Genomic DNA, 57,671 nt, shown 5'->3' on the forward strand with positions numbered 1-57,671 from the left:
GATGGACAAGGCCAACTTCCTCAAGGCGGTGAAGGACGAAAAAGACTCGACCATTGTAGATAACCAATTGACTACAGACGGGGTGAAGGACTACAGCTACGGCTTTGAAGGCCGTGGGGATGACAACGTGGAGGAGGAGAAAAAACAGAAGGAGCGGAAGCGAGTCGGAGCACTTTGGAGCTCAGACAGCAAGCAGTTTATCATGACCCGCACCGATGAGCGGTCGGTCAAAGACCTTTGGGTACTTCATAACACGAAGGATCCGCGTCCGACTTTGGAGACGTACAAGTATGCCATGCCGGGAGAAAAAGAGCAGCCCAAGACGGAATTGTTGCACTTTTCCTTTGACAAGATGGAGCTGAAAAATCTGCCGGTGGCGACCTTCAAAGACCAAGGTATCAACCTTTGGTCTACGACTCCTGCGACCAATACGCGCGACGATGACTTCCGCCCGGCTACTTGGCTTGGCGATTTGGAAGGGTTTTACTTTGCAGTGACTTCCCGCGATCTGAAGAAAGTGGACGTCGTTCGGTGGAATCTGGTTTCAGGAGAAAAGCAAGTCCTGATCGAAGAGCGAAGCAATACCTACATCGATCTGGAGAAACTCGAAATCGCAGGAAATGACCTGATCTGGTGGTCGGAGCGTGACGGATGGGGACACTATTACCTCTATGGGAAAGACGGCACACTCAAGCGACAATTGACTTCCGGACCTTACCACACTGCTGGTGCGGCACGGGTGGATACCAAAGCGAGAAAACTCTATTTCACCGCGAATGGCCGTGAAAAAGGAGAAGATCCCTACTATGAGCACCTGTACAGCGTCAGCTTGGATGGCGGCGCGGCGAATTTGCTCAATAAGGGTGACTTCAACCACGACATCAGCATCAATGACAACGCGAGCTTCTTTGTCGACAATTTCTCACGGGTAAACACCACTCCTGTGGCTGTACTTTATGACAAGGCTGGGGCAAAGGTGATGGATCTGGAAACTGCGGACCTGAGCCAGCTTTTTGCCGCAGGCTATCAGTTTCCCGAGCCGTTCAAGTTCAAAGCGGACGACGGCATCACCGACCTCTATGGCGTAATTTACAAGCCTTTTGACTTTGACTCCATCCGCAAGTATCCGATCATCGAGTATGTCTATCCGGGGCCTCAGACCGAAGCCGTCAACAAGGCTTTTGGAAGAAGTCTCGACCGCACGGATCGTCTGGCACAGTTTGGCTTTGTGGTGATCACCCTCGGCAACCGTGGCGGCCACCCGGCGCGATCCAAGTGGTATCACAACTATGGCTACGGCGACCTGAGGGATTATGGATTGGCGGACAAGAAGGCAGCGATCGAGCAGCTCGCAGATCGCTATGACTTCATCGACCGAAGCAAAGTCGGAATCCACGGACACTCGGGCGGGGGATTTATGTCCACGGCGGCGATGCTGGTGTATCCGGATGTGTTCAAAGTGGCGGTTTCCTCCGCAGGGAACCACGAAAACAACATCTACAACCGCTGGTGGTCGGAGAAGCACCACGGTGTGAAGGAGCAGGTTTCTGCCAAAGGTGACACGACATTTGTCTATCAGATTGAGAAGAATCCAGAACTTGCCAACAACCTCAAAGGTCACCTGATGCTCAGCACGGGCGACGTGGATAACAACGTACACCCTGCAAATACAATCCGCATGGCCAATGCGCTCATCAAAGCCGGGAAGCGGTTTGAGTTTGTGATCCTGCCGGGTCAGCGACATGGTTTCGGCGATATGACAGAGTATTTCTTCTGGAAGATGGGCGATTACTTTGTGCAGCATCTACTTGGTGACAATACGCCGCCTCCGGTGGACATGATCCAGATGCAGCGGGATAAGCCGAAGGACAAGTAGGTGATGCCCTTCGACTCCGCTCAGGGCGACAATTGTGTCAGGTTGAGCGGAGTCGAAACCTTTTGCGGTAGATAGATAAGCTTTGAGGTCTTTTTCTGGCCTCGAACGTCTGGCAAAAGAATGCGGTAGAAACTCCAAAGAAAATCAAAAAGCCCGATTCTGTGAAAGAATCGGGCTTTTTGATTGTTGAAATAGGTTGTGGGACAAAGCGCAGGGAAGATCGGGTTTATTTGTTTGGCGAGGGACTAGGGTAAAACTCCTTTTTTAGGATTGTGTAATTGATCGAGTCGCCAAATTCCTTGACAGGCATGCGGCTGTCAGAATCAGGGAGTGTGTAAATCGGCATGCGAGACTGATAGGACGGTGGGCTAATAAAAGTAATCTCCCGATCGAGAGAAAATGGCCTGGGTTTCAATAAAGCATTGGAATCCAAACCTACCGTGTCCGGAGTGAAGGATTGGAGGTTTTCTGGGAGGGCGAATCTGGAGCCGGGGAAAACGAATAGGGGATCGGACTTGAAGTCTGGCTTTTGCTTATCCTGTGCCATCGCTACTGACGAAAATCCAAAAATCAAGAGTAAAAAACTGCCAAAGATTTTCATGGGAAAATGAGCTTGGTTTGGTAAAGTTAAAACGAGAGGGATTCTTCTAAGTTTTGAATTCAGTAAACTAAGTTCCGATAGGAGACTGTTTTACTTTTTCGAAACGTCTCGAAAGTCCAAATTGTGTCGAATCTGTAACCAATAAACCCGGCTCTGCAGGAAATTATCAGGGACAACTGTACTGGCGTATTGGGAATTGTAGGTCAGGGAGATACTCAGATTTTCGCTCCATTGAAGGGTTGGGCTGAAGACCAAGCGGTTCTGATCGAAGACTCGGTCAGTGACTTCCTTGCCGGCGTTGAGGAAGATTTCATTGCCGATGTTGAGAAGCATTTTTCGGGTTGGATCTTTGGTGGAAAGATTTGCGACAGGAATACTTACCATGAGCGCATAGCGGAAGCGGAAGTTAAAATCCACCGTTGCGGCGTCAAGTACTTCGTCTTTGAAAAAACGCTCCTCGATTCTTAGCCGATTGCTGAATTTCACTTTGCCCCAGGCGCTTTTGTGCAAAATTTCCTGATGAGGCCGATATTCATGACGGACAATTTTTTCGCGTTCATATACGCCAAGGTAGGCTAGTCCTCCGGAAACTCTCAATTTCGACGAAAGGGAATAGCCCATGGCTCCCCGGATGATGTAGGCGGATTTGTTGTCAAATCCGTCTCTCCAACGAAATCCACCGTCCAGCAGGACATTCCACTTTTCCGAAATCCGCCCTTCGTGATAAGATTGGATCCAGACCTGGTTGGAACTAATAACATTTTTCTGGGCAAAAGCGGAGGTGCTTAGCAATGAAACTGCGGCGATCATAGTGAGTCGAAACCGGGTTTTGTAAAGCGAGTGAAATCTCTGCAACTGAAATGGGGGATTTGAGCGTTTGAGCATGGAGTTTTCAATGTCCTACCAAGCAAATATCAATAGGAAAATCCTGCTCCAAACTATGCAGCTGACTTTTTCCATTTTGAAAGGAATAGTACCTCATTTTTCCTGTTTCAGAAGCGCTTTCTTGAGCAGAGAAGAAAGGCTTCGGTTCTAATATGCGTACCAGACTCTTTCACCCTGTCTCCAAGATTTTCACTAGAAATTGCCGTTTTCCCAAACCTTTTTCTCCTCAGTAATTTCCTCTCTCAGGATCGGATTGATGTCTCCTTTGGCTCCCCGAAGGAAGTGGACCGTGGTTCTGATTTCACGGGCGAGAGGATGGGTGATTTTGCCGATCTCCCGATATTCTTCGAAAAAGCCAAGTTCACGAGCTGTGATCTTTTCATCCTTTTCCCAGACCAGAATCAGATTGTCCACTTTTTCCTCCAAATCAAACCAATACAGGTAGTCTGCATTCATGGTCAGGGCTTGGAGTCCGGGAGTTTTTGAGTAAAAATTGATAGCACCGGCCTGTCCATAGTTGTCGCAGATGATCAGGGTGCGGCCTTCCTTGGACATCATTTGGTAGGCAGAATCCACCAGATGAGCCAGCTCGCTCCACCCTAACATGTCGGCGAAGTCTTGGGGCAGGGGGTGCTCTTTGCCGTCTTCCCAGCGGTTGAGACCGAGAAGTCCATAAGCAGGCGGTTTTTCGAGGATTCTATCCGGTGAAAAAAAGGGGTGGATCAGGGGAAAAGCAGGTAAAAACAGCAAGGGAGGCAGGACAAGGACGATGGGCCTTAGATTTCTTTTCCAACCGGTTGCCAGAAAATCAGAGAGCAAAATCGCTCCAAAAGCCAGCAACACGGGATACAGTCCGATGGCATAGTAGGCCTTACCCTGAAGATAGGTGAAGATCGCCAGCGTGAACAAAAACGTCCAGAAGATAAATTGAAAGCGCTGAAATCGTTTTGCCAGAATAATCCCGCCCAAGCCAATTGTCCAGATTATCAAAGACGGGTAGAAAAAGAGCAATTGCTCGGTGAGAAAGCCGATTCGACTCACATTGACGAGCTGGTACTTGCTCAGGAGGCTCATGTGGGTGAGCACCGGAAAACCGTTTTCGTACTGCCAGTAGATATTTGGCGCAACCAAAATGATTGCCATCAATAGCGCAAGGTAGAGGTGTTTATTTTGGAAAATGGAGCGACTGGGCGTGATCAACAGCGCAGGAAATACGCCCATCGCCAGGAACAGGATGTTGTACTTGTTGAGTACTCCGAGTGCAAAACTTGCGGCCAGAAAGTAGAGCCATTTGGAGTTCTTGGTTTGGAAAAAGCGGATCAGTGTATAGAACACCAGCGTCCAGCAAAGGATATCGACCGAATTCGGTTGATAGAGGATGTTAAGCCGGATGAGTGCCGAGCACAGCATCGCGATGGCGGCAAGAGACTGGTCGTAGAGATTTCCTCCTAGTCGCTTGACCAGATCCCAGACGAGCCAGATGGTCATTGCTCCGAGAAGCGCCGGAAAGAAACGTACCCAAAATACCGAATTACCCAGTCCTCGGATCAAAACCGACATCCAGGAAGTGACCGGCGGTACCGACAAATATCCCCAAGCCAGGTGGTCAGCTTGGTCTAAATGAAGAAATTCATCCCGGTGTAGCTCAAAGGCGGGGTGAACGGCGATGTATTGCAGGGTGAATTTGAGAAGAATAAAAAAGCAGAGGAGAGCGGTTTCTTTTTTCACTTCCGATGGAGGTTCTGGGGCAAAGCAAGATACCGAAATAGAGGAAAAATTAAACTGCGCTTTGGAAATATCGGTTGGATGCGGGAAAAGCTTCGAGTAAACGGAATGAACCAGCCGTGGTCTGTCCCCACAGACCACGGAGTAGAGATCTCCTATGCTATTTCCTTCGCAGAATAGATCTTGTGATAATACACGTAGGAAGTAATCAAAACGGCCAGGATGATCAATGGCATAAATGTCTGGAAGTCCCGCCCGTCCACCGCCCAGTGGCTGATGCATGCAAAGATGAAGTCAAACGCAAAGCCTGCATAGACCCATTCCTTGACACGCTTGGGTAGGCTGGGAATGACCAACAGGATGGAGCCTGCGATTTTGAATATCACCAGGGCAACGCCAAAGTAATCGGGATAGCCTAGGTGGCGGACGCCTTCTTTGCCCAGTTCGCTTTGCGAGTAGAGTGCGGGCATGACCCCCTCAAAGAGGAAGATGAATATTGTAGCGGCCCAGTAAATAATGACGGTTGACTTGGATGGTTTCATGGTGTTTGATGTTTTGCTTGACCAAAATTAGATCTGTCAAAAGCAAGTCAGCAACACCGATTCCGACATTCTGAATGGGGAATTCCGACAGCAGAGGACGGTGCACCGTCCAATTTGGATGTCGAGGCTGTTGAGAAACGGAATTTTATTTCGAAAATCAGCAGAAAATCTAATTACAGGTGCTTAATTCCTGTTTTCAGTAGAAATCGTATACCTACAGGAGGAACGTTCTTACTTTTTGGTGAATTGCTTGTGGTATGAGCAGGGTCGTTTCTGTTCCGGTAAGGATGTTCTTGGTTTTACCGGTTGGTTTTAGGAGAATCGTTCGTTGTTTCAGATCAATAAGTGCTGGTTTTGTGAGCTTCGTTTCTTGGTGATTGGGGTGGGAGCTTGGCAATTCTTGTCGGGAGGGTCCAAAGAAAAAGTTTAACCCCGTTCGGGGACGTAAAATTTAGGGCGTGATACTAAGTAAAAGGCAGCGAGTGTTCAAACTTTTCTGCCTCCTCAACTGAATGGTTCCGAGCCCGCCGAAGCACTTCCGATTGAATCACCCGTTAAAAATCAGCTTAAACGTCGTGCCTTCGCCGAGCTTGGAGCGGACTTGGATGTTTCCCTTGTGGCGGCGCATGATCTGCTTGGAGAGGCTGAGGCCGATGCCGGATCCTTTCTTTTTGGTAGTGAAGAAAGGGATGAAGATCTTGCCCAATGCTTCTTCCTCGATCCCTTTGCCGGTGTCGCAGACTTCGAGAATGATCTTGCCGGCTTCGTCGATGAAGGCTTTGAGCGTGATGATTTTTTCCTCGGCCTCTTCCAATGCCTGAATGGCATTTTGAAGCAAGTTGATCATCACCTGCTCGATCTGGTTTTGATCTCCAAAAAGGATGAGTTCTTTCGGATTGAGTTCCTGGGTCAGCGTGATCCCCTGAGCTTCCAGCTGATTTTGAAGCAGGATTTCGAGTTGATCAAAGAGTTTTGCGATGCCGATAATCCCGAATTTCGGTGTGGGAATATGAGCGAGGCTACGGAATTCTGAGACGAAATTAATCAGGCCTTCGCTGCGTTTTTCGATGGTGCTCATTCCCATCAGAAAGTCCTCCAACTCTTCCTCTGACGCTGTTTGATTACTCTCGATGCGTTGCTCGATTTCGCCCTTGAGCGTGCCGGCGAGAGAGGAGATAGGGGCAATGGAGTTCATGATTTCATGCGTCAGGATCTTGACCAGGTTTTGCCAGGCCTCCATCTCTTTCTCCTCGAGCTCGGATTGGATGTTTTGCAGGGACACGAGCTTGAAGCGCTCGCCACGCATCAGCAGTTCGATCACATAAACCGAGAGCTGCATAATCCCATCGGGGTGGGCGATCTTGATGAGTTCCGAGCCACCCGTCCGGAGGTTTTGGACCGCCAGATGGAGTTCCTTGTTGATGACCTCGATCTCGGAGATGTTTTTGAGCTCATGTATGTCGAGGATTCTTTTGGCGGCGACATTCAGAATCTGTATGTCTCCGTTCTCTCCGAAAGTGATCAGGCCGATGCTGAGGTGCTTAAACACTGAGCGGAAATATTGGTAGTTGGCTTCTTTCTCCGCCTGATCTTCCTTGAGCTTGGCCAGGATAGCATTAAACTCAATGTGGAGATCATCAGTTTCGGTGCCGTCAAACTTCACGGGATAGAGCTGCGAGTACTTGTCCTGCTTGATGTTGTCCAGGAAAAGACGCACTTTTTTGAAGGAGCTCTCGGAGTATCTGACCAGAAAGATGATTTGGAATACCACTAAAATTAAAAACAGAGAAATCATAAAGACTCCCCAGTCATCGATGATGGCGTAAGCAAGCAAAAAGAGCGAGGCAGCGACCAGCGCGATGCGGCCCAGCAAGCCGACTCTATAGTCCATATTTTTCTAATCTTCGGTAGAGGGACGCTCGGGTCAAACCAAGTTCTTTAGCCGCTTTGGAGATGTTTCCGCCATTTTTGTCGATTGCGCGCTGGATTGTGCTACGCTCCATGTCGTCCAGATTGAGCGTGACTGAGGTGGGAGCTTTGTCTGATGCCGGCTTTGCAGAGAGGAAAAAGAAGTCCCTGCTATCCAGTTCGTCTCCCTCAGCCATGATTATTGCCCGTTCGATGGCGTGCTGGAGCTCGCGGATGTTGCCTGGCCACTGGTAGCGTTGCAACAGTTCCATGGCAGCAGGCTTGAAGCCCACGAAGGTCTTTCTGTATTTTTGTGAATAGTTTTTCAGGAAATAGTTGGCCAGGGTCGGAATGTCATCCTGTCTTTCGCGAAGCGGAGGAAGGAAGATTTCGACCGTGTTGATTCGGTAAAGTAAATCCTGTCGGAAGGTGCTTTCCATAACCATCTCATGCACGTGCATATTGGTCGCGCAGACCAGTCGGATATCCACGGGGATGGCCTTGTTGGTGCCGATGCGGGTCACTTCTCTGCGTTGCAAAACAGTCAGTAGTTTGGATTGCAGAGGCATGGACAGGTTTCCTATTTCGTCCAGAAAAAGCGTGCCTTTGTCAGCGATCTCAAACCTTCCTGCACGGTCGTCTTTGGCATCGGTGAAGGCGCCCCGTTTGTGACCGAAAAGCTCGGACTCAAACAGCGTTTCGGTGATCGCACCCATATCTACGCCGACGAAGATCTCATCATTTCGCAGGGATCGCTCATGAATCGCCCGTGCGATAAGCTCCTTACCCGTGCCGTTTTCTCCTAAGATCAAGATATTGGCATCCGTCTGGGCAACCTTGTCGATGATCGAAAAGATGTTTTTCATCGAGGCCGAAGCACCGATGATGTCTGCGTATGGTTTTTTGAGATCAGTTTGAAGCTGTTTTTGCTTCTTCTGGAGCTTGTCCACCTCGTTGTAGCTTTCCTTTAGTTTGATTGCCGCGGAGAGGGTAGCGATGAGTTTTTCGTTTTGCCATGGTTTTAGAATGAAGTCCGTTGCGCCTTCTTTGAGCGCTTGCACGGCCATCTCTACGTCGCCGAATGCAGTGATCAGGATTACGACGGCTTTTGGGTCGATCTCCTTGATCTGACTTAGCCAGTAAAATCCCTCTTTGCCGGAGGTGGTGTCCTCGCGGAAGTTCATGTCCAGCAGGATCACATCGAAGCTGTTGTTGTTGATCAGAAATGGGATTCGACGTGGATCTTTTTCGATGACTACTTCTTTGGCGTGCTTTTTCAAAAGCATTTTGGCAGCGAAAAGTAAGTCTTCGTTGTCGTCTATGATCAATATTTTGCCTAAGTTCTGAGCTTCCATGGTTACTTGTTTGGATAGGTATTGGGAAAATGATGCCAAGTACTATTCCGGCGATTAAGCATGTATTTTTCCAGAATAGTGTACGTAAATGTACAAAAATATACTGTTTTCGGACATTTGTGTCCGGTTGGGCGGACAGGCAATAATTCTTATCTTTGAGTTTCACTAAATAGAAACTCATGCAAGCTAAAAAAGGAGATGCCGTCAAGGTTCACTACACCGGAAGATTGGAAGATGGGAGCGTTTTTGACAGCTCTGAATCCCGCGAACCGCTGGGCTTTACGCTGGGCGACGGTAATATGATCAAAGGTTTCGATGCGGCAGTATACGAAATGGTCATCGGCGATAAAAAAACAGTGACAATCCCGGCAGTAGAAGCCTATGGAGAACGCAGAGACGACATGATTATAGAGGTGCCGTTGAGCCAAGTTCCGCCGAATATTCAGCCGGAGATCGGGCTTCAGCTGGTACTTCAAGGTGGAGGCGGACAGCCCATGCCGGTAACGGTCGTTGATTTGACAGATGAAAAAATCATTCTCGATGCCAATCATGATTTGGCTGGTAAGGATTTGATCTTTGATATAGAGCTGGTAGAAATCAGCTAAGCTGACCTGAGGCTAATTGCCTCCTGGGTAGGATTTAATTGATAGCCGGCAGGAGATATTCTGTCGGTTTTTTTGTATCTAATCTGGAAGGAGAATGGCCGGGAAGTCAGCTTACAAAGCTCGGAGGAGTGTTTGACCGAGTATCACTTCAATTGCTTAAAACCCTCAGGTAGTGAGTAAACTTTGATCAGGTCTTTTTCCACAAAAACTATTTTTTCCTGGCCAATTTGAAGGTATTGGATGGTTTTGGAAGGAAGTAGACCCATGTCGAAAATAGCCTGCGACTTCAGGGAATACATTTTCAACATTGCCCCCTCTACCCAAAAGAGATTTTCCTTGTAGAAGCACATCCGCTGATCGATCCTCAGATTTATTTTTCGAAGAAAATTGCCCTGATTGTCAAAGATGAAAATCCCGCTTTCAGGCACATTCATGAACAGTCGGTTTTTGAACTCCCTGACTTCAGTCACTTTCAAGTTTTCCACATCCAAGTTCATGTTGAGCGGTAGCGATTGCAACACGAGGTTTCGAGGATAGTCTAAGTTTTTGATTGAAAGATCGGATTCGTCCCATACCCAGATGGTGTTATTATTCCCTAGGGTCGCAGCTTGAGGAAGTGTAATATCATTGAGGAGAAAGCTGTTTTCTGCGATGGGATTGAGGAATCTGTCCAAAATCCGATATTCTTGGAGATCTGCAGAAAAGCAGAAAATATTCACCGTCCAGGCGGCCTCGAGCTGCTGAAGTCGCCCCTGTCGACTGGGGGAGTATATGTTAAGCTGCTTTCCTTTGGGATCGAAGAGATATACATCTCCAGAAGTGTTGGTGGCGTAGATTTGATCTTTGGTGTCGAGGGATACCAGATCGAGAAACTCCAAGTGGATTTCGGCAACCGAAGCATCAAAATCTAGCGCTTCTTGGCAAAATAGAGATTTGGTCAATAGCCCGAAAAAGAGGATAAGGGGAAATTTCATCACTCGAATTTCAAGAGTTTGGCTTGAATTCCATCATATTCCAAGTAGGTACATTGGGTGACCCATTCGCCTAGATTAATGTAGGTGGAATTTTCCGAAACTTCAAGTTGAAGCGGGAGGTGGCGATGCCCGAAGATATAGAGGTCGTGATGAACTTTGCGTTCCATCTCCTTGCAATACTGCCAAAGCCATTCTCCCTCGCCGAGGAAATGATTTTCGTTTTTCGCGGCGTTTGATATCCTACTACGGCCTGACCAGGCTTTAGCCAGCCTCATTCCCAAATCCGGATGAATCCAACGAAATAGCCACTGGGCAAAGCTGTTGGTGAACACCTTCTTGAGTAATTTGTAAAAATGATCGCCCGGGCCCAGGCCATCGCCGTGTCCAACGAGGATTTTTTGCCCCTCTATCATCAGCTCGATCGGGTGATGGTAGACCGGGATCCCTAGTTCTTGGGTGAAATAGTCCTTCATCCACAGGTCGTGGTTTCCCGTGAAAAACAGGATTGGAATGCCCCGGTCACGCAGTTGGGAAATCTTGGAGATGAAGGGGATAAATCCCTTGGGGATCACGTGTCCATATTCAAACCAAAAATCGAATAGATCGCCAACTAAAAAGATTGCAGCAGCGTCATCGGCGACAGAGTCCAGCCAACGAATGATTTTTTTTTCTCTGATTTTACTGGTCTCCGAGTCTGGTGCTCCGAGGTGAAAGTCGGAAGCGAAATAGAGTTTTTTGCCGTGCAGGGCAAAGTCCGGAGTATTGGTTAGCATTTCCCAAAGATAGGATCGTGGGTGCAAAATAAAAAAGCCCCGATTGGCTCAGGGCTTTTTGACTTTATTTTTCTGGATTCGTCTCCGGTATTTCTACATTCGCGGGTTCGATTACAGTTTGGCCATCTTCTGCTTTAGTATCGAGAGGAGGAGTGGTTTTCTTTTCCTTTTTATTGGTGAATGCCTGATAGGTGGTTTCCTTGGCAAAAGGTCGCTTGCCGATCAATTTCTCCAAGTCCGCCTGGAAGAGGATTTCTTTTTCCAACAATTCCTGAGCGAGAATTTCCAAATGCTCTCGGTGCTCATTCAAAAGCGCAAGCGTCCGTTCATAAGCTTCCGAAATGAGATTACTCACTTCTTTGTCGATCATCTCGGCAGTAGCCTCTGAATAGGGCTTGGTCATCTTGTACCCATCGCTCTTGCTGTCAAAGAAAGAAACATTTCCAAGCTTTTCATTCATACCGTACACAGATACGATAGAATAGGCCAGTTTGGTGATTCGCTCTAGGTCGCTAAGAGCGCCTGTGGATATTTTGCCAAAGATGATCTGTTCAGCTGCACGTCCTCCCAGGGTCATGCACATCTCGTCCATCAATTGCTCGGTTTGATACAGGAACTGTTCTTTCGGCAGGTATTGGGCATATCCCAACGCCGCCACCCCACGGGGTACGATACTCACTTTTACCAAAGGATCTGCATGCTCTAAGAACCAACCGGCGACGGCATGCCCTGCTTCGTGATAGGCAACAATGCGCTTTTCTTCAGGGGAGATAATTTTATTTTTCTTTTCAAGACCTCCAATCACACGGTCGACCGCATCTTGGAAGTCCTGCATATCTACGGCAGACTTGTTTCTACGCGCAGCAATCAGAGCGGCTTCGTTGCAGACGTTGGCAATCTCGGCTCCTGCGAAACCTGGGGTCTGAGCTGCTAACTTCTTAGGATCAATGTCATTGGAGATCTTGATCGGTCCAAGGTGAACTTTGAAGATTGCTTCTCGACCGACAATGTCCGGCTTGTCGATAGATATCTGACGGTCAAATCGACCCGGTCTCAATAATGCGCTGTCTAGTACATCGGGTCGGTTGGTGGCCGCCAGTACGATTACCCCGGTGTCGGTACCAAATCCGTCCATTTCTACCAAAAGGGAATTCAGGGTGTTTTCTCGCTCGTCGTTGGAGCCTGGCATCTGGCCTTTTCCACGAGATCTACCGATCGCATCGATTTCATCAATGAAGATGATACAAGGTGCCTTTTCTTTCGCTTGCTTAAATAAGTCCCGCACACGGGCAGCGCCTACACCGACAAACATCTCCACAAAGTCAGAACCTGAAAGTGTGAAGAAGGGTACTCCCGCTTCGCCAGCCACTGCTTTGGCAAGCAAAGTCTTACCCGTACCTGGAGGGCCTACTAGCAATGCCCCTTTAGGGATCTTGCCGCCCAGTTTGGTGAATTTGCCCGGATTCTTCAGGAATTCTACGATTTCCTGAATTTCTTCTTTGGCTTCATCCAATCCGGCTACGTTGTCAAAAGTGATTTTCACCTTGTTTTCAGCGTCAAATAGTTGTGCTTTTGATTTTCCAACATTGAAAATCTGACCGCCTGGACCGGATGGACCCGCCATGCGGCGCATCATAAACCAGAAGAAGACGAACAAAAGAATCAGGAATCCAAAGCTTCCGAAATAGCTGCTCCAGTTTTCTTCATTGGTCACCGACGCACCGATTCGATTTTCCTCCGGAACTTTCTCCTCCATTGCCTGAAAATCGGTCTGGAACTTATCAGAGGTCGTCACCTGCAACGCATAATGCGGGCCGGTAGGGTTGAAAAACGAAGAATTGGATTCTAGCTCGGTTTTATATTTTGTGTTTTGCAGTGCTCCCGGTTTCAGGGTGACGTCCACGCGGTTCATATTTCTGACGATGACCACTTTGGATACGTCTCCGGCCATGTACATGTCTTCAAAACGCTTTTGGGTAATGTCAATCACCGCACCACGCTGCTGAATCCATGTCAAGCCCAACAGTACCAGAACCGCGGCTATTATCAGCCAAAGCTGGAAATTGGGCTTTTGAGGGGCCTTTGGGACAAAATTTTTACTCTTATTTTTTTCGCTCATCGCTTTTATGGTAGTTCTGTAAACTTAAGGTAAAACGGCTTAATCTCTTGAATGTTTATTCGAGATTAATTGACTAGGGTGGTTTGGGCGTCCCCCCAAAGATCTTCTAATCCGTAGAATTCGCGTTTGTCTTGGATGAATATGTGGACGACTACATTGACATAGTCCATGAGTACCCATTCGCCGTTGGTTTTTCCTTCCACTCTCCAAGCCCCGCCTTCGCCGACTTTTTGTACTTCTTCTTCGATTGATTTTGAGATAGCTTCGAGTTGAGTATCGGAGTTGCCAGAGCAGATGACAAAGAAGTCTGTCACTGCATCCTTGATTTTCCTAAGATCTAACACCTGAATTTTAGAAGCCTTTTTTTCTTCCATTCCCCTGACGATAACCTTGCTCAACGCCTCTGCTGTCATATATTGATTTAATTTTACACGGCAATTAACTTACCCAAACCAGCCGAACAGAAAATTTATGTATAAAATTCTTGCCAACACGATTTTTTTGGGGAAACATGTTGTTTTTCTGCCAGAGTGTCACTCTACGAATGACAAGGCGCTTGAATTGATTAGGAGCGGACATGCGAGTCAGGGGTCTATTGTCGTCTGCGCCAATCAGACCCATGGCAAGGGTCAACGGGGAAACGTTTGGGAATCCGAGCCTGACCAGAATTTGACTTTTTCGTTGATACTCAAACCTGATTTTCTAGATATTTCAGAACAATTTTACCTTAACATGGTTGTCTCTAATGCCATACGAAACCTACTTCAGGAATACCTGCCGGACTTAAAGGTCAAATGGCCGAACGATTTGGTGGTGCCGGGAAAGGGTAAGATCGGAGGGATTTTGATCGAAAATATTCTTAGCTCCAGAAATTGGGAAATGGCCGTGATTGGGATTGGATTAAATATTAACCAAAGAAGATTCAGCAATCCGAAAGCGACTTCATTGGCGGCGATCACCGGAGGCCATTTTGACTTGCAGGAATTATTTAGGTTACTCATTGTGCATATCGAGCAGGGGTATATTGCTTTGAAAAAGGGAAAGACCTCAGAAATCATCAGGGATTACCTTCATCACTTATTTCTCAAAGACCAATGGACGTGGTATAGGGACAGTGCGGTCGAATTCGAAGGAAAAATATCGGGAGTATCTAGGGAGGGTAAACTCCAAGTAGACCTTAGAGATGGTGGAGTGAGAACTTTTGACCTGAAGGAAATTTCCTTTCCGGAGACTTAGGAGAGTTTTCAATTCACGATATAAACGGTACCTTTGCCTCATTAAAAAGACATCAATTCTCTAACTATCAATAACATGTCAGAAATAAAATCTGAAAAATTCGTTCAGTACAAAGTAAAAGACATCTCTCTTGCTGAGTGGGGGAGAAAAGAAATTAGATTGGCAGAGGCTGAAATGCCGGGTTTGATGGCCTTGCGATCGGAGTTTGGTCCGTCTCAGCCGCTCAAGGGAGCACGGATAGCAGGATGTCTCCACATGACTATCCAAACTGCTGTGTTGATCGAAACTTTGGTGGCTTTGGGAGCAGAGGTTACCTGGTCGTCTTGTAATATTTTTTCAACCCAGGATCACGCAGCAGCTGCGATTGCGGCAGCAGGAATTCAAGTTTATGCCTGGAAAGGCCTGAACGAAGAAGATTTTGATTGGTGTATCGAGCAGACCTTGTTTTTTGGCGAAGATAGACAGCCTCTGAATATGATTCTTGATGACGGTGGTGACCTGACTAATATGGTTTTGGATCGATATCCTGAGTTTGTTGCAGGCATCAGAGGATTGTCCGAAGAGACTACTACTGGAGTTCATCGACTGTACGAAAGAATGAAGAATGGCACGCTTCCCATGCCTGCTATCAACGTCAACGACTCAGTGACTAAGTCAAAATTTGACAATAAGTACGGTTGCAAGGAGTCATTAGTAGACGCGATCCGTCGAGCTACTGATGTTATGATGGCCGGTAAAGTTGCCGTTGTAGCAGGATATGGTGACGTTGGGAAAGGTTCTGCAGCTTCGCTAAGAGGTGCGGGAGCTCGCGTGATCGTAACTGAAGTAGATCCAATCTGTGCCCTTCAGGCAGCGATGGACGGTTTCGCAGTGAAGAAAATGGTAGATGCTGTGAAAGAAGCCGATATCGTAGTGACCGCTACTGGCAACAAAGACATCATTACCGGTGTTCATTTCCAATCTATGAAAGACAAAGCCATCGTGTGCAACATCGGCCACTTTGACAATGAAATCGACATGGCTTGGCTGAACAAAAACTACGGTCAGACGAAGAATGTGATCAAGCCGCAAGTGGATCTTTACGATCTGGATGGTAAGGAGGTTTTGATTTTGGCAGAAGGGCGGTTGGTAAACCTGGGTTGTGCTACTGGTCACCCATCCTTCGTAATGTCCAATTCATTTACCAATCAGACGTTAGCTCAGTTGGAGCTGTGGGAAAACTACAAAACCTACCAGCCGGGAGTATATGTTTTGCCAAAGCACCTGGACGAGAAAGTAGCTGCACTTCATCTAGCGAAGTTGGGTGTAGAGTTAGATACTTTGTCGGCAGATCAGGCGCAATATATCGGAGTGGAAGTACAAGGTCCGTTTAAGCCGGAGTATTACAGATATTAATTTGAGAATAAGTTGCTTATTGAAGCCCCGGAGAATTCTGGGGCTTTTTTTATGGATTCAATTGCAAATTTCTGCCGTCAGGCAAGGTAGAAATCACAATTGGATCACAAGTGGTGCCACTTTGAAAGCTTACGCTATAGCTTATACTGCTAGAGATGCTTCTTGACACGATCCATGACTCAGTGCCGGTTTGCGGGAGCTCCCAGCCTAGCCTGTAGCAGTCAAACTGCTGCACTTTTGCCGTGGTGGTAACCATCGAAAAATCTCTCCCGGCGGGATTTCTGCCATCAATTTTTCCACGGGTAGTTAATGACGACGGGTAGTTGCCTGAGCGTACCCATGAATAGGATTGAGCACCCGACGCGACAAAAGTCAATTGGTTTTCTAACACTACTTTCAGATTTTCAAAGACTTCCTCGTTTGCACTGGCGGAGATGGCACTGAAGTGGCGGATGCCATCGAGCCGATTTTTTTCAAAAAAATACACCTCGTACGCTAGTGTCCAAGTGGGTGTATCTGTCTCGGAAAGTGTGAAATCGAGAATAATTTTACCGTTTCTTATGCTTTGGTTTGGCTGCTCACATTCTGCCGTGGCGGGATAGACCAATTCGATAATTCTTGTATCGGGGATCGGAACGATGGTGGGACAGCCGGGCAATTCTGCCGAAGTAATTCTCAAATAATCTGAATAAGAGAGATTTCCCAGGTAGGCACTTTCACCGATGGCCTCTGACAATTTGAAAAATTGTGAGGATTCCTGTGTCAAATCGGTATTGATGTCTTTGTCGACTTCTTCGGAGCAGGCTCCCAGAAGCAATAGAGTGCAAAGAATAAATAATTGTTTCTTCATGATAATAGCAGAATTAGACTTCCTTTCAATTACCGCGCCTGAATACTATCTTGGGCACCAACGAAACCATTCAAAAGCATGAAATTTAATGAAGGAATGCTCCGTGAAGGAGCACTCAAAGGTAAAAACATTCTCGTGACTGGCGGTGGTACCGGCTTGGGCAGATCGATGAGCGAATATTTTTTAACTCTGGGAGCGAATGTGGTTATTTCGTCCCGCAAGATGGACGTGCTGGTTGAAACTGCAAAAGAAATGATGGCTTCGCATGGTGGTGCCGTCATCCCGGTCAGCTGCGATGTCCGCGACATTGCTCAGGTCGAAGCGATGTGGGAAAAAGCCAAAGCCGAGCTGGGGCAAATCCATGTCGTGCTCAACAACGCCGCTGGCAATTTTATCAGCCCTACCGAAAGGCTTTCTACCAATGCATTTAATACGGTGCTGGACATTGTGCTCAAAGGGACAACGCAGGTGACCTTGACTGCAGGCAAAGATTGGATCGCACAGAAGCAGCCAGGTACTTTTCTCAATATTGTTACCACTTACGCCTGGACTGGGTCTGGTTACGTCGTTCCGTCGGCAGCTGCCAAAGCTGGGGTTTTGGCGATGACTCGTTCACTTGCGGTGGAATGGGCTAAATATGGTATCCGCTCAAATGCGATTGCGCCTGGACCATTTCCCACCGAAGGTGCTTGGAGTAGACTACTACCCGGAGCGTTGGTCAAGAAGTTTGACCCTGCCAAAAAGGTGCCCATAGGAAGAGTTGGAGAGCATCAGGAGCTCGCAAATATTGCCGCTTATTTGGTCTCCGATTTTTCTGCCTATGTCAACGGCGAGGTCATTACCATTGATGGAGGAGAGTGGCTCAAAGGAGCAGGTGAATTCAATAATCTGGATCAAATACCAAACGAAATGTGGGATATGATGGAGGCTTCCAGGGGAAAAAAGCACTGAGCCCCTCCCTGATTTGGGGCTATTTAAAAGCGCGTTGGAAAATCAGGAGGTTGTGATTACTTCGGTTTGATTTCTCGTTCCAATGATTTGTTTTGAAGCACGGATTCTTTGATACTTTTTTTCAAAGATTGATCGAGCAGCTTCGACTCATTTTTAAGGATATCCAAAAGTTCTTTGGACTCCGGAGTTTGGTTTGCTGTTTCTAGAATCTGTAGTACCCCCAAGATATTGGCGACTCGAGCTCGAAGAGAATGTGACTGCTGAAAGGCCAAGTCTCTTAAAAAAAGGTGATGTTCCTGCATCAATATTTCCTGTTTCTTTTTTTCAGTGATGTCAATGAACAACCCTTGCATTTTAAGTGGACGCCCCTCGTCGTCCCATTTGGTAGTTTTGCCAAATCCGATTACCCATATGACTAGTTTGTCTTTTGTTGTTATTCTGAATTCCTCCCGGAAAGGCGCATTTCCGGTAGCGCTGAGATATAACGCTAGCTTCTCCGAAACAGCTGGCAAATCCTCTGGATGAATGTGCTTTTTCCAAGAAATATTATTTATGTTGTTGAAATCCTCGACACCGTAGCCCAGCACATGGGCCAGTTCGTCACTTATGTGACCGGTTGTTTTTTTTAGGTCAAACTCCCAAAAACCCAGTAATTTGCTTTCTAATACAATGTCCAACAGTTCATTGCTGTTGGTTGTATTGTCAATAAATTCATCCAAGCCAAGATCGAAGGAGCTAAACGGATCCTCAGGGTGGCCCAGCCCAAGACAAGTTCCAAAGTCTTCGGAGACAAAGAAGAATTCCCATCTGCATAGCACCGTGGAGTCTTTGGGATGGGCGATTTTATGTAAATCTACCATAAAGGACTGACGATTGTTTTTCCAGGCTCTATTGCGCTGGTTTTCAAATTTTGGCCAATCGGAGGCCAAGAAACAGTCTTCGAATCGGATAGGCTTTTCTTCTTGGGCAAGAACCGTAGGCATAGGGCCTATTCCCGAACTAAAAGTCAACGCTGTCCCGGCTTTATCAAAGGTCACTTGGAGAAAGTACTCTGAGGTAATCACGAGCTTGCCCAACACCTGTATGGATCCCCAATTTTGCATTTTCAAAAATAGATGAAATTCTTCTGGTTCGTTATGTAAAACAATAAAAATTATATAAAAAACATAAAAATACATTTAAAAAACCTGCTAGGGTAGCGATTTCTGTATTGATTGGGAAACATAAAACTTCATATATCGCCGAGAAATCATCCGTATTACTTGTTCTCTCTTACGCCCCCCAAATCGGTCTATGGACTAATCTCCAAATTCCTAAATGCCACCTTGTTCTTTCGTGATTCCTCTTCTCGGCCTGTCGGGAGTGGAGAGGATTTAAAACGAAAATGGCCGCAAATTCTTGCGGCCATTTTCGTCTTACAATTCTTCTTCCTGATTGACAGGCCTGAAGTTTCCTGGGGGTAGCTGTTCGGCTACCTCGTCTTTTTCAAATGGAAACACTTCGACAATAGAGCTTTCGTTGATATCAGGTACCCGGAAGCTTACCAACATATTACTGAGACTTTCTTGGATTCGATCGTAAGCCTGGCGCACATCCTCCGCGGTTACGATCATGTATTGCGTGACTTTTTTCTCTTTGCCATTCTCACCGTCAGCGATCAGGTAAGTAATCTTGCACTTATACCATACATCACAATCCTCAAAGTAAAACACGTCCACGATATTGCTCTTGCTGATGCCGGTCACCTGAAAGTCTCCTCTGATCTGAGAACCTAGCCGGTCGTATAGAATCGCCTCCGCCTCGGTAAATGACACCGCATCTACCAGATATTGCTCGGAAATGCTCTTTAGCAAGCCTTCCTCATTTTCTTTTGCGTACTTAACTTTGCACAGAAACCAGGTTCTCATCTTTTTGACTTTTAAGGATTCGAAGGTACTTTTTCTATTCTAAAGCTGCGAATGGTTGGGAGGAATAACTTCTGATTTACAGGAGCTGAATCGTTTAACCTGTTGACTTTCAGTTGAGAAAGTTTTAGCGCCTATATGCCCCTAAGCTTTCAATAGTAATTCTTAAAAAACAGTATCTTGTTCCCAACAATATGTCCATGCGCGAGAGGATTTTATACAGTTTTCCTGTTCAGCTTTTTCTACTTCACCTTCGGAAAAACCTAGCCTTGGTCTTGGTTTGGGTGGTATTACTGGGAGTGATACTCGAGCAGTTCGGAGTGGTATTGGGTATTCCATTTTTATTTTTGGATCCGGAATACCTGCATCAGGTTTCCTGGTTGAGTTTCTTTCTGATTGGGATTGGAATGGCTATTCTGACGATGGCGTTTCACATGACCACCTATATCATGGACGGGCGCCAGTTTAAGTTTTTGGCAATAATTCCTAAGCCTTTCATCCATTTTTGCATCAATAACTCCATTATTCCACTCATTTTTTACCTGATTTACAGCGTCAAATTCATCGTCTTTCAGCTAGATAATGATCTGCCTTCAAACTGGGAGGTGGTTAAGTTTTATCTTGGGTTTTCTCTCGGCGGAGTAGTGAGCTACAGTTTGATCTTTGGGTATTTCGCCCTCACCAACAAGGACTTTTTTATTATTTTCGCTGGGACATTGGATAAAAGACTGCGAAAAGTAAAGTTTACCCGTGCCAATGTGTTGAGCCAGTATAAGGCGCTTAAGATTGCTAAAGATGACGTTCTCAGCTACCTCGATCTAAGACTGAAAATGGTGAACGTCCGACCTGACATTTCCAGGTTTGAGACCAGAAAGCTGCTTCGTGTGTTTGATCAAAATCACCTGAACCTCTTTCTGATTCAGATCCTTCTGATTCTGTTCGTTCTTTTCCTGGGCTTTTTCAAAGAAGAAGAGGTCCTTCAGTTTCCAGCCGCCATGAGTGTCACCCTCCTGCTGGCGATCTTGGTGATGTTGGTGGGTGCGATGAGTTTTTGGCTGAGAAGCTGGGCCACGTTTGTGGTCTCTCTTTTATTGCTTTCGATCAATTTCCTCTCAAATGTTTCCTTTCTCAATCGTCCCCATGAGGTTTACGGGATTAACTATTCGGCACCACCTGCTTCCTATACTTTAGCGAAACTGGATTCCCTCACCCATCCAGATACCTTGAAAAAGGATAGAGAAAACACGCTTAGAATTCTCGATAACTGGAAGTCGAAATTTCTCGAAGATTCTCTTCCAAAATTGGTAATCGTCGCTTCAAGCGGCGGTGGGCAACGGGCTGCACTCTGGACACTTCATGTCTTGCAAACCATCCACGCAGCCACCGAGGGAGGCATCACGAAGCATACTGAATTGTATACCGGTGCTTCGGGTGGGATAATCGGAGAGGCATTTTTTAGAGAGATCTACTTACGATCACTTTCGGAACCTTCTTTTGATCCGACGAACCCCAAATACCTGGAGCAGATTTCTGCTGACAATCTCAACCCGATCCTGTTTACTTTGCTGGTCAATGACCTGTTGATCCGAAATCAGCGGTTTGAGTATCGCGGCTACAGCCATCTCAAAGACCGCGGCTATGCCTTCGAAAATCAGCTTAATCTCAATACGAACGGGATCTTGGATAAACCACTGGAGGCCTATCGGGCACCGGAATATGATGGTCAGATTCCCCTCTTGCCGGTCACTTCGCTGGTTACCAATGATGGACGTAAATTGGTAATCTCACCACATTCGATGTCGTACTTGGGGAGCTCTGTAATGGCAAAATCCGGTTTGGATGAGAAAAAACAGACGATCGACTTTTTGAGGTTTTTCACCGCCCATGATGCCGGGAATCTCCGATTTCTCAGTGCCTTGCGGATGAGCGCTACATTTCCATTTATCACCCCAAACGTCGAGCTTCCCTCGAATCCCGTCATGGAGACGATGGATACGGGCTTGTCCGATAATTTCGGGATTCAGGATGCCCTTCGGTTTTTGTATGTTTTTCAGGACTGGATAGCTAGTAACACCAGCGGGGTTGTCTTGATATCGATTCGGGATTCTGAGAAGTCCGTGGAAATAGCGCCTACCAAACCTCAGCGGATTTTTGAAAAAGTCTTTACGCCGCTCAAAAATATTTACGTCAATTGGGATAACCTGCAAACCATCCAAAACGAGGTGCTGTTCAACTACATGGGGGAGTCCATGCCTTTCGAGCTCGAGAGGATTGAGTTTGAATATGCACCGGAACAAGTCCAGATGGAAGAGCTGTCCGGCTCACAGGAGACTATGCAGCGAGCATCGTTGAATTGGAGGTTGACCGCAAAAGAAAAAAGGTCGATCGTGAAAAGCATTGGTTCTTCGAAAAACCGGCGCTCAATCGAAAAAGTCCAGCAGCTATTTTCCAAGTAGATATAGGGCGATCCACGCGATCAAATCAGTAAGGGATGCCGATTTTTTTGTAGATAAAGTGCATTAGCCAAGCCGGGCCGATCATGAGAAATTGGACATCTTTGAAAAAGGACGGTTTTTTCCCTTCGATCTTATGTCCAATAAATTGAATAATCCAAGCGACCACAAAGATTCCCAGGCTGATCATCCAGAGCTTGCCAGGAAAGGCGAGATTGAGAAAATCAGCCAGGGCAAGGCAGAATACCGAAAAGAAAAGCATGCCGACGGTCAGAGGCACAGATATCGAAAGGTAATAGACCAAAACCAGTGCTAAGGTCACCGTCGCCCAATTGGCAAAACTCCCCAAAAATGGCATGGCGTCTGGCAGAAAGCCTGTTGGGATACTAAAAATCAGTCCTACGATGCTGAAAAAAATCGCAGGAACACAAAACCAATGAATCAGCTTATTGGTCTGATTTCGATGGCTTTCCCCGTATTCGTCCAGGAGCAAATCGATCTTTCTCATAGTTTTTTGGGTTTATTGAGGTAGCTTGGATTCAAAATAGATAACTCATTTGAAATTATAAACGATACCGGGACAATGTTCAGTTATTGGGAGCAAAAAAACTTTCTCAAGTATGATTTGATCGTGGTTGGCGCGGGCTTTACCGGGCTATCGACGGCGATAAATTATAAAAAGAAGCATCCCAAAGCGAGCGTTTTGATTTTGGATAAGGGGGTATTGCCCTGCGGAGCAAGTACCAAAAACGCCGGTTTTGCCTGCTTCGGAAGTTTGACGGAGATACTGGATGATTTTTGGACGATGACCCCGGACGAGGTAACTGCTCTGGTAGAGATGAGGTACAAGGGGCTTCGCAAAATCAGAAAGCGATTTGGCGACAAAGCGCTTCAATATAAAAACAGTCACGGCTTCGAACTCCTCGACGCAGACAATATCGCTGCAGCCGATCAACTGCAGGAAGTCAACAAGATGCTTCGGAAGCTGTTTAAAAAAGATGTTTTTTCAGTGGTGAAAGAGCCAGAGACACTCGGTTTTTCCGATCGTGTCAAGATGGTCATCGAAAATCATTTCGAAGGTGAACTGGACCCGGGAGCGTATTTGGGCGCCCTTTGGGAAAATGCATCCGAGATGGGCGTGAAGATTTTGACGGGAGTCTCCGTGGTCGAAGTCCGCAAAGACGAAGGAGTTGTCATCGCCGAAAACAATTCCAATGAAGACTTTTTCGAATTCACCGGAGAGAAAGTTGCTATCTGCACTAATGCATTTTCTAAGAAGCTTTGGCCGCACGGTCCCTTGGAGCCTGGACGAGGCTTGATCCTTCTGAGTAAGCCGATTACCGAGAAAATCCCCTGGAAGGGTTCATTTCATATGGACAAGGGCTACGTGTATTTTCGTGAGATCGACGGGAGACTACTGCTGGGAGGAGCAAGAAACAAGGACTTTGAAGTCGAAAAAACGCTCGAGTTTGAAACCAACCCCAAGATCAAGGCCCATCTTATGCAACTCGCAACTGAGGTGATATTTCCCGGCCAAGTGATCGAATGGGAGATGGAGTGGACAGGAATTATGGCTTTTGGTCCAAATAAATCTCCGCTTATTCAGCCAATAGGAGCAAAAACAGCTGTCGCAGTTCGTCTCGGCGGGATGGGTGTAGCGATTGGTTGGGAGGTAGGGAAAGAGCTTTCCAAGCTTCTTTCGAGAATGTAATTGATTTTTTTACTTAGATTCAAACCTTTCAAACTATCCGAAATATCGAATGAAAGGCCTTCCAAAAGCCCCCCGAGTCATAGATGCCCTTATACCCATACTATTTTTAATAATCCTTTTGATTATCAATATCCAGATTTTTGGTACTGACAGCCTGTCAGGCTCCAATCAGATGGTGCTTATCCTTTCGGCAACAGTCGCTGGAGTGATTGCAATTTTCAAACTTGGGCTGAGTTGGGAAACCCTTCAGGACGGAATTGTCAAGAGCATTAGCTCAGCCATGAGCGCAATTTTGATCCTTTTCCTGATAGGCTCCCTGGCTGGCACATGGCTGCTGAGTGGGATCGTTCCTGCTATGATTTTTTATGGATTGAAAGTATTGAGTCCTGAAATTTTCCTTATCGCAGCGTGTTTTATTAGTGCAGTGGTGTCGATAGCTACCGGCAGCAGCTGGACTACGGTAGCGACGGTAGGGGTTGCGCTGCTGGGAATTGGCAAGGCGTTGGGGTTTGAAGAAGGGATTATCGCAGGAGCGATTATCTCTGGAGCGTACTTCGGAGACAAGATGTCTCCCTTGAGTGACACGACAAATCTTGCCCCGGCTATGGCTGGAACCGACCTGTTTACTCACATCCGATATATGGCGAAGACGACCGTACCGACCATTGTAATTACGTTGATTTTATTTGGAGTGATTGGTCTGAATTATGAGACTGCGGGAAGTGTGGAAGAGGTGAGGGCTATTTCAACAGTAATATCTTCCAAATTCAATGTCTCAGGCTGGCTTTTTATCGTGCCTTTGGTTGTGATCGGAATGATAGTCAAAAAGGTGCCGGCGATTCCTGCGCTGCTAGCCGGAGCACTTTTGGGGGGAGTTTTTGCTGTGATTTTTCAACCGGAGATCGTGGCTGCTATCGCGAATGAGGCCGGTTCCTACGTTTATTTGAGTTTCAAAGCAGTGATGTTGGCCCTCTATGGAGAAATCGCAATCGTCACCGACAATGATGTCGTCAATGAACTATTGGTGACTGGCGGCATGGCCGGGATGCTAAATACGATTTGGTTAATTGTCTGTGCGATGGTGCTGGGAGGCATTATGGAGGAAAGCGGGATGCTTCGCGTCTTGGCGGAAGCAGTCATCAAAAAGGTTCATTCCGTAGGTTCGCTCATTGCATCTACTGCGGCGACCTGTATGTTTTTTAACCTGACAACTTCCGATCAATATCTGGCGATACTGGTGCCTGGGCGAATGTACGCCGATGTGTACCGTAAGCGGGGTTTGAAGCCTGAAAATCTCAGCCGTACGCTGGAAGACTCGGCGACAGTGACCTCAGTCCTCGTGCCCTGGAATACCTGCGGAGCGACTCAGGCTTCGGTCTTGGGAGTGGCGACGTTGACCTACGCACCGTATTGTTTTTTCAACATTATCAGTCCATTTATGACCATTTTATATGGTTATTTGAAAATCGGGATTCACTATTATGAGCCGGAAGAAGAGTTAGCATGATTCCATTTAGTATTACCAAAGAAGAAGTAAACACGCTGCAACTGGGGCAGTTTGAGGGTGAAATTTTCCTGATTGACCACGCGGATCAGGTAGAGGAGGCGGTGGAGTTTCTGAATGAGCAGCGCATCATAGGGTTTGATACCGAGACCAAACCCTCTTTTAGAAAAGGGGAATTTAATCACGTATCCCTTTTGCAGCTATCGACGTCCACACAGGCGTTTCTTTTCAGATTAAACAAGATCGGTTTTCCCGAGTCGCTGCGCAATCTGATGGAAAAGGAGAACTTGGTTAAGATCGGTGCTGCCGTACACGATGACCTCAAAGGCCTTGGGAAGTTGACCGACAGCTTTTACCCCCAATCTTTTTTTGACCTCAATGACGAGCTGAAAAAAGTCGGCTTTCTCAATGTGGGCGTCAGAAATCTCAGTGGGATGGTGTTGAAAATCCGAATATCAAAGACCGAACAGGTGTCCAATTGGGAGTCTGAGGTCTTGACTGAAAGACAGCAGCGCTATGCCGCCACCGATGCTTGGGCCTGCTTGGAAATCTTCAATTTGCTTCGCAAAGAGGGATATCTGGATAGTTTGTTTAGCCAGTAGCAAGCACGAGTCCTTCGATGTCTTCCAGTTTGGATAGAACCTGAGCAAAATTGCTCTCTCGCATCGAAAGAGTCATGCTGCAGTCGAGCGCCATTTCCTGAGAAAGGATTTCAATGTCTAGTGCTTTCACAATTTTCATCACCTCGTTCATGGCGGCGTAGGGGAAGCTAAAGTTGAGTTGTGCTTTCACCCATTCTTTGGTGATTTCATTTTCCTCTATCGCCAGTGCAGCGGCAGTTCTGTAGGCTTTGATCAGCCCGCTCACGCCAAGTTTAGTGCCCCCAAAATACCGCACGACCACGATCAGAACATCAGTGAGTTGGTTGGAGCGAATTTGCCCGAGGATAGGATCACCGGCCGAATGATTGGGTTCACCATCGTCATTGGCCCGAAAGTGAGCAGCATCTCGTCCCAGACTCCAGGCATAGCAATGATGACTGGCGTCAAAATAAAGTTTGCGAAGTGACACTAGTTCGATCTTTATGTCTTCTTCTGATTTGACCGGAAAGGAAAAATAGAGAAACCTGCTGCCTTGCTCTTTGAAAATCCCATCGCTTTTTCCTCGCAGAGTCAGGTAGGAATCAGAGTTTTCGGGAATGTCGGGGGAATTGCTCATCAGTGGTAGGGGGAACAGAGAACCGAAAATATAAAATTAACTTAGGGCTAACGGGGCTTTAATCCGTTTTGTCTTATTTTTAGACATCGTTGTAATCCTTCCAAAGCAGTGAGATTAGAATATCATCCACCAAGATTTATTGACATTAAAGGGAATGTAAACGAGCGCGGGTCCGTGCATTTCTGGGAAAACAGTGGTCTTTTTCCCAATGGAATTCTTCGTTGTTTCTGGATATCAGGAGTAAAGAAGGGAGAGACTCGTGGCAATCACGCCCATAGGCAGGAGTCGCAGGTGATTGTTGCCTTGACAGGTAGGCTGGAGATCAGATCGGAAGGATTGGATGGTGCTTTGACCGAGTTTACTCTTGAAGGTGCTGGAAGGGGTGTTTTTGTTCCCCCTTTAAATTGGATTGAAATCCGGTTTTTTAATGACGCTGTCCTACTGGGGCTTGGGGATCAGGTTTTTCTAGAAGAGGATTTCATCAGAGACAAGGACTATTTTGGAAGCTTACAGAAAGGAAACTGAGGTTCATGAGTTAAGGGTTTTTTCTTCGATCGGGGAATCGCACCCCTATTTCCTGAGAAATAGCCCAATCGTCGGAATTGACCGTCAGCTTGACTTTGCTTGGGTAAAAAAAGGAAAGCTCAAGGCATCTATCACCTTTTCGATCTCAGACAATGCCGATGCGGTGTCTCTACCGCAGTCGCCCTTCGGCGGGATTTTCGTCGAGATGAATTTGTCTTCGGCGAGTTTGGAGGAGTTTGTCAAAGCGGTGTTGGTGGAGCTGAAGCGTCGTCAAATCATCACGGTGAGGATTGTACAACCGCCAAAGCCTTACGAGCCTGGTTCCGATCTGATCAATTACATTCTGTTCAAGAATGGATTTGAACAGGAGGCCGTGCTGAGTCATCAGTTTTTTATCGGGAAAAAGAAAATCAAAAAGTTCGTGAAGAAGGAGCAGTTGAAGTTTCAGACCAAGGCGAAAGAATCCGGTGTGAAGGTGCAGGTAGGATCAATTCAAAATTTTGGATTTTTGCAGGAAATCAGAACCTGGAACCGCGAAAAAGGATACGAGTCGAGTTTTGACGAAAAGCGATTGATCGCACAGGTTTCGGATTACCCGGAGCGGTATTTTTTGATCACTGTATCAAAAGACGGAAATGCGATTGGGCATACACTTGCGGTAAAGCTATTCCCAGATTCGTTGTACTATTTTCTTTCAGCTGTTCATCCCAAATCCCCCTTGAAAAGTGTAGGTGAGTTGTGCCTTTTACAGCTTTTCCAACTTGCTGCTGAGCAAAATACCAATTTCATTGATTTGGGCTCATCGGATACTGATGCTGGCGCCAACCATAGCCTGATGTTTTTTAAGTCCCGTTTTTCGAATGAAATCAGTAATAAAATCAGCTGGATTTTGACCCGATAATCATGGACACAGCAGGGCAGGCCACGGTTATTTGTATTGCATACAATCATGAAAAATGGATTGAAGAGACCTTAGAGAGTGTTCGGATGCAGGATTATCAGGCCAAAGAATTGGTTGTCGTAGACAATGGGAGTACTGATGGCTCTGCCGACAAGATTCGGAATTGGGTCAACCAGTCCTCGGGACTGTTGCCTATTCGGACGGTTTTTAACCGGGGAGTGCAGCCTTATTGCCAGCTTTTCAATCAGATCCTCGCGACGGTGGACAGCCAGTATTTGGTCGACTTGTCTGGAGACGATGTTTTATATCCGGAGCACTTGTCAACCTCCATCCGCGAATTGAAGGCGGATCAGAACGCTGGGTTTGTTTTTTCGGATGCCTACATTTTAGACCACTCAGGTGAGGTCAGTTCATTTTACCAAAGAGATAATGCGGGAGATTTGTTGGACAAGATAGAGCTTGGCGATATCTACACGACACTGATCCAGAAAAGCTATATCTGCTCTCCGACGATCGTTTTCAACGCGGCTATTCTCCGAAAGGAGGGCGGGTACGACGAGTCGCTTTCCTATGAGGATTTCGATATTATGGTCAGGCTCGCTCGAAGTTATCCAGTTCGCTTTTCGGATCATATCGGTGTGCTCAAGAGAAAACTGTCCAATTCGATGTCGGCTGCTCAATATCGCCCGCATCTCTCCAAGATGCTGCCCAGTACAGTGAAGGTTTGCACAAAAATCCATCAAATGAACCGCTATCCCGAGGAAAATCAGGCATTGGGACGTCGCGTACTTTACGAGCTCAAGCACGCCCTTTGGTCGGCTAATTTTGAGCCGGCGCGTGAACTTGTGCGTTTAGGCGAAGAGCTTGAACTGAAGACTTTGGAATTTCGAGTCTATAAGATGTGGGCGAAATATAAATGGGATATTTCTTGGCTCTATACCAAGATATCCTGATCAGCCTACGACCACTTCGAGGTACGGAGGGTTCGAAAAGTATTTTTTACCGACGTCGAGTATATCACGCGCAGTAAAAGTCCTTAGGAAGGCCAGCTTTTTTCGATAAAATTCAAAATCCAATCCGGAATGATGAACCGCCCTAAATCGATCCATCAGATCAAAAGAAGAGCTGAATCTGGAGAGCATCTGTCCGATCAGGTAGTTTCGTACTACTTCGAGCTCGTCTGCTGAGATTGGCTCAGTCGCGAGTAGTTGGATTTCCTTGTAGATTTCCTCGATTACGATCCCCGTTTGGGATTTTTGTACGTCCGCACCGATCACCCAATAGTTGATGTCGCCGATCTCAGCCAGTGAAGAGGAGATACCATAGGTGTGCCCCTTGTCCTCGCGGATGTTTTTGATTAAGCGAGAGCCAAAATAGCCGCCTAAAATGGTGTTGAACACGGATAGGGCCAGAAAGTCCGGATGATCTTTTGCAATAGACCAGTTGCCGATGCGAATGCTGCTTTGAACTGCGTCTTCCCGTTCTTCATAAATTGCCGTGCCAGTCGTCGTCGGAGGAAGCTCTGCCTCCCCCTTAGAAATCTTGAAGGGGAGCAGTTCGATAGACGAGGTGATCTCCTCTACCTCTTCCTGATTCAGATTGCCACATAGAAAAAACTCTGTGTCAGTCCAAAGCTCGTTTCTGTAGTAGTCGATTAGATCCTTTCGCTCTACTTGATCTACATGCGCCTCGGTGATCTCGTGGCCGTAGGGGTGGTTTTCTCCAAAGAGGATTTTTCTGAAAAGCCCGCTCGCACGGGAGGCCGACTTTTCACGTTCGAATTTGATGGATAACTTGCGTTGGGACTTTCGCTTTTCCAAGCTTTCCTGCGGAAAAACAGCTTGATCAAAAAGCGAAGCGAAAACCGGTAAAACTTCGGCAAAGTGCTTTTTGGTCGTAAGCAGACTCATCCCTTCATGTGAATAAGTAAGAAGAGGATGAACCTCAGTGGCATGAAAATCAAAGAACTCAGAAAGCTCGGTTTCCGATTGACTTATTGTCCCCTCAGTGAGCATCTGCAGCGCAAATGACGAGACCAGAGATTTGTGCAAAGGAAGGGACAAGCGTCGGCTTTTGCCCAGGACTTCCAATTTGACGACGTCCAAACCGGGAGTTGGGATGAAATACAATTTCCGATTTCCGGAGAGATCAAGTATTTGCGGTGAGGACAAGTCAAAATCAGCCGGAATGATAAATTCAGGAGCAGTTGATCGGTCAAGAAGCATCAATTACTTGCGATGGTGTAGAGTAGCGTAAACCGGAGGGTTTCTGCAAGGGGGTGATTTTGTACTTGAGGTACGAGATAGGAGAAATCGAAGCCGATTTTTTTGATGTCCATGCCTAAGCCCATGGTAAAGTATCTGCGTCCACCTTTGTCGGGGTTTTCATAGAAATAGCCGGTGCGAAGTGCAAATTTTTCGGCATAGAGGTATTCCACACCAAGGGAAAAGGTGATTTCTTTCATCTCTTCCGAAAAGCCGTCTGGAGCATCAGAGAAAGACCCGAACATGCCGGAAATCAATGCTCTGTTGGGATCTTTTCCATCGCCAGGGTTAATGATAAGATTTCCATCAGCATCTGTGGCCAAGGTTCCGTCCTCGTTGGTTGCGTATTTTGGCGGAGTAGGAACAAGCAATTTGTTCATGTCGAATACGAAAGTCAGCGAGTTAACCGGATCCAAATTGATTTTGTACGCTGTTCCCAATCGGAGATTGGTAGGGATGTAGTCTAAATCTTCAGCGCTGTTGTAGGTGATTTTTGGACCAATGTTGGTGATCGCCACGCCCCAAGACCAAGTACCGTCTTTGGCGCCTGCGAAGATGGGTTTTTCGTAGTATAGACCAATGTCAGCTCCGACACTGGTACCGGCTTTTGCTTCAGACCCCGTCGAGGAGGAGATGTTTCCGGAAAGGTTGGAGTAAATAAACCGGGCTGAAATTCCCAAGCCAAAATGCTGGGAAAGTTTTCTGGAATAAGTGCCTCCAACAGCGATATCTCGGGGATTGAACTCGCCCAGCTCGTTTCCAGCACCATCGGTCAATTGAATGTCACCCATGTTGAAGTATCGCATCTCAAATGCGAAAGCCGACAGTTCATCGATTTTCTTGAATCCGGTCAGGTAGCTAAGCGACATGTCATTGACCAATTTGCCAAGCCAAGGTGAGTAGGAAAGGGAGAATCCTAGATCCTCCTCGATAAATGCAAGTTTTCCGGAATTCCAGTGTGCGGAATTTGCGTCCGGGGAAGTAGCAACCCCCACATCTCCCATGCCGGAGTGTCTAGAGTCTGGAGCAAAATTTAGGAAAGGGACTGCTGTAGTGATCACCCTTCGGTCAGGATCTTGGCCTGACAGGACGACGCTGTTGGGCGGAACACTTGGGTTTTGTGCGAAAGATGAGAAACCGGCGAAGAGAAAAATGGTAAGAAATACGCTTCTCTTGCTTTTTTCGGCCTTTATTTTCATTGAATAACTAGTTTTCCGCTTACTGAATCGGAGGTGAAATCTAATTCTGACTGTAGCGATAATTTGTAAAGATACGTTCCTTTTGCTGGATATTTTGTTTGGCTTTGCAAAAAAGACCAAGTCAGACCGGTGATAATCTGATCAGCACTTAGCAAACGGAAATCTTCTGAAAATAGTATTTCACCGGTAACAGAAAACACAGCTAAGTTGAGCAGGAGGTTTTCGCCCGGCCTAGTATGCGTCAATTCAAAGTTGCTCTCGCTGGAAGCGGGATTGGGATATACCTTGTGGCTAAGTATCTGTAGGTGATCGCTTCCCTTGATTTCTACCTCCTGAGTGAGGCTGGTTTCGTTTCCCACGTTGTCCCATGCACTTAGCGTGATTTTGTTTTTGCCTTCTTCGAAACCGTTTAAAAAGGTTTCGAAAAATCCATTTCGAAAGTCGCCATCTGTTGCCAGAAAATCCTCATTCAGGATAATTGCAGGTCGGTCGTTTACCTGGATGCTTAGGCTTTGTCCAGGGATCAGGCTCGAGACGTTAATTCCACTTTGATCTGACAACAGTCCCTTAATTTCCAAATTAGGAGTGGGAAAAACAAACGGTCCGGAGTTTTGCCCATTGATGACCAATTGGATATCCGGGCCAGTGGTGTCGTTGGATTCGTTTTCGGCTTGGCCGCCGATTATCGGTGATTGGGCACCCTTCGCCTGTAGTCCGGTCTGAGTGTCCCAAGCTCTGACTCTCAGATTTCCCGCACCGAATACCGGGTTTATTCCTTTTGGGATCAAAAGCTTTGCCTCAAGTCTTCCAGATACGACTTTTCCTACTCCTTTGAATGCTAGTACTATTTCCTCTTCGAACAGATAGGGGTTGCTTTCATCTCCCAACGTTTCGATCTGCAGCGGTTTGTCGCGCAACTCTACTTGAAATTCACCATTGAATCCCGCTTGAAAGGCTTGGGTGAGCGGATCGATGATTTCGGCTTTTAGCACTATTTCTTGCAAAGGATGTAGCGTGTCGGTCGGAGCATTGGTCTGTCCATCTTCGATCGCAGCCAGCTTGATCTCAAGTTCCGGAATGGCAAGCCGAAGACTCGGGTCGCCCAAAAGTGAGAAATTCCGGTTTAGAGATCCGTTCAGGCTCTTGTTTTTGGTGTGCTTGAAGATCTCGCCGAGATCCTGATATATACCGTCTTTCTTTTTAAAAACCTCCTCGATAAATGCTTTGTTGAGGGAAAAATTAACACTGCTGAATACTGGCCGACCAGTGGTGAGCAGGGCGACTGCACCTTTTTCTTTGGCAGCCAGCAGTTCCTCAGCAGCCGATCGGAGGAAGGGGCTGTCATGGCGCCCAAATTCGCAGGTCGCCGTGATCCACAGCGCCAACTGCTCCTGTTTCGCCCAGTTGCTCAGATCCTCGACCCGGAACACTTCCTCAGCAGCCAAGGTCGTTTCGTTGCCATGCCCGATGAAATTGAGGATCAGCGTTCCCTCATCCAATGTCTTCAGTAAGGCGGATTTTGCATCGGGCGAGCGTTGGCTCGTGCCGGATTCTTCCTGTTCAAATCGATCGAGGTAGAGCTTGTTGACCAAGAAGTCAGGATGGTTTTTCGTCAAAAAAACCGCGTGGGATTCTGCATCTCTGACATGGATATTGCTGTCGCCATCATCCACCAAAAAAGACACCGTCGAAGATTTTGGAGTGCGCACCAGTTTGGACTCGTACCGAATGATTTTTTCGACCATTTCGTTGGCCTCATTGTAGCTGATGGCAGGCAGCCTACCGATACCAATCTGCAGCAGTTCGTCTCCTTCACGCGATTCTTCCCATTGTCCCTGACCAAAATCGATCAGACCCAGATAGTCGTCCGAACTGAAGGTGGTCAGCGGGTTGAGGCTTTCGCGACTGGTGTAGATCGGGACGAGATTGGGTCTGCCACCAAGTTTGCCTTTGTAGTCAAAGGTGCCCTTGCCGAGGATCAGGACGTTTTTGAGTTTCCTGTCTGAGTGATACAGGTGGGCAATGAAATTCCGGATCGCCGTGTAATCCGTATTTCCATAGCCAAATGACTCGTAGATGTCCTTGGTCGTGACGACCAAGGCTTCAATTCCTCTGGCAGCCTTGTGGTTTCCCAGCTTGATTGCTGAGGAAAGCAACGAGGGAGAGGCGATGATCAGCAGTTCGGGAGAGGAACTCAGGCTACGCAAAGGCAATTTAGCTGCGGTGAATTGCGTGATTTCGACGGTGTTTTCAGGAGAAAAGATTACCCATTTCTTGCCGTATGCACTTTTTCCGGAGGAAGAATTTATCGCTATTGGATTGAAAAAATTACTGACTTCCCAGGTTTCAAAGCTTGGTGGCAAGGCGATTTTTTGTTCTTCGGCGGATTCAAATACGCCTTCAGTCAACGTTGAATTTGCAAATGGAACTCCCACGGCAAAATAATCCAGGTAGCCTGCCGACTCGGATCCGCTTCCCTGGAAGGTGAACCGGATTTGGGGAAATGAGTTGCCGGGGTTGATTTTCCAATCGAAAGTTTCTTCTCTACCCTTGATGCCATAAGTCGAGTTGGGGATAGGGCTAAACGCGACTTCACCAAACAGCTCATTGCCGGTAAGCACTCGCATAGTGGAACCTGCGAAGGAATGAGCCATTAGCTTCCCACGCAAAATCCACGGATGGATCGTTTCGGTGCTGAGATCTAGGTTGATGTTGAGACTTTGGCCCTGGCGAATCGGATCCGAAAACCAGGTTCTGCCGGAGTTGAGCAGATTGATTTTCTCGGCTTTGAATGTAGTGAAGCTGTACCAGATATGCTTTGGGTCGGCAGCGGCTGGGTCGGCCAGTTTTAGGCCGATTCTGAGTGGAGCCGAATTTTTTCCGATCAGGAAGCTCAAGGAATCTGAAAAAAAGTGATGGGAGTAAGTCGGTTCCTCGGCGGAATAGCTGAACGTATTGGGTCCCGACAGAAAGAAATAGAGACTGCCGTCCTGCTCCAAAGCTGGGATCTCCTGTAAGTTTAACTGAGTCGAATCAAGCTTTTGAGGGAGCATGCCCGGGTAGCCAAAAATGCTGACTTCGGACAGATTCGAAAAACCCAGCTTGGAAGCTTGTGCAGCGGAGATTTTGTAAATACCCTGATCCTTGATTTTAAATCGAAAATACTGCGCAGAGGCCTGAGGAATCTCAGCCCAAACTCCAAAAATCAGAAAAAGCGCCCATGCTGCAACGTTTAATCTCATTCACTTCCCATTGCATTTTCGATCACAGATAAACCAATATACGCCAAAATCACCAGCGGGATGCCGGCGAATTGAAGTCCTGCGAAAATCGCAAGGCTGACTAAAACCAATGTGTATCTAAATCGGTTTTTAGAAAAGTACGCGCTCTTGAATTTTAAGGCAATCAATGGAATCTCCGAAATCAATAAGATGGCAAAAATCCAGGCGATGCCGACCAAAAACAGTGGGATGGAAAGCCAGTCCCCAACTATTGGCCATCGCAAACCGAGATAGGGTAGCGTGCTCAAGAATAGCGCGTTGGCAGGCGTAGGAAGTCCGATAAAACGGTCACTTTGTCGGGTATCCAAGTTGAATTTTGCCAATCGATAGGCCGAAAGCATTGGAACGATCAGCGTCAGATAAGGAAGGTAAGAATCCGAATCAGTTGTGTTTTTGGTCATCATGTAAAGGATCAGTCCGGGTAGCACCCCAAACGTGACTACATCGGCTAGCGAGTCAAGCTCTTTGCCCATTTCACTTTGAACCTTGAGCATCCTGGCCACGAAGCCGTCAAGAAAATCAAATCCTGCACCAATCAAGACAAAATATGCACCAGTCATGACTTGTCCGTCGAGCACCCAGATAATTCCGACCACTCCCGACAAAAGATTCAGGAGCGTTAATGTATTTGGTATTTGAGCTTTGATATTCAATGTACGGCCCTTTCACCCACAAAGGGATTGTACATTTTTTCAAAACCGATTTTGGTTTCTGGCCCGTGTCCGGGATAGATGACGGTTTCTGCCGGAAGCGTGAAAAGTTGGGATTTTATTTTCTCCAAAAGCACTTCGTGATCGCCTCCAGGCAAGTCGGTTCTGCCGATGCTTCCACGGAAAAGCGTGTCTCCGGCGATGCATTGGCCGCTGGCCTCATGGTAGAAAACCACGTGTCCAGGCGCGTGACCTGGCACGAATAAGATTTTCAGCTTCTCCGTTCCTACTTTGAATTCCTGCCCCTCTTCAAGAAAATGATCTGCTTCCGTGGATTCAAAACCTTGGAATCCATAGTTCGGAGCATAGACTTCGACGGATTTCAGGACAGGAATTTCCTTGGCGTGAATCCATAGCGGGATGCCAAATCGTTTCTTCGCCCAGGCATTGCCCAGAACATGATCGATATGGCAATGCGTATTGAGCAAAGCAACGATTTTCAGACCATTTGTCAATACGTAATCCTCCAGTTCCTTCCGCTCCGCGGGCGTATGGCATCCTGGATCGATCAGGGCAGCAGTGCCATGGTCGTCGTGGATAAGATAGGTGTTTTCCTGGAATGGATTGACGGTGAATGACTTAATGTGGAGCATGGCAAAAGTCTGCGGGATCGCAGCAAAGTAATGAATAATGCCTTTAATTTGGGGTATGGAAATTGATTTTTTGATTATTGGACAGGGCTTGGCAGGCACCTCACTAGCCTATCGGCTGGAGCAGGAGGGGCAGCGGATTTTGCTGATTGATCAGCCGGATTGGAACAAAAGCAGTCGCGTCGCGGCTGGCTTGTACAATCCTGTCACCGGTCGAAAAATGGTCAAATCCTGGAAGGCTGAGCTTCTTTTTCCAGAGATCGAACCCTTCTACAGCGAACTGGAAAATGCCTGCGGAAGGCGATTTTTGAACCGAAAGAAAATCTACCGCCCCTTCCTCTCGATTGAGGAGCAGAACGAATGGATGGGGCATTCTAGCGATCCATCCATAACACAGTTTATCGAGGAGATTTTCACAGAAAGTCAGCATCGCGAAATGAACGACAACTTTGGAGGCGTGCTGTTGCGTATGTCTGGTTGGCTCAATATCAATGAATATATGGCCGGAATGGCCAATTACTTTGACGATCGACTTCGGCTGGAGGTATTTGATGAAAGCCTTCTGGAGAAATCCACTGATGGATGGAAGTATGGAGCTATTTCTGCTAAAAAGCTGGTGTTTTGCAACGGGCTGGGAGCTTTGAAAAGTCAGTTTTTTAGTTACCTTCCTTTTGCTCCTGTGAAGGGTGAAATACTGGAAGTGGAACAGGACTTTGAACCGGACTTCATTGCCAATCGAGGAGTATTCAGAGTTCCCCTAGGCGGTGGGATTCATCGTGTGGGTTCAACTTACACTTGGCATGATTTGGATACCGGACCCTCAAAAGCTGCCAAAACGGAGATTCTGTCCAAGCTACATGAGCTAGTCAGAGTTCCAGTAAATGGGGTGAAGAGCCACAAAATCGGCATTCGCCCGGCGACCAAAGATCGAAAACCTTTCCTCGGCAAACATCCGATCGAGGATAGCGTTTACATCTTCAACGGTTTTGGGGCCAAAGGTGTGTCCCTGATTCCTTATTTCAGCAAAATGATGACTAGTCATTTAATAAATTCTGAGCCTGTAATTGCCGATGTGGATATAGCTCGCTATTTTAAGTATATTTAAAACCAATCAATGCCGATCCGAATGCGATATATGGTCTTTCGACTTTTGATCTTATTTATACTATTGGGTACCTCTACCCGCTCCTTGGCCCAATTTGATCAGGAAAGATTTGGTAAAAACCGAGTCCAGCACAAGGAGATCGAATGGTACTTTTATTCTTCCAATAATTTTGAGGTTTATTACTATGACCGAGGCGGGGCCAATGCCAAGATGGCCATTGACTATTTGGAGGGGGAGTTTGATAAGTTGACGCAGATGATTGGCTATGTGGCCTACACCAAGCCGAAGATTTACATCTACAATTCTCCTGAAGAAGCGCTGCAAAGTAACCTCAACTTGAACGTGCAGGAATACTCCGAAGACGGACAGACCAAATTTACGCGCCTGATTGCGGAGGTGTCCTACAAGGGACGTATTGACCAATTTAAGGAGGATATCATCTATGCGACTTCCAAAGTAATCATCCATGAGATGCTCTACGGTGCCTCAGTCGCGGATGCTTTTCAGGCCAATTTGGTCAATGATTTTCCTGCTTGGTACGTTGACGGAGCGGCACATTACCTTGCCAAAGGATGGAGTCGCGAGATGGATGACTTCATGCGCGAGTACCTAAAGGAAAGTTCTAATCCCAAAATTCAAAACCTGACTGGGATCGATGCGGGTTTGGTGGGGCAATCGCTTTGGAATTTTATCGCAGAAAAGTACGGACGTCGTTATGTCTCCAGCATTCTCAACCTGTCTAGGATCAATAGAAACGAGGAAAATAGCATTGCAAATACGATTGGTGTCAACGCTCGGGCATTTTTTGAAGATTGGAAAAACTACTACATCAAAGTCAATGAGCCGGTATATTCCTCTTTCAAAAGTGTAAATCCTGAAACCGCCATCGCCAGGACTTCTTCTCGAGTGGACGGAGCGATCAGTGATATCAAGTTTAGCCCAGACGGCCTCCTGCTGGGCTACGTGCTTAACAATGCGGGCAAGTTCAAAGTGATTGTCCGGGATCTTTCCACCGGAGTGGAACAGACTATATTTACGGGTGGAGCGAGCTACGATGAGTTGGAGCCAAATCTATACTCTCCGATAATCGCCTGGAGAGACTCCGCTAACTTGGCTATTGCTTCTTTCAAAAGAGGGTTTACTACCCTTCGGCTTCGATCGATTGACGGCTCCAATCAAGACAAGATTTTCCTCCGAAACATTACACAGATTCTAAGTCTGGACTTCAACGAGTCAGGAAGGAACATGGTGCTTTCGGCGATTTCCAATGGGAAAACAGATGTCTATACGCTCAATGTCCGCGGTCAAGGTAAACGTCTTACCGATGATATTTTTGATGATCTGACGCCGATGTTCTTGAATGATTCGGTGATAGTCTATTCTTCAAACTACACCGAATTGCCGGACTCGGTATTAACGGCTACCCCGGATATCAAAATCCTACCCAATCTTTATAACCTGTTTCGCGTCGATGTGTTGAAGGATACCACCATTACGACCAAGTTGACAAATTCAAACAGCAGGAATATGAATCCCAGAAAGGTAAATAGCAATACGCTGCTTTACATGAGTGACCTGAGCGGGATTACCAACCTGATGAGATTCAATATCGGGAATCAGGTGTCCAATCAAATCTCTGCATTTGACAAAAGTATCGAGGTGTTTGATATCACCAGCAGAATGAACAAGCTGGCCTACGCACTGCGAAGTGGGAAAGAGTCGTACTTGTTTGTCGAAGGATATACCGGTGTGGATCAGTTTACGCCAAGTACACCGCGGATTCAGCTAGCGCAAGCGAAAGATCTCAATGAGCGATTGGCAGCTAGAAGATTGTTGGAGGCTAGAACCAATGCTGCTCAGGCGGTAGTCGCGCCCTCACCTCCCGCAAATACGCAGGAGGTGCCAAAAGTCGATTCCACTTTGACTAACAGGACCTCGTCCATAAACTTGGACCGCTTACGCTTTGAATCTCGAAAGGGCATAAATACCGAAAATTACACCTTCGACACCATTCCTCAAACCCAGGCGGCGGCTAGCAACGGCAACAAGCCTGAACTGAATCGAGCCAACTTGCTGGAGACCTTCAGAAAGCAGTCCTTGCAAAAGCGTATCTCCGGACCGAAAAAAATGGAGCCACAGTTTTTCACCAACCACATCAACACCAGGTTTGTGGTGGATCCCCTGCGTGGATTTGGGATCAACTTGGATGGAAAGATGACAGACATCCTCGATAACCATGTGTTTACAGGAGGCGTAATGACCGCGTTGGACTTCAATTCCGGCGGGGATATTTGGTTTGAATACGAATACCTGAAAAGCCGTTTGGATTTCAGAGGCCGCTTTGACCGCAAAACGATCAAGGTGGAAGAAAGTGATCTCACTTATCAAAAGTATGTGCTAACTCAAGTGGAGGCGGGAGTGTCTTACCCGCTCAATATAAATTCAAGGATCTACGCCGCGCCATTTGTATCGAAATCCCAGTATTTCAACCTTAACCCGGATTCATTGATCTTTGGACAGGCTCCAGATCAAAACCGATTTGATGTCAACTATGTAGGAGGAAAGGTGGAGTTTGTCTATGACAGAACTGAGCCGATGGGGCTTTATTCTTTTACTGGTGTGCGGGGCAAAGTTGGTTTTATGCACTATCAGGGTCTGAATCACGGAGAGCGATCGTTCAGTAATTTCTATCTTGACCTAAGAAACTATCAGAAAATTCACAAAAATATTACGCTTGCTTCCAAACTCTATGTGGGGGGATTCATGGGGAATAACCCACAAGACTACCTCGTGGGCGGCATGGACAATTGGCTGTTCAACGAGTTTTACAATCCGCCGTCAAACAGGCCAGAACCATCTCCGATTCGAAACCCGACCGGTGTAGAAAATTCCAATATCCTGTTTGCAGATTTTGTCGACTTGAGAGGATATGACTACGATGAGATCCGAGGAAATAAGGTCATCACCTTTACAACTGAATTGCGAATTCCGATTTTTTCCTATTTGACCAGGGGGAATATTACCTCCAATTTTGTTCGAAATTTTCAGATGGTCGGATTTTATGACATCGGCTCAGCCTGGGATGAATTTGCTCCGTGGGAGCGTGTAAATGATCAAAACACCGAGGTGATCAACACCGAAGGATCTCCCTTTGTGATCGTGTTGAACAACTTCAACAATCCGTGGCTGCAAAGCTATGGAGCAGGACTGAGGACGGTCTTGCTCAATTACTACGTCAAGTTTGACGTGGCACGGCCAATCCGAAACTATGAAAGAGAAGACCTGAAGTTTTACTTTACTTTGGGATACAATTTCTAATACCCACACCATTTATGATCAAATCAATGACCGGCTTTGGAGTAGCCGGATTTGAAAACGAGCAGATGACGATTCAGGTCGAAGTTCGCTCGCTCAATTCAAAGTTTTTGGATTTATCCGTTCGCAGCCCCAGGCAATTTTCTGATAAAGAACCTGAAATTCGAACCATTGTTCAGTCGATTCTTGACCGAGGCAAGGTGAGCGTGTCTATAGAATTTGCGGCTAAAGGAAGTCAAAATCTTCCGGTATCCATTAATCAGGAGCTTTTCAAGTCCTATTACGGAGAGTTCAAAAGCCTAGCCGAGCTGGTCGGAGAGCAGCCTGGCGATCTTTTTAAGCTGGCTCTTCAAGCACCCAATGTCATCACCTCTATCCCTATTGAACGAGAGGAAAGTGATGACTGGACGCAGATCAAAAACGTGTTGGAAGAGGCCCTGAGGAAATGCGATGGTTTCAGAATGGACGAAGGAGGTTCGCTCTATTCCAAGCTGGAGGGGAATATTCAAGTCATCCGATCCGCTTTTAAGCAGGTAAAGCAAGAAGATCCGGGACGGAAAGAGAAAATCCAGCAGCGGATCAAAAACCATTTTGCCCAGTGGATGGATGACAATTCCTTTGACGCCAACAGATTTGAGCAGGAGTTGATCTATTACTTCGAGAAGCTCGACATCACCGAAGAGCTAGTCCGCTTAGAGACGCATCTGGACTACTTCATGAAATCCATGAAGGGGGAAAGTGCACAGGGCAAAAAGCTCGGGTTTATCAGCCAGGAGATTGGTAGAGAGATCAACACCATCGGTTCCAAAGCAAATGACGCGGAGATTCAAAAACACGTGATCCTGATGAAGGATGAGCTAGAGAAAATCAAGGAGCAAACGCTCAATGTGATCTAAAAAATGAAGAGAAAATCAGTTGTTCGGATGTGAACGAAACAGAAAGGCCTGCACCAAAAATGCAGGCTTTTCATTTCATTCCAGGTGGCCAGTTGGTCTAGTTAAGTTTAAATTTGATGGGCATCGTCATTCGGAATCTCACAGCCTTGCCTTGATGACGAGCGGCTTTCCAAGGAGGAGAATTCAGAATCACATCTGCGGCGGCCTTGTCCAGTGCAGGATCTACGGGTCGAACCACCTCAACATCCTGAATGCTCCCGTCGGTATTGATCACAAACCTCACCAAAACAGTACCCTGCACTCCAGTCCGCTGTGCCAGCTTGGGGTAGGCAAGATTGTTTCGGAGGTATTTGTACCAAGCGTCCATTCCGCCTTGAAATTCAGCACGGACTTCGGTGAAATCCCATATTTCTTCGGCCACCTCAACAATGGGGGGATCCTCGAGTTCAACCACCGGAATTACTTTGTCTCCCGGTAGATTGATGTCTACTTCTAAGATGTTCTCAATCTTGATATCATTGTCGATGACGGTGATCTCTGACTGTCCGACGGGTGGTGGGGGTGCCGGAGGAGTTTGTATTGTGATCGGGATGACCTCTGTTTTCCATTCCGCATCTCCAGGGGAGAGATCGACCAATGGCTTGTCGTCTTTAGCTTTCCATTCAAAAGCCACCAATACTACGCCGACTGAAAGCATCAGTCCCAGATTGAAAAATGTGCCGTACCACCTGCGGAAGTCGACCCGGTCGTTCTTTTTTGGTTCCATGTGTGTTAGAGTTTTGATTAATAAAAATTACCCAAGCTAAATTGAAATAGCTATCTTTCTAACGTAATTTAACTATTTAAAAAGTTGTTAAAATACGGACAAAAAAAAGACCCGATTTCTCGGGTCTCGTATTTTTAACCAAGTTTGAATCGAATCGGAAGTCTCATCCGAGTACGAACTGGGCGGCCTCTTTGCTTGCCTGGTTCCCATTTCGGTGCCTCTTGAACGACCTTCACAGCTTCCTCGTCGCAACCTCCGCCGATCCCTCTTAAGACTTCTACGTCTTGGATAGATCCGTCAGTGTTGATTACGAATACCACGATTACGGTGCCTTCGATGCCCATTCTTCTCGCTTGGGTTGGGTATTTCAGGTTTTTGGAAAGATATTGATTCCAACCTGACATGCCTCCCGGAGGATTTGGCTGAGTTTCTACTACGTCAAAGATTTCGTCTGCTTTCTCTACAACTGGAGCCTCTGCAATAACCACTTCTTTGATGACTGTCGTTTCTTTCACATCCACATCGAAGTTTACATCGATTTTCTCCTCGATCTCTACCTCATCAGGAATTTCCTCAATGATAGGCTGCTCCATTGGTGGAGGCGGAGGTGGGGGAGGTGGCTGTTCAGTAATAGGCACATCAAGCAACTCTTCGAAGTTGTCAGATACAGCTCCCAGATCCTTAAGGCCTGAGTCGTCGTATGACTTATACTCGAAAGCAGCAAGTGTAAGCCCAACAGCTACTGCTAAGCCAAGGTTGGTAAACATACCAACGGATTTGGTTAGATCAGCTTTTGGAGACTTTTTTGCTTCCATGGTGAAATTGGTTTGTGACAGGTTAATCTTTTCGAAATCTGAATAACAAGTGTAAGAATTATTGGAGATTAATCCAAAATGTATTTAATGGATGGCCATTTTAAATACACAAGCAATCCCAGGCACGCGCCTAGACCGTTGACTATCATGTCCATTAAATCAAACGAACGAAGAGGGATAAATTGTTGCAACGATTCCAAAACTATTCCAATCAGTATCCCAAAAAGGACGAAATTCTGCCATATTTTAGGATTTTTAACTGAAATCTGGTCTTTGTCCACACCCACACCGCTCCATAAGTAACCCTGAAGGAAAAAAGAAATCAGATGAACAGCCTTGTCTTGAAAGTTAAACAAATCAACCTCAGGCAGCTTAGTTCCGGGAGTCAGCATTGCAATAGCCAGAACGAGCATCCAAGAAATCGCTAGAAAGAGTCTCAACTAAGTGCTTCTATTCGCCAACGAGCTCTGCGTAAGCAGCTGCGTCCAATAGTTCCTCTGTCGATCCGGTGATTTTTACTTTAACCATCCATCCGGACTCGTAGGGCGATTCATTCACCAGTTCAGGCGAAGATTCCAGCTCGTCGTTGAACTCAAGGATCTCTCCTGTCAGGGGCATAAACAGATCGGATACAGTCTTCACCGCTTCCACAGTTCCAAAGACCTCACCCGCTTCGATTGTTTCACCGACGGTTTCCACTTCCACGTAGACGATATCTCCCAGTTCTTTTTGGGCAAACTCCGTGATACCGATAGTTGCTACGTCGCCTTCGATTTTAACCCACTCGTGGTCTTTAGTGTACTTTAGTTCCTGTGGAAAATTCATGATTTGTTCGTTTAGAAAGGTCAAAAATAAAAGGAATCGACCGGGTTTGAAATCTATTGGGATAAATTAAATCTAAGCTGCCCGCCAAATGCTGTAGAGGTTCGTCGGTAGGCAGTGGTGACACGCGGTTCGTTGATCGTCCGCTCAAAGTATAAAGTCAAATTTAGGTTTTGGTTGATCACATAGCCAATCGTCGGTCTGATCTGAATGTTGAGGTTACCATTGGTGACAGTGCTTCCTTCTTCAATCTTTCGCTGCACCTGTCGGACGTCCACCACCTTGGAGTCGAGTCTCAGTTGTAGGTCATTTTTCAAGACTTTTTGAACTCCTTGTATCTTAAACGGCACCTTGACTCCTGCTTTAGTGTAGGCGAGTGTTAGACCAAAATCACTGCTTTTTTGCTCGGTCACCTGAGAGTTGGAAAAATTCATGCCCAAAGCCCGCTCTCGGTTGTAATTGATGATAATATTCAGACGGGTCTTGGTCATCATATCCAGTCCCACGAGCGGACTGAATCGCTCGCTGAGCACTACGTCGTTCAAGATGTAAATCGGAATAAACTGCCCATCATCGTTGGTGATGTCTGGTCGCTGAGTTTCCTGAAGGTTATTGTAGAGCTCGAGTCCCTCTTGGTATTGGAGAGAGTTAGAAAAATTGCTGACGTCGTAGGTTGAAGAGTAGCCGTGCGTGACGTTAATACTACTGAATTTATCACTTAGTCCCTTCAGCCTGGATAGGCCACGGTAGTCCAGTCTCCAGTTTGGGAGAGGGGTTTTTGGGAAGGGGTTAAGCTTGACCTCCTCAGGGTCTTTTCCCAGATAGGCTGCCAAGAAAGACGGGATCAATACGTCTTGGCCGTTTATGCCATATTCTCCAGGTGCCGAAGCCTCACTGTCCAGTCTTGCCTTGATTGTTGTTCGGTAGTTTTCCAGATTGGTGAATAGCGGCGAGTTGTTTTGCGCATCATCCTTACGGAAAGAAGTTCCCAGCATGACAGTCGTGATGGAATAGGAACTAAGCCTATTGGGACTCAAGGCTTCGTAGCTGCCGGGATTGTCCATAGAGTTCCTGAAGATTTCCTGATAGTCTCCAATCTCTCGCTTGCTGGCTTCGAGCGTCACTCGGAAGTCCTGCACGGGTTCCAAGATGCCTGTGAACCTCATGGTCATCGCTCGATTTTGCTTGAAGGTTTCCGTCAGTTCCGAGCTCGGTGCGATTTGCCCTCTCTGGGCCAGATCGTATCGGATGTTTGGATTTTGACTGCCAAAGACAAAAGCCCAACTAGGATTGTTCCAGGCTTTGTCCATGCCCAGAAGCCCGGTATTCGGCATGTAGCCGGGTAGGAATGTCCCTTCGATTTCCCCGTAGAAAAAGGTAAGTTCCTTGGTCATCATCAGGAATTTCAGCAGCTTGTTAGTAAGCGGCGTACCAATCGTGTCTTCGGCCGCCGTCGCAGCAGTTCTTCCCGGAATTGCGGGTCTTTTCGGGGCATTCAGGGCCGCTAGTTTTTTGTTTTTGTTATATAGCTTGACCAAGTCCAATTTGCCGGTGAGGCTTTGATCTCGGGTGTTGAAGATCGCATTCCCGAGCGTGTCCTGCTGGCCGATAGAGCCCGTTTGCCAAGTGTAGGAAGCGATATATTTGTAGTCGGTCTGAATCCAGTCTGTCAAAGGTAACTTGGATAGCGGGATGGAATAGTTGATGCCTAAGGCATGGTTGTAGTTGGTTGTTCGGCCAAATCTCCAAGCATTGTACTTCACCGAGTCGCGTTTTGCTTCTGTGTCCAAGTCGCCTTCCGGTTCATCAACAATCGCGCTGGCCCTAGACGTGAAATCTACCCGCAAACTGTTGGAAAGATCCCAATTGACGGTAAAGGATCGGTTCATGAAGAAGGATTTCTGGAAAAGCGGATCGACACCCGCAGTACTCAACTGATCGTTGCGATATTGAGATCTAAGGAACTTTCGGTCTACATCGAGTCTGGCCAGAAGGAGCGTCGGAGATAGGTTTAGCTGGAAGTCCTTTATTAGGCGCAGGTACGGAGAGGTCATTCCATCCTTGTTTTGGAAAGGTGCGATTCTCCATTCCTTGGGCTGAAAACTGTATGTGATGTTGCCCCGGTTCGTTTTGAAATTGTAATTCTGAATCTGTGCATTGGACTGGGTTACTGATCCGACGGCATAGGAAAACGCCAGATTTGAAAGGTCGTAAAAGCGGATTGGAGAATCCGTATTCCTCCGGATTTTACGCACATTATTAAAACTGAGGTTTCGTCGATTGAGCTGATCAAGGGCGATACTTCGGTATTCATCCCGCTGCGCATTTGTTTCAAATTTCCCAAGCGCCACCTCAAAAGGAACGTCAGGGTTAAGAGGGTCGTATTCCGGCCTGGTGCTGGAGTTTTCGACAGAGAAATACATTGGGATGCTTATTCCGATATTTTCTGGCAGAAGTTTATTCACTTCTACGTTGGTAGAGATGTCGTACTGGGTGATCGCTTCTCGAGATCGCTGCGAAAGCTTAGTTTCCAGTCCGCCAAAGCCTATCGAATTGTGTCGTATACTGGCAGATACGATAGCCACATCCGCGATTTTGGCATTGAGGAATGCATTGGCCGCCCAGCCGTTGCTCTTTGTAAAGCCGGTCACCCGAAGTTCATTTGCCCATAGACAGAGCGTCTTGGAGGACCCGATTCCTGTGCCGGGATTTCTCACGCCGATCATCATGCCCTGCACCATGTTCAATTCGGGTCGGCCGACCACGGTCACTTTGTACTGTCGAACAGCCTGCGTAAAAGGCAAGTTGAGCGGAGATTGGCTATTGTCACGATCCACCTTGACGCCAACGATTTCCTGAATTGCGATGTCGAGTTCATTTTCCAGTGGCCAGACAGTTCTCGCGTCATTGGTTCCAAGCGGAGAGATCACGAGGGGGACTTCAATTTCGTAATAGTTGTCGGTGTAGTCCGTCCCTAACCTTAAAAATGCGGTAACCTCGCCATCTCGGGCATCGTCGCTGTTGGCATGGAAAAACATCTTGATCCGCTCATATTGAACCAAATCATAGTTGAGGTTTTTGAATACAGCGCGGGCATCTTTGGGAGCCAAATCTTCCACACAAATCCGAAGCGATTGCTCATTGAGTCGTCTTTCGACTGTGGCAGTATTGTCGCGGTCCCGATTAATGCCCGGAGGTAGTACATAGGGACTTTGTTTATCATTGCCCTGAGAGTTTTGCTCAATATTGACCACATCCACTACAACATTGGAGACGTCCGGCTCGGGGATTTCGGAGAAACCCTTTTCAAACAATGATTCCTGAAAAATCCGCCACTGGCTACCCACCATTCGAAATTCAGCCATTCTCAATACTACGGGTTGCTGGAAATCTGTCAAATACGTTCGTAGCCATCGGATTGATTTGTAGCCGGTAATATCTCCTTGCACTCGGTCTGGCTGGCGTACGGGAATACGGAACAAATACCAACTTACTTCATCGCCATTCTCTGAATTGGTGACCTTGTCCACGATGTGGTTTTCGCCGACATTCAATTGTCCAGGTCTGAGGTCGATCTCGTATTCGTAGTAGTTTTCGAGTTCGTTGATGGTGTTATCCGTGTTGAGATCTTCGTTGTCCGGGGTGTTGCCGCCTGAGGGGGTGTAGGGAAGGCTTGGATCCGCAGAGACTGGGGTGTTGCCTTCCATTCCATTGAATTTCTTGTAGCGCTCTAGGATCTTGATATCGGCCGCATCAAATCTATCGTCCAGGTAATATTGGAAGGCATCTGCAGATACGTCTTGCAAAATGGTGTTTCTAGCCTGTTGGGAGACGTTAAGTCGATCCAGGTATCTGCTCTGAAAGTAGCCTTGCTCATCGCTGTTTTTCAATCCGTCCAAGCCGACATCTTGATTGGGGCGTGAGGATTCGTCGTTGTCAAAAGCCGGAATGAGAAACTGCTCTCGGGTGATCCTTCCCCATTCATTTTGTCCGGTCTCGGCAGGATCTCCATCTGCCGGCAGACCATTTTCGAAAGCATGGGTGCCGTCTTTCATTACGTCTTCTGAGATATCACCCAGGTTTATAAATAGCTTTCCGCCGGTCGTATTGTTTTCGTTGAAAATCCCGTCGAGCACCTTGCCGTTTTCTCCGGTGATAAAAGGATCCATCAGCCAGAATTCGATGTATTCAATATTGGTGCGGTCGAAGTCAACTTCTGTAGTGATCGCACGGGTAACCCCTCCGTAGTTTAATCTCGGGTTTGGTAGGAACCCGTCAAAATCAAGGTTGGGATTGTAATTGAACATCCCTCTTTCACTGGGGAAAAATGCCATTTCAAATAGCGGCTGTGGCACGATGATGACGTCACGGTCTTGGTTTTTAAATATCTCTTGGGGGATAACGCGCCGCACGTAGTGATTTCGCTTGTCTTGTGGAGTCAGGTTTGTGGGGACACCCGGGCCATTTTCCCGATAGAAAATGTTGTCGATGTTGTACCAGGCCAAGCGCGCTCTCCGATAGGTAGCGCCCAGATTGTCTTCCGTCTGATTGCTGAGGTCAAAGCGGTTGCCCGGCGTTTGGGGAGTTGAGGAAAGTTTCCAGTTTTGGTTGGCTGCGGCTCCGAGATAAAACGGTGTGACTGCAGCCTCAAAATCATCAATGTAGGAGGTAGGATCGCCATCAACGGTATTGGAAGTTCCGGGGATGAGATGAGCAAACTCGGCGTTGAATTGCACGAGCGACTTTTCCTTTGTGTTTGTGAAAGGCAGGGCGTCCGCGAGTTTGGTCAGAAAGCGGGATTCATCGTTGAAGTTCACATCCAAGCCCCAGAGGCTGTTTTTCAACGTCTCGTTTCCAGTTGCGATCCTACTGACGTTAGGTCGCTCATTGAGGTACATGAAGGTGCCCCCGATATTCAGTTTTTTACTGGCAAGGTAGTCCAGCCTCGTGCCTATAAGACTTCGTGTCTGGAACGATACCAAATCTGCTTTTTCGAAGCTGACATTGATTTGTTTTCCAGACTGCAAGATGGCATCATTGATGATCACGAGCCGACCCACATTGTAGTCGATCGTGAAGTCCACTCCTTCGGTGAGCGGGATATTCCCTGCTTGGACGATCACCGAACCGGGTGCGATATTCAGTCCGGGCAGCTGGATTTCACTTGCCGAACCAGCCGTGAGTCTCCCCGTGATGAAGTATTTGTTAAGCCTAGTGACCAGCTCCGCATCCGCTTGGGTCGTGTGGTAAAGTGTGTCGTAGACGTATTTGTCCTTATAGACCAGCTCACTCGGTAGAAAATATTGCGCTAGGTTGGATCCAAAAGGTTCCAGTACGGGAAAGATCAGCAGGCCCCGGTCACTGAGCATGGTGAGACCTTCGATAAAGTCAAAGTTCCCATCGGGTGCTGGATCATTTTGTGGGTTGAGTTTGTCGAGGCCGGTCAGTCGGATTAGTGGTTTGTCTTTCACGTTGGTGCCTTCGAGTAGCGACGGATTGTCCAAACCAGTTCGGTCGTCTCGGTAGATTATCTGCAATTGAAAACCTTCTCGGAGGATCTGACTTGCATTGAGGCTGTACACGTTTTTCATCATCAGATCCCAAGTGGGAATTCTTGGGTTGATGCGGGTCGGGCGCAGCATCTTTAGGAAGATGAGCTCATCCTCTGCCCGCACCTGATAGTCTTCGGTCAGTTCCCCTACTTTGTAAACCTTTCCGTTGTAGGTGTATTCGAATGAGACGGCCAGAATCTCGTCATTTTGCAGTCTCCTGAACAAGGAAACATAGCCCAGCTGTGGGTTGAAAAAATATTCAGTCGGATCGAGTTTTCTTGCGCCGTTGATCTGCTCAAAATCTACTCCTTTTTTTATCCCCAGTGCTGTTTCCATCGCTCTCGAACCTGTGTCAAAAGGTCTAAAACTAGAATTATTTGCGATGTTGGAATAAAGCAAGTTGGCGTCATTTCCTGCAGGTGCACTTGGGTTGCCGGAGCCGATGGCTGGATTGCTTGGGTTGTAGATCTCTCGCCCCTCTCCCAAATCCACGAAAGCGGCAAAGTTCCTCAGCGTCTTCGTATTGGTCGCCCGATTCATGATATAAACCTCGATTCGGGTGACAGTCACGCCTGAGAGCACCTGCGGCATTCCTCTCAGCCATTTTTCATAGTTATCCCGGAAGAAGTGAGCGAGGAAGAAGTGTCGGTTTTCATCGTATTTCGAAGCCTGAATGTCAAAGGACCTTCCCTGCCCATTGGCATCAATGACCAGATTGTCCCGCCGTCCACGTTGGGTAGAAGCTACCGCAGTCAGATTCAGCTTTCCAAAGCGCATTTGTGTCTTTACCCCAAAGAGATTTTGAGCCCCTTGGATCAGCCGGTTTTGGATTGGCATACTCACATTTCCTATCTCTACCGATTGAAGGATGTCCTCTTCAAATCCATCATATTCGACCTTGAGCTGGTTCTGAAAATCGAAGGAATTGTTGGAATCAAAATTGGCGGCGATTTTCATCTTTTGCCCCAAGGATCCATTGACGGCCATCTGGATTTGCTGCTGAAAATTGAACCCACCGTTCTGCTGCTGTCGGATAGGAAGAGTAGGGTTATCTATCCTTCGGAATATGGCTCCGAAATCCAAGTTGACATAGCCGGTTGGGACGATGTTGATTTCGCTGCCGCCGAATATTCGATCAAACGACGGGCTCGCCGTAAGCGGTGGAATCAGGCTCCGCCCTTCCACAGCGCTTTCCCCGTCCATTCCTCTGGCTCGGGATCTCCAATATTCCTGTCGGACGCGATACTCTTGGATTTGAGAAAACCGATCAAACTCGTACTCCTGTTCGTTGCCTAGTCGATTCGTGTCCAGTTGATCTACGATGTTATATTTCAACGTGGAATCTATCAGGACGTTGATCTCCTGCTTGACCGGTGGCGCAGGAATAAACGGCGATTTTGGACGAAGAAAAGGGTTCCTGTTTGGATGCAGGGGATTCGTTCTCATGTTTTGCCATAGCAAAAATGAGGGAGACAGCCTGCGGGCATTTAGGGAATCGATACGGGATTGCGTACTATCTACTGCAACTTGCTGAGCACTGAGGGGTGAAATTGTAAACAGTAAGGCCAACAGGAAAATTAATACAGGCCCGTGACTTCTAAATTCGCTTCTGTAGAAAGTCAGTAACTCCTGAAAGTTCAATCCAGCTTCAAATTATAGTGTCTTTAAAGATGCTTTAATTAAATCTTCTAAGGAAATTTCCCCATTGGTTTTTTTGAGTGCCGATTGGATATTTTTCTCGGCTGTGGCTTTGGGGAATCCTAAGGTAATTAAGGCTTGTAACGCCTCCTCGCGGATTTTATTGCTGGTTTTGAGAAATCCTGTTGGAGAGCTTGCGTCTCCTGTACTTTGCTTCCCGACCTTGTCTTTCAGTTCCAAAATAATCCGCTGGGCGGTCTTGACACCGATGCCTTTGACAGCTTGGATGGTGGCCACATCTCCTGCAAGGATGGCGTGTTCGATCTCTTCGGTACTTAGCGAGGAGAGCACCATCAAACCCGTATTTGGGCCGACGCCATTGACGGAGATGAGCAGGAGAAACAGCTTTTTTTCGCTTTCCTCCTTGAAGCCATACAGGGTGTGTGCGTCCTCTTTGATATGCAAAAAGATGAGGAGCCGGATTTGCTCCTCATCTTTGATCTTACTATACGTCTGAAGTGAGATCTTCACCTGATAGCCCACTCCTCCCACGTCAATGATGACATAGGTGGGGTCTTTGAACACCAGCTTGCCACTCAGGTAGGCGATCATAGCGCTCCTTCCGAAGATTGTGCATCCACCACCGCGATGGCTACCATGTTAACGATTTCGCGAATGGAACTGCCCAGCTGGAGGATGTGCACAGGCTGATTCATTCCCAAAAGAATTGGCCCGATTGCCTCAGCATTTCCCAGCTCTGCGAGGAGCTTGTAAGCGATGTTGCTGGAGGCCAGATCCGGGAAAATTAAGGTATTGACCGCTTTTTTTGCCAGCTTGGAAAAAGGATAGACTTCACGCTGAATCTCCTGATTGAGTGCCACGTTGGCCTGCATTTCTCCTTCGATGATGATGTCGGGATATTTTGCCTGAGCCAAGGCTGTCGCTTTGGCCATCTTGGCCGGAATCTCTCCCTGCGCCGAGCCAAAGTTGGAATAAGACAACAAGGCGATCTTTGGCTCTATGTTAAAAAACTTCACGGCATTGGCCGTCAGGCCGATGATGTCGCAAAGCTCCTCCGCCGTGGGGTTGACGTTCACGGTAGCATCAGCGAGGAAATATGGGCCTTTTGGCGTATTCATGATGTACATCCCCGCCACTCGGTTGACGCCTGGCTTGACGCCGATAGTATGCAAAGACGGAAGTATTGTCTTCGGATAGTCTCGGGTCAGACCCGAAATAAACGCATCTGCCGAGCCGGTTTCCACCATTAGCGCCCCAAAGTAATTTCTCTCCCTTACCAGTCTTTTCGCATCAAAGATCGTCATGCCTTTGCGTTGACGTTTCTTGTACAGGATTTTAGCAAACTTTTCGACAGTTTCAGTTTCTTCCACCGGATCGATGATGGTTACCTGTTTCAGATCGAGTGCATTGTTTTCGATCAACTCCAGGATTCTTTCGCGGTTACCCAACAAGATTGGAATGGCGATTTTCTCGTCACGCAGAATCTGGGAAGCCTTCAGGATTTTCAGGTTGTCAGCTTCTCCGAATACAACTCGCTTCGGATCTTTTTTAGCCCTTCCGATTACGATGGACATCAGACGCTGGTCGATGCCGATACGTTTTTGTAGTTCGAGCTCGTAGGCCTCCCAGTCGGGAATCAGTTTTTTTGCCACACCGGATGCGATCGCTGCTTTGGCCACCGCAGGAGCGATTGTGGTGATCAGTCGTGGATCTACCGGTTTTGGGATGAGGTAAAATCTCCCAAAGGCCAAGTTGGAATCTCCGTAAGCCTTGTTGACAATTTCAGGTACGGGATCTTTGGCCAGCTTGGCAATCGCATGAGCTACTGCCAATTTCATCTCTTCGTTGATCACGGTCGCTCTCACGTCTAAAGCTCCGCGAAAAATATAGGGGAAGCCCAACACATTGTTTACCTGATTCGGATGATCCGATCGGCCAGTAGCCATGATCAGATCCTTTCGCGTAGCGATCGCCAAATCATAGGATATCTCCGGGTCGGGATTTGCCAGAGCAAAAACGATGGGATCTGGTGCCATTGACAGGATCATCTGCTGCGTGATGATGTTGCCTGCGGAAAGACCCAAAAAGACGTCCGCATTAGGCAGAGCTTCCCGAATATGATGGATGTCCAGGGTGGTGGCAAATTCTCTATGGATATCAGTAAGACCAGGTCTGTCCATGCGAATCACGCCGTCTTTGTCACAGACGATGACGTTCTGGATATTTACGCCAAGGCTGATGTAGAATCTCAGACAGGAAATGGCTGCCGCTCCAGCGCCGCTTACGACCAGTTTGATTTCACCGATATTCTTGCCGACGATCTCCAGCGCATTCATCAATGCCGCACCGGAGATGATTGCTGTGCCGTGCTGATCGTCGTGCATCACCGGGATATTCATCTCCTGTTTCAGCGTTTGCTCGATTTCGAAGCATTCCGGAGCCTTGATGTCTTCCAGATTTATCCCTCCAAAAGTAGGTTCGAGGGATTTGATGATCTGGATAAGTTTTTTTGGATCGCGCTCGTTGATTTCGAGGTCGAACACATCGATGCCCGCAAACTTCTTAAAAAGTACGCCTTTGCCTTCCATGACCGGCTTGGATGCAGCCGGACCGATATCACCCAACCCCAGTACGGCGGTGCCGTTGGAGATGACTGCCACGAGATTGCCTTTTGCGGTGTATTTGTAGATCGCTTCCGGATCAACGGCGATCTCCTTGCAGGGTTCTGCTACTCCCGGTGAATAGGCGAGCGCAAGGTCGATCTGGCTGGAAACGGGCTTGGTGGGGATTACTTCTATTTTTCCGGGAGAACCCTGACTGTGATAATTGAGGGCGTCTTCTTTTCTGATTTTGATAGTCATATTTGGGGGGAATAGATCAGGCTCCCTGGCTTTCCGTCCAACTTACATTGGTGTTGAGCAGGATGGTTTGAATCTCGCGAAGTGCGTCCCGGTGTATTTCATTGGGGTAGTAGACAAAACCCTCCATGTAGTACAGCTTGCCCTTTGCAGGATCGACCATCAAATATCCCAGGTAAGTCCCCCCCATACTGAGGTTGTTGGTCTTCCAGGTTCCTCTGATTTCAACGGTAAAATTATCATTAATCACCATGTTTCGGAACGCCGGTGGGATTTGTTTTTCGCTCACCATAAAGGAGCTGGGGTCTTCGGGATCACCGAAGACATGTTTGGCGGCTATGGAATCTCTGAGGCTCAGGATGTTTGCGGGAAAGGTCTGCTCCTCGGCGGTATAGTCTGTCTCGAAGAAAAAGATGCTGATATCCGGACGTCTTTCGGTGGGAGAAGGTGATCGCATCCATAAAAAATCGTTCGCTGTTTTCGCAATTTGATAAGATGCCGGAGCTTGAATTTCGATGCCAAGCTTGGTGCGGGCCTCGTATTCGGCAGCTGAATTTCTTCTTGAAAAAAGCGGCTTTTCCAACCTTCCCCGCTCTCGGACTTCAAACAGATTTTGAAGCTTTTCCCTGTTCTTTTTGAGATTGGCGATGAGCTCTTCTTCGTTGTTGCCAAATAGGTAAAGAACCTCTTGGCCGGTGGCATATTCATCCTCCATTCTCAGGGTATAGAGGCTTGGATCGGCTTCTGCTTTTTCCTTGGACTCCTTGCTAAACTGTGCGTTTATCACTTGACTTCCTCCTTTTTTGTCATCAAAAGTCGTGACATAGATGAGGTTGGTGTACATTTTCAGCATCCTGGTCATGGCTCTCGGATCGACTCGATGAACTTTAAACATGCTCTCGGATCGTAGCATCCCGCCCAGGTCGGCCTCGAATATTTCCCTTAATTCGTCTCCAACCGGTCCAGCCCATTTGGTGGAGTCGATGGCCAGTACGATTTCGCCGACTGATCCGCGGGCTCTGGGTTTTGGACTGTCGCCAAAGCCACCTTTTCCATCTTCGCCGCACGAAATCAAAAAAGCAGAAAACAAGATAAGCGTGATATAGGAAAGCACTTTCATAGTTGTCTTGGTTAAGCTGTGTGCTCAAGGTAACGACTAAAAACGAGTCTTCCCTGTTTTTAGAAATTAAACATTGAGTTAAATAACTTTAAATGAGTTGACGGGTGCTGACGGAGCTTATTGAAGAATTTCTATCCAATGATCAGCTTTTGGCCGGGCTTGATGTTATTGGAAATGAGGTTGTTCAGCCTCTTGATTTGCTCTACAGAAAGTGAATGCTTTTGAGAGATGATCCAAAGTGAATCACCAGCCCGAACAATGTAGGTTCTTTGGCCGGATTGAGCAGAATTGTCGGCAAGGGTTTCCGAGGTGGCAGTCTTGCCATTGTAGAGGTAGAGGGTCTGACCAACCTTGATCAAATTTGATCGGAGGTTATTCCACTCCTTTAGCTGCGAGACGCTGACTCCGTGTCGGGAGGCGATGGAACCCAACACATCACCGGAACGAACCCGGTAGGAGGTTCTATCCGAATTCGTACTAGCTACGGCCTTTTCTACCGAAATTAAGGCAGGGGAGTCGTTACTCGCTAACAAGATTGAAGGCGGGCTGCCAAGAGAATCCCCAATCCAAGCGAGGTTTTCCTTGAGATACAGGGCTTTGGATTTCGGAATGTTGATCTGCATGCTGCGATTTGATGCAGGGACATTTCTTTGTTTGATTGAAGGGTTCAGGTGCTCCAGATCTGCGATACAAATCGCCGTTAATTCAGAAAGTCGCTCCAGGCTGAAAGCTCGGTCGAATCTGATTTTTTCGTATTCAATCGGGTAGGTGGGTTCCTCCAGATTGAAATTATGCGCTTCGAGGTTGTTGAGCACGTAGAGGAACGCCTGGAATTGTGGGACGTAGCTACGTGTTTCTTTGGGCAGGTAATTGTAGATGCCCCAAAAGGTCTTCTTACCACCTGATCGGCGTATTGCTTTTCGCACATTGCCTGGACCGCAATTGTAGGCCGCCAATGCGACTTCCCAATCTCCAAACATGCGGTAAAGTGACTTCAGGTATTTGGCGGCCGCCTCGGTAGACTGCTCTGGATCCATGCGGTCATCCACATCGGGATTTACCTCCATGCCGTACATTCTTCCGGTAGCCGGCATAAACTGCCAAAGGCCCATGGCACCCACCCGGCTTTTGATCTGAGGATCAAGACCCGATTCGACGATCGCCAGGTATTCGATCTCCGTTGGCATCTCGTGCTTTTGAAGTGTGGATTCGAAAAGCGGGAAAAAGATGTCTTTTCGTGCAAGTACCATCTTGGTGTACTCCCGGTTTCTGACGGTGAAGTATTGGATAAAAGAAAAAATCCTATCGTTCAGCTCAAACGGCATCCCGGTTTCCATCGCCTTGACGCGCTGGTCGACCTGTGCATAAGTGAAGTCGGGAATGTACTCGTAATGGTAGTTGGGGGCGATCTCCTCGGAAATCAATGTGGCGGTCTCTTGGGGCTCTTCCTGAGAATAGGCTTCGGTCAGAGGGATCAGACAAGTGAGAATTACCGGTATGATAGCACTTCGCAAAGACATTTTCATCAAGAGTTTAATTTAAGAGGTTAATCCGGATAGGTAATTGGTAAAGCTGTAAAGCTCAGCTTCTTTGAAGGAGTTCGCCATGACCTGTAGTCCAATAGGCATGCCAGAATTGTCTGTACCGTTTGGGATAGAGATCGCCGGGACTCCTGATACTGAAGCTTGTACTGTAAAGAGGTCTTCAAGATACATGGCGACAGGATCGCCGCTATGCTCTCCAAACTTAAACGCTGTGGATGGCGTCGTCGGCATAATAATATAATCAAAATCATTCAAAAGATTTTCAGTAAAATCTTTTATTAGCCTTCTGACCTGCTGCGCCTTGGTAAAATAGGCGTCGTAATAGCTTGCAGATAGGACGAAAGTACCGAGCATAATTCGGCGCTTCACTTCTTCTCCAAAGCCCTCACTTCGGGTCAGCTTGTACATGCTCTCAAGATTGTGGGCATTTGGAGTACGGTAGCCGTATTTTACTCCATCAAATCGCGAAAGATTGGAACTGGCTTCTGCCGTCGTAAGAATGTAGTAGGTCGGAAGCAGGTATTTCAAAAGAGGAAATTTCACCTCTTTCACTTCATGTCCTTCAGCGGTTAACTTATCCAACACACTCAGGGTGTTTTCTTTGATTTCCGGTTGAAGTGCGGGAGACTCGATCGCCTCTTTGAGGAAGGCTACCTTTACTTTTTTATCAAAATGTAAAAGCTCGCTGTAGTGCAGCACCGGTTTTCTCGACGAGGTGCTGTCAAACTCATCGTGTCCTGCGATGATTTCCATGACCAGTGCGTTGTCTTTCACCGTCCTGGAGAAAATCCCAATGGTGTCAAACGTAGATGCGTAGGCGATCAGGCCCCAGCGGGACACCCGCGAGTAGGTAGGCTTCATCCCGATGATCCCTGTGAACGCTGCCGGCTGACGAACAGATCCGCCGGTATCGGTGCCAAGGGTGACGGTACAGAGATTTGCCTGGACGGCAACAGCCGAACCCCCGGATGAGCCTCCGGGAACCCGCGATTCATCCAGGGCATTGAGCACCCTGCCGTGGGTGGAATTTTCATTGGAGCTGCCCATCCCAAACTCATCGCAGTTGAGTCTACCGATAATGATGGCATCTTCGTCGATCAGTCTTTGGACAGCGGTCGTGGTGAATTGAGCTTGGTACCCCTTGAGGATTGCGGAAGACGCATT

Annotated in this window: 45 protein-coding genes (2 of these 45 cut by a window edge); 15 read left to right on the top strand and 30 right to left on the bottom strand. The window is 47.2% G+C overall.

Features of this window, described 5'->3' with window-relative positions; all coding sequences use genetic code 11:
• Positions 1-1,876: the 3' portion of a S9 family peptidase gene (locus ABD031_RS12575; protein ID WP_343851958.1), read on the top strand. The gene continues 599 nt to the left of window position 1, outside the view; 1,876 of the gene's 2,475 nt are visible here — the last part of the coding sequence; its start codon lies off the left edge, out of view; the stop codon is at positions 1,874-1,876.
• A gap of 226 nt (positions 1,877-2,102) precedes the next feature.
• On the opposite strand, the gene ABD031_RS12580 is transcribed toward ABD031_RS12575, so the two are convergent.
• The 6 genes from ABD031_RS12580 to ABD031_RS12605 form a co-directional block, all read right to left on the bottom strand.
• Positions 2,103-2,477 (bottom strand): hypothetical protein, encoded by a 375-nt coding sequence (locus ABD031_RS12580; protein WP_343851960.1) that lies wholly within the window; start codon positions 2,475-2,477, stop codon positions 2,103-2,105.
• A gap of 90 nt (positions 2,478-2,567) precedes the next feature.
• On the bottom strand, positions 2,568-3,332 hold the full coding sequence (locus ABD031_RS12585) for a DUF2490 domain-containing protein (RefSeq protein ID WP_343851962.1): 765 nt from the start codon (positions 3,330-3,332) through the stop codon (positions 2,568-2,570).
• Between the two features lie 222 nt (positions 3,333-3,554).
• Positions 3,555-5,090 carry a glycosyltransferase family 39 protein gene (locus ABD031_RS12590; protein ID WP_343851965.1) on the bottom strand — a complete coding sequence of 512 codons (1,536 nt, stop codon included), beginning with the start codon at positions 5,088-5,090 and terminating at the stop codon, positions 3,555-3,557.
• A gap of 152 nt (positions 5,091-5,242) precedes the next feature.
• Positions 5,243-5,629, bottom strand: coding sequence for a DoxX family protein (locus tag ABD031_RS12595; protein ID WP_343851967.1), 387 nt, complete (start codon positions 5,627-5,629; stop codon positions 5,243-5,245).
• A 547-nt stretch (positions 5,630-6,176) separates the two neighbouring features.
• The gene (locus ABD031_RS12600) at positions 6,177-7,520 is read right to left on the bottom strand and encodes a sensor histidine kinase (RefSeq protein WP_343851969.1); all 1,344 of its coding nucleotides are present in this window, start codon (positions 7,518-7,520) and stop codon (positions 6,177-6,179) included.
• Positions 7,510-8,892: a sigma-54-dependent transcriptional regulator gene (locus ABD031_RS12605; protein WP_343851971.1), complete on the bottom strand. Its 1,383-nt coding sequence runs from the start codon at positions 8,890-8,892 to the stop codon at positions 7,510-7,512. The genes ABD031_RS12600 and ABD031_RS12605 overlap by 11 nt, the downstream gene beginning before the upstream one ends.
• A 179-nt stretch (positions 8,893-9,071) precedes the next feature.
• Between ABD031_RS12605 and ABD031_RS12610 the strand changes: the two genes are divergently transcribed.
• Entirely contained in the window at positions 9,072-9,497 is a 426-nt protein-coding gene (locus ABD031_RS12610; protein ID WP_343851973.1) for an FKBP-type peptidyl-prolyl cis-trans isomerase, read from the top strand.
• 143 nt (positions 9,498-9,640) lie between these two features.
• On the opposite strand, the gene ABD031_RS12615 is transcribed toward ABD031_RS12610, so the two are convergent.
• From ABD031_RS12615 to rsfS, 4 genes are all read right to left on the bottom strand, one after another.
• Positions 9,641-10,471, bottom strand: coding sequence for a hypothetical protein (locus ABD031_RS12615; protein WP_343851975.1), 831 nt, complete (start codon positions 10,469-10,471; stop codon positions 9,641-9,643).
• Positions 10,471-11,244: a UDP-2,3-diacylglucosamine diphosphatase gene (locus ABD031_RS12620; protein WP_343851977.1), complete on the bottom strand. Its 774-nt coding sequence runs from the start codon at positions 11,242-11,244 to the stop codon at positions 10,471-10,473. The genes ABD031_RS12615 and ABD031_RS12620 overlap by 1 nt, the downstream gene beginning before the upstream one ends.
• 64 nt (positions 11,245-11,308) lie before the next feature.
• A complete protein-coding gene (ftsH, locus tag ABD031_RS12625; RefSeq protein ID WP_343851979.1) occupies positions 11,309-13,363 on the bottom strand; it encodes an ATP-dependent zinc metalloprotease FtsH in 2,055 nt (684 codons plus the stop codon).
• Between the two features lie 65 nt (positions 13,364-13,428).
• A complete protein-coding gene (gene rsfS / locus ABD031_RS12630) occupies positions 13,429-13,776 on the bottom strand; it encodes a ribosome silencing factor (protein WP_343851981.1) in 348 nt (115 codons plus the stop codon).
• Between the two features lie 58 nt (positions 13,777-13,834).
• Between rsfS and ABD031_RS12635 the strand changes: the two genes are divergently transcribed.
• Complete coding sequence (locus ABD031_RS12635) at positions 13,835-14,599, top strand: biotin--[acetyl-CoA-carboxylase] ligase (protein ID WP_343851983.1); 765 nt, start codon at positions 13,835-13,837, stop codon at positions 14,597-14,599.
• A 75-nt stretch (positions 14,600-14,674) separates the two neighbouring features.
• Positions 14,675-15,994, top strand: coding sequence for an adenosylhomocysteinase (gene ahcY, locus ABD031_RS12640; protein WP_343851985.1), 1,320 nt, complete (start codon positions 14,675-14,677; stop codon positions 15,992-15,994).
• A gap of 49 nt (positions 15,995-16,043) precedes the next feature.
• Here ahcY and ABD031_RS12645 read toward each other — a convergent pair whose 3' ends face one another.
• A complete protein-coding gene (locus ABD031_RS12645) occupies positions 16,044-16,844 on the bottom strand; it encodes a hypothetical protein (protein ID WP_343851987.1) in 801 nt (266 codons plus the stop codon).
• A gap of 78 nt (positions 16,845-16,922) precedes the next feature.
• Here ABD031_RS12645 and ABD031_RS12650 point away from each other — a divergent pair, with 78 nt between their 5' ends.
• Positions 16,923-17,795, top strand: coding sequence for an SDR family oxidoreductase (locus ABD031_RS12650; RefSeq protein WP_343851989.1), 873 nt, complete (start codon positions 16,923-16,925; stop codon positions 17,793-17,795).
• Positions 17,796-17,851: 56 nt separating this feature from the next.
• Here ABD031_RS12650 and ABD031_RS12655 read toward each other — a convergent pair whose 3' ends face one another.
• Positions 17,852-18,898: a PAS domain-containing protein gene (locus tag ABD031_RS12655; protein ID WP_343851991.1), complete on the bottom strand. Its 1,047-nt coding sequence runs from the start codon at positions 18,896-18,898 to the stop codon at positions 17,852-17,854.
• Positions 18,899-19,210: 312 nt separating this feature from the next.
• Complete coding sequence (locus ABD031_RS12660) at positions 19,211-19,702, bottom strand: DUF4494 domain-containing protein (protein ID WP_343851993.1); 492 nt, start codon at positions 19,700-19,702, stop codon at positions 19,211-19,213.
• Between the two features lie 197 nt (positions 19,703-19,899).
• On the opposite strand from ABD031_RS12660, the gene ABD031_RS12665 reads away from it, so the two are divergent.
• Positions 19,900-22,155: a patatin-like phospholipase family protein gene (locus tag ABD031_RS12665; RefSeq protein WP_343851995.1), complete on the top strand. Its 2,256-nt coding sequence runs from the start codon at positions 19,900-19,902 to the stop codon at positions 22,153-22,155.
• Positions 22,156-22,180: 25 nt separating this feature from the next.
• Here ABD031_RS12665 and ABD031_RS12670 read toward each other — a convergent pair whose 3' ends face one another.
• A complete protein-coding gene (locus ABD031_RS12670) occupies positions 22,181-22,660 on the bottom strand; it encodes an Mpo1 family 2-hydroxy fatty acid dioxygenase (RefSeq protein WP_343851997.1) in 480 nt (159 codons plus the stop codon).
• A 75-nt stretch (positions 22,661-22,735) separates the two neighbouring features.
• On the opposite strand from ABD031_RS12670, the gene ABD031_RS12675 reads away from it, so the two are divergent.
• Genes ABD031_RS12675 through ABD031_RS12685 form a run of 3 tightly spaced genes read left to right on the top strand, consistent with a single transcriptional unit; the run spans position 22,736 to position 25,969 of the window.
• The gene (locus ABD031_RS12675; protein ID WP_343851999.1) at positions 22,736-23,863 is read left to right on the top strand and encodes an NAD(P)/FAD-dependent oxidoreductase; all 1,128 of its coding nucleotides are present in this window, start codon (positions 22,736-22,738) and stop codon (positions 23,861-23,863) included.
• A 49-nt stretch (positions 23,864-23,912) separates the two neighbouring features.
• Positions 23,913-25,370 (top strand): Na+/H+ antiporter NhaC, encoded by a 1,458-nt coding sequence (nhaC, locus tag ABD031_RS12680; RefSeq protein ID WP_343852001.1) that lies wholly within the window; start codon positions 23,913-23,915, stop codon positions 25,368-25,370.
• Positions 25,367-25,969 (top strand): 3'-5' exonuclease, encoded by a 603-nt coding sequence (locus ABD031_RS12685; protein ID WP_343852003.1) that lies wholly within the window; start codon positions 25,367-25,369, stop codon positions 25,967-25,969. The genes nhaC and ABD031_RS12685 overlap by 4 nt, the downstream gene beginning before the upstream one ends.
• Here ABD031_RS12685 and ABD031_RS12690 read toward each other — a convergent pair.
• Entirely contained in the window at positions 25,959-26,585 is a 627-nt protein-coding gene (locus ABD031_RS12690) for an IMPACT family protein (RefSeq protein WP_343852005.1), read from the bottom strand. The genes ABD031_RS12685 and ABD031_RS12690 overlap by 11 nt on opposite strands.
• A 174-nt stretch (positions 26,586-26,759) precedes the next feature.
• On the opposite strand from ABD031_RS12690, the gene ABD031_RS22390 reads away from it, so the two are divergent.
• The 3 genes from ABD031_RS22390 to ABD031_RS12700 are packed head-to-tail and all read left to right on the top strand — an operon-like array spanning position 26,760 to position 28,964.
• Positions 26,760-27,110: a sugar 3,4-ketoisomerase gene (locus ABD031_RS22390; protein WP_425542756.1), complete on the top strand. Its 351-nt coding sequence runs from the start codon at positions 26,760-26,762 to the stop codon at positions 27,108-27,110.
• A complete protein-coding gene (locus ABD031_RS12695) occupies positions 27,085-28,011 on the top strand; it encodes a hypothetical protein (protein ID WP_343852007.1) in 927 nt (308 codons plus the stop codon). Before ABD031_RS22390 ends, ABD031_RS12695 begins: the two co-directional genes overlap by 26 nt.
• Before the next feature lie 2 nt (positions 28,012-28,013).
• The gene (locus ABD031_RS12700; RefSeq protein WP_343852009.1) at positions 28,014-28,964 is read left to right on the top strand and encodes a glycosyltransferase; all 951 of its coding nucleotides are present in this window, start codon (positions 28,014-28,016) and stop codon (positions 28,962-28,964) included.
• Here ABD031_RS12700 and ABD031_RS12705 read toward each other — a convergent pair whose 3' ends face one another.
• The 5 genes from ABD031_RS12705 to ABD031_RS12725 are packed head-to-tail and all read right to left on the bottom strand — an operon-like array spanning position 28,965 to position 36,058.
• Positions 28,965-30,236: a M16 family metallopeptidase gene (locus tag ABD031_RS12705; protein WP_343852011.1), complete on the bottom strand. Its 1,272-nt coding sequence runs from the start codon at positions 30,234-30,236 to the stop codon at positions 28,965-28,967.
• A complete protein-coding gene (gene porV, locus ABD031_RS12710) occupies positions 30,236-31,474 on the bottom strand; it encodes a type IX secretion system outer membrane channel protein PorV (RefSeq protein WP_343852013.1) in 1,239 nt (412 codons plus the stop codon). The genes ABD031_RS12705 and porV overlap by 1 nt, the downstream gene beginning before the upstream one ends.
• Positions 31,471-34,716, bottom strand: coding sequence for a type IX secretion system sortase PorU (gene porU, locus ABD031_RS12715; protein WP_343852015.1), 3,246 nt, complete (start codon positions 34,714-34,716; stop codon positions 31,471-31,473). The genes porV and porU overlap by 4 nt, the downstream gene beginning before the upstream one ends.
• Positions 34,713-35,408: a CDP-diacylglycerol--serine O-phosphatidyltransferase gene (gene pssA / locus ABD031_RS12720; protein WP_343852017.1), complete on the bottom strand. Its 696-nt coding sequence runs from the start codon at positions 35,406-35,408 to the stop codon at positions 34,713-34,715. The genes porU and pssA overlap by 4 nt, the downstream gene beginning before the upstream one ends.
• A complete protein-coding gene (locus ABD031_RS12725; protein WP_343852019.1) occupies positions 35,405-36,058 on the bottom strand; it encodes an MBL fold metallo-hydrolase in 654 nt (217 codons plus the stop codon). The genes pssA and ABD031_RS12725 overlap by 4 nt, the downstream gene beginning before the upstream one ends.
• 55 nt (positions 36,059-36,113) lie before the next feature.
• On the opposite strand from ABD031_RS12725, the gene ABD031_RS12730 reads away from it, so the two are divergent.
• Genes ABD031_RS12730 through ABD031_RS12740 form a run of 3 tightly spaced genes read left to right on the top strand, consistent with a single transcriptional unit; the run spans position 36,114 to position 41,371 of the window.
• Positions 36,114-37,160, top strand: coding sequence for an NAD(P)/FAD-dependent oxidoreductase (locus tag ABD031_RS12730; protein ID WP_343852021.1), 1,047 nt, complete (start codon positions 36,114-36,116; stop codon positions 37,158-37,160).
• Between the two features lie 9 nt (positions 37,161-37,169).
• Entirely contained in the window at positions 37,170-40,478 is a 3,309-nt protein-coding gene (locus ABD031_RS12735; protein WP_343852023.1) for a biopolymer transporter Tol, read from the top strand.
• A gap of 14 nt (positions 40,479-40,492) precedes the next feature.
• Positions 40,493-41,371 (top strand): YicC/YloC family endoribonuclease, encoded by an 879-nt coding sequence (locus tag ABD031_RS12740; protein WP_343852025.1) that lies wholly within the window; start codon positions 40,493-40,495, stop codon positions 41,369-41,371.
• A gap of 97 nt (positions 41,372-41,468) precedes the next feature.
• On the opposite strand, the gene ABD031_RS12745 is transcribed toward ABD031_RS12740, so the two are convergent.
• The 10 genes from ABD031_RS12745 to gatA all read right to left on the bottom strand — a co-directional run.
• The gene (locus ABD031_RS12745; RefSeq protein WP_343852027.1) at positions 41,469-42,137 is read right to left on the bottom strand and encodes an energy transducer TonB; all 669 of its coding nucleotides are present in this window, start codon (positions 42,135-42,137) and stop codon (positions 41,469-41,471) included.
• 134 nt (positions 42,138-42,271) lie between these two features.
• Positions 42,272-42,952: an energy transducer TonB gene (locus ABD031_RS12750; RefSeq protein ID WP_343852029.1), complete on the bottom strand. Its 681-nt coding sequence runs from the start codon at positions 42,950-42,952 to the stop codon at positions 42,272-42,274.
• Between the two features lie 68 nt (positions 42,953-43,020).
• Positions 43,021-43,365 carry a VanZ family protein gene (locus ABD031_RS12755; RefSeq protein ID WP_343852031.1) on the bottom strand — a complete coding sequence of 115 codons (345 nt, stop codon included), beginning with the start codon at positions 43,363-43,365 and terminating at the stop codon, positions 43,021-43,023.
• Positions 43,366-43,402: 37 nt separating this feature from the next.
• Positions 43,403-43,777 carry a glycine cleavage system protein GcvH gene (gcvH, locus tag ABD031_RS12760; protein ID WP_343852033.1) on the bottom strand — a complete coding sequence of 125 codons (375 nt, stop codon included), beginning with the start codon at positions 43,775-43,777 and terminating at the stop codon, positions 43,403-43,405.
• A 53-nt stretch (positions 43,778-43,830) separates the two neighbouring features.
• Positions 43,831-50,772 carry a T9SS outer membrane translocon Sov/SprA gene (gene sov / locus ABD031_RS12765; RefSeq protein ID WP_343852035.1) on the bottom strand — a complete coding sequence of 2,314 codons (6,942 nt, stop codon included), beginning with the start codon at positions 50,770-50,772 and terminating at the stop codon, positions 43,831-43,833.
• Positions 50,773-50,979: 207 nt separating this feature from the next.
• Positions 50,980-51,576 (bottom strand): Holliday junction branch migration protein RuvA, encoded by a 597-nt coding sequence (ruvA, locus tag ABD031_RS12770; RefSeq protein WP_343852037.1) that lies wholly within the window; start codon positions 51,574-51,576, stop codon positions 50,980-50,982.
• Positions 51,573-53,846 carry an NADP-dependent malic enzyme gene (locus ABD031_RS12775; protein WP_343852039.1) on the bottom strand — a complete coding sequence of 758 codons (2,274 nt, stop codon included), beginning with the start codon at positions 53,844-53,846 and terminating at the stop codon, positions 51,573-51,575. Before ABD031_RS12775 ends, ruvA begins: the two co-directional genes overlap by 4 nt.
• Before the next feature lie 16 nt (positions 53,847-53,862).
• Positions 53,863-54,963 carry a DUF4837 family protein gene (locus ABD031_RS12780; RefSeq protein ID WP_343852041.1) on the bottom strand — a complete coding sequence of 367 codons (1,101 nt, stop codon included), beginning with the start codon at positions 54,961-54,963 and terminating at the stop codon, positions 53,863-53,865.
• 131 nt (positions 54,964-55,094) lie between these two features.
• Complete coding sequence (locus ABD031_RS12785; protein WP_343852043.1) at positions 55,095-56,489, bottom strand: transglycosylase SLT domain-containing protein; 1,395 nt, start codon at positions 56,487-56,489, stop codon at positions 55,095-55,097.
• A gap of 12 nt (positions 56,490-56,501) precedes the next feature.
• Positions 56,502-57,671 carry the 3' portion of an Asp-tRNA(Asn)/Glu-tRNA(Gln) amidotransferase subunit GatA gene (gene gatA, locus ABD031_RS12790; RefSeq protein ID WP_343852045.1) on the bottom strand. It continues 258 nt past the right edge of the window, so only the last 1,170 of its 1,428 coding nucleotides appear in the window; the start codon falls outside the window, past its right edge; the stop codon is at positions 56,502-56,504.

Origin of the sequence: Algoriphagus jejuensis, from assembly GCF_039523455.1 — a bacterium.
Lineage (GTDB): Bacteria > Bacteroidota > Bacteroidia > Cytophagales > Cyclobacteriaceae > Algoriphagus > Algoriphagus jejuensis.

What these genes read in the sequence shown, in the direction of transcription:
- ABD031_RS12780 (WP_343852041.1), bottom strand. Translation starts at nt 54,963, where the DNA reads ATGAAAGTGCTTTCCTATATCACGCTTATCTTGTTTTCTGCTTTTTTG.
- ABD031_RS12725 (WP_343852019.1), bottom strand. Translation starts at nt 36,058, where the DNA reads ATGCTCCACATTAAGTCATTCACCGTCAATCCATTCCAGGAAAACACC.
- ABD031_RS12700 (WP_343852009.1), top strand. Translation starts at nt 28,014, where the DNA reads ATGGACACAGCAGGGCAGGCCACGGTTATTTGTATTGCATACAATCAT.
- ABD031_RS12665 (WP_343851995.1), top strand. Translation starts at nt 19,900, where the DNA reads ATGCGCGAGAGGATTTTATACAGTTTTCCTGTTCAGCTTTTTCTACTT.
- ABD031_RS12635 (WP_343851983.1), top strand. Translation starts at nt 13,835, where the DNA reads ATGTATAAAATTCTTGCCAACACGATTTTTTTGGGGAAACATGTTGTT.
- ABD031_RS12735 (WP_343852023.1), top strand. Translation starts at nt 37,170, where the DNA reads ATGCCGATCCGAATGCGATATATGGTCTTTCGACTTTTGATCTTATTT.
- ABD031_RS12610 (WP_343851973.1), top strand. Translation starts at nt 9,072, where the DNA reads ATGCAAGCTAAAAAAGGAGATGCCGTCAAGGTTCACTACACCGGAAGA.
- ABD031_RS12685 (WP_343852003.1), top strand. Translation starts at nt 25,367, where the DNA reads ATGATTCCATTTAGTATTACCAAAGAAGAAGTAAACACGCTGCAACTG.
- ABD031_RS12745 (WP_343852027.1), bottom strand. Translation starts at nt 42,137, where the DNA reads ATGGAACCAAAAAAGAACGACCGGGTCGACTTCCGCAGGTGGTACGGC.
- ABD031_RS12690 (WP_343852005.1), bottom strand. Translation starts at nt 26,585, where the DNA reads ATGAGCAATTCCCCCGACATTCCCGAAAACTCTGATTCCTACCTGACT.
- ABD031_RS12620 (WP_343851977.1), bottom strand. Translation starts at nt 11,244, where the DNA reads ATGCTAACCAATACTCCGGACTTTGCCCTGCACGGCAAAAAACTCTAT.
- ABD031_RS12580 (WP_343851960.1), bottom strand. Translation starts at nt 2,477, where the DNA reads ATGAAAATCTTTGGCAGTTTTTTACTCTTGATTTTTGGATTTTCGTCA.
- nhaC (WP_343852001.1), top strand. Translation starts at nt 23,913, where the DNA reads ATGAAAGGCCTTCCAAAAGCCCCCCGAGTCATAGATGCCCTTATACCC.
- ftsH (WP_343851979.1), bottom strand. Translation starts at nt 13,363, where the DNA reads ATGAGCGAAAAAAATAAGAGTAAAAATTTTGTCCCAAAGGCCCCTCAA.
- ABD031_RS12675 (WP_343851999.1), top strand. Translation starts at nt 22,736, where the DNA reads ATGTTCAGTTATTGGGAGCAAAAAAACTTTCTCAAGTATGATTTGATC.
- rsfS (WP_343851981.1), bottom strand. Translation starts at nt 13,776, where the DNA reads ATGACAGCAGAGGCGTTGAGCAAGGTTATCGTCAGGGGAATGGAAGAA.
- gcvH (WP_343852033.1), bottom strand. Translation starts at nt 43,777, where the DNA reads ATGAATTTTCCACAGGAACTAAAGTACACTAAAGACCACGAGTGGGTT.
- ABD031_RS12595 (WP_343851967.1), bottom strand. Translation starts at nt 5,629, where the DNA reads ATGAAACCATCCAAGTCAACCGTCATTATTTACTGGGCCGCTACAATA.
- ABD031_RS12705 (WP_343852011.1), bottom strand. Translation starts at nt 30,236, where the DNA reads ATGCTTCTTGACCGATCAACTGCTCCTGAATTTATCATTCCGGCTGAT.
- porV (WP_343852013.1), bottom strand. Translation starts at nt 31,474, where the DNA reads ATGAAAATAAAGGCCGAAAAAAGCAAGAGAAGCGTATTTCTTACCATT.
- ABD031_RS12655 (WP_343851991.1), bottom strand. Translation starts at nt 18,898, where the DNA reads ATGCAAAATTGGGGATCCATACAGGTGTTGGGCAAGCTCGTGATTACC.
- ABD031_RS12605 (WP_343851971.1), bottom strand. Translation starts at nt 8,892, where the DNA reads ATGGAAGCTCAGAACTTAGGCAAAATATTGATCATAGACGACAACGAA.
- porU (WP_343852015.1), bottom strand. Translation starts at nt 34,716, where the DNA reads ATGAGATTAAACGTTGCAGCATGGGCGCTTTTTCTGATTTTTGGAGTT.
- ABD031_RS12750 (WP_343852029.1), bottom strand. Translation starts at nt 42,952, where the DNA reads ATGGAAGCAAAAAAGTCTCCAAAAGCTGATCTAACCAAATCCGTTGGT.
- ABD031_RS12615 (WP_343851975.1), bottom strand. Translation starts at nt 10,471, where the DNA reads ATGAAATTTCCCCTTATCCTCTTTTTCGGGCTATTGACCAAATCTCTA.
- ABD031_RS12645 (WP_343851987.1), bottom strand. Translation starts at nt 16,844, where the DNA reads ATGAAGAAACAATTATTTATTCTTTGCACTCTATTGCTTCTGGGAGCC.
- ruvA (WP_343852037.1), bottom strand. Translation starts at nt 51,576, where the DNA reads ATGATCGCCTACCTGAGTGGCAAGCTGGTGTTCAAAGACCCCACCTAT.
- ABD031_RS12755 (WP_343852031.1), bottom strand. Translation starts at nt 43,365, where the DNA reads ATGCTCGTTCTGGCTATTGCAATGCTGACTCCCGGAACTAAGCTGCCT.
- ABD031_RS12785 (WP_343852043.1), bottom strand. Translation starts at nt 56,489, where the DNA reads ATGAAAATGTCTTTGCGAAGTGCTATCATACCGGTAATTCTCACTTGT.
- ABD031_RS12660 (WP_343851993.1), bottom strand. Translation starts at nt 19,702, where the DNA reads ATGAGAACCTGGTTTCTGTGCAAAGTTAAGTACGCAAAAGAAAATGAG.
- ABD031_RS12740 (WP_343852025.1), top strand. Translation starts at nt 40,493, where the DNA reads ATGATCAAATCAATGACCGGCTTTGGAGTAGCCGGATTTGAAAACGAG.
- ABD031_RS12650 (WP_343851989.1), top strand. Translation starts at nt 16,923, where the DNA reads ATGAAATTTAATGAAGGAATGCTCCGTGAAGGAGCACTCAAAGGTAAA.
- ahcY (WP_343851985.1), top strand. Translation starts at nt 14,675, where the DNA reads ATGTCAGAAATAAAATCTGAAAAATTCGTTCAGTACAAAGTAAAAGAC.
- ABD031_RS12600 (WP_343851969.1), bottom strand. Translation starts at nt 7,520, where the DNA reads ATGGACTATAGAGTCGGCTTGCTGGGCCGCATCGCGCTGGTCGCTGCC.
- ABD031_RS12775 (WP_343852039.1), bottom strand. Translation starts at nt 53,846, where the DNA reads ATGACTATCAAAATCAGAAAAGAAGACGCCCTCAATTATCACAGTCAG.
- sov (WP_343852035.1), bottom strand. Translation starts at nt 50,772, where the DNA reads ATGAGAACGAATCCCCTGCATCCAAACAGGAACCCTTTTCTTCGTCCA.
- ABD031_RS12670 (WP_343851997.1), bottom strand. Translation starts at nt 22,660, where the DNA reads ATGAGAAAGATCGATTTGCTCCTGGACGAATACGGGGAAAGCCATCGA.
- ABD031_RS12730 (WP_343852021.1), top strand. Translation starts at nt 36,114, where the DNA reads ATGGAAATTGATTTTTTGATTATTGGACAGGGCTTGGCAGGCACCTCA.